54 protein-coding genes, 1 other RNA gene and 1 pseudogene (1 of these 56 cut by a window edge) are annotated in these 56587 nt (G+C 71.5%); 18 read left to right on the forward strand and 38 right to left on the reverse strand.

Annotation, left to right across the window (positions count from 1 at the left end):
- Nucleotides 1–132: 132 nt before the first annotated feature.
- The 5 genes from GEV10_11735 to GEV10_11755 are packed head-to-tail and all read right to left on the reverse strand — an operon-like array spanning nucleotide 133 to nucleotide 6942.
- Nucleotides 133–1344 (reverse strand): 2Fe-2S iron-sulfur cluster binding domain-containing protein, encoded by a 1212-nt coding sequence (locus tag GEV10_11735; protein ID MQA79126.1) that lies wholly within the window; start codon nucleotides 1342–1344, stop codon nucleotides 133–135.
- Nucleotides 1341–2186: a molybdopterin dehydrogenase gene (locus GEV10_11740; protein MQA79127.1), complete on the reverse strand. Its 846-nt coding sequence runs from the start codon at nucleotides 2184–2186 to the stop codon at nucleotides 1341–1343. The genes GEV10_11735 and GEV10_11740 overlap by 4 nt, the downstream gene beginning before the upstream one ends.
- A gap of 7 nt (nucleotides 2187–2193) precedes the next feature.
- The gene (locus tag GEV10_11745; protein ID MQA79128.1) at nucleotides 2194–2973 is read right to left on the reverse strand and encodes an enoyl-CoA hydratase/isomerase family protein; all 780 of its coding nucleotides are present in this window, start codon (nucleotides 2971–2973) and stop codon (nucleotides 2194–2196) included.
- Complete coding sequence (locus GEV10_11750) at nucleotides 2973–5408, reverse strand: molybdopterin-dependent oxidoreductase (protein ID MQA79129.1); 2436 nt, start codon at nucleotides 5406–5408, stop codon at nucleotides 2973–2975. The genes GEV10_11745 and GEV10_11750 overlap by 1 nt, the downstream gene beginning before the upstream one ends.
- Nucleotides 5401–6942, reverse strand: coding sequence for an AMP-binding protein (locus tag GEV10_11755; protein MQA79130.1), 1542 nt, complete (start codon nucleotides 6940–6942; stop codon nucleotides 5401–5403). The genes GEV10_11750 and GEV10_11755 overlap by 8 nt, the downstream gene beginning before the upstream one ends.
- A gap of 26 nt (nucleotides 6943–6968) precedes the next feature.
- Between GEV10_11755 and GEV10_11760 the strand changes: the two genes are divergently transcribed.
- From GEV10_11760 to GEV10_11770, 3 genes are all read left to right on the forward strand, one after another.
- A complete protein-coding gene (locus tag GEV10_11760) occupies nucleotides 6969–7559 on the forward strand; it encodes a PadR family transcriptional regulator (GenBank protein MQA79131.1) in 591 nt (196 codons plus the stop codon).
- Between the two features lie 10 nt (nucleotides 7560–7569).
- On the forward strand, nucleotides 7570–8391 hold the full coding sequence (locus GEV10_11765; GenBank protein MQA79132.1) for an MOSC domain-containing protein: 822 nt from the start codon (nucleotides 7570–7572) through the stop codon (nucleotides 8389–8391).
- A 73-nt stretch (nucleotides 8392–8464) separates the two neighbouring features.
- Nucleotides 8465–8770, forward strand: coding sequence for a DUF1905 domain-containing protein (locus tag GEV10_11770; protein MQA79133.1), 306 nt, complete (start codon nucleotides 8465–8467; stop codon nucleotides 8768–8770).
- Nucleotides 8771–8891: 121 nt separating this feature from the next.
- On the opposite strand, the gene GEV10_11775 is transcribed toward GEV10_11770, so the two are convergent.
- Nucleotides 8892–9584: a response regulator gene (locus GEV10_11775; GenBank protein ID MQA79134.1), complete on the reverse strand. Its 693-nt coding sequence runs from the start codon at nucleotides 9582–9584 to the stop codon at nucleotides 8892–8894.
- A 106-nt stretch (nucleotides 9585–9690) separates the two neighbouring features.
- The gene (locus tag GEV10_11780; protein ID MQA79135.1) at nucleotides 9691–10893 is read right to left on the reverse strand and encodes a two-component sensor histidine kinase; all 1203 of its coding nucleotides are present in this window, start codon (nucleotides 10891–10893) and stop codon (nucleotides 9691–9693) included.
- A gap of 175 nt (nucleotides 10894–11068) precedes the next feature.
- Here GEV10_11780 and GEV10_11785 point away from each other — a divergent pair, with 175 nt between their 5' ends.
- The gene (locus GEV10_11785) at nucleotides 11069–14461 is read left to right on the forward strand and encodes an MMPL family transporter (protein ID MQA79136.1); all 3393 of its coding nucleotides are present in this window, start codon (nucleotides 11069–11071) and stop codon (nucleotides 14459–14461) included.
- Here the strand turns inward: GEV10_11785 and GEV10_11790 are convergent.
- Together GEV10_11790 and GEV10_11795 are read right to left on the reverse strand one after the other, a co-directional pair.
- Nucleotides 14455–15342 carry a sugar-binding transcriptional regulator gene (locus GEV10_11790; protein MQA79137.1) on the reverse strand — a complete coding sequence of 296 codons (888 nt, stop codon included), beginning with the start codon at nucleotides 15340–15342 and terminating at the stop codon, nucleotides 14455–14457. The genes GEV10_11785 and GEV10_11790 overlap by 7 nt on opposite strands.
- Nucleotides 15343–15455: 113 nt before the next feature.
- Nucleotides 15456–16502, reverse strand: a complete 1047-nt coding sequence (locus tag GEV10_11795; GenBank protein ID MQA79138.1) for an alcohol dehydrogenase catalytic domain-containing protein — start codon at nucleotides 16500–16502, stop codon at nucleotides 15456–15458.
- Nucleotides 16503–16769: 267 nt separating this feature from the next.
- On the opposite strand from GEV10_11795, the gene GEV10_11800 reads away from it, so the two are divergent.
- The 5 genes from GEV10_11800 (at nucleotide 16770) to GEV10_11820 (ending at nucleotide 22891) form a co-directional block, all read left to right on the forward strand.
- Nucleotides 16770–17813, forward strand: a complete 1044-nt coding sequence (locus GEV10_11800) for a zinc-binding dehydrogenase (GenBank protein MQA79139.1) — start codon at nucleotides 16770–16772, stop codon at nucleotides 17811–17813.
- On the forward strand, nucleotides 17810–19348 hold the full coding sequence (locus GEV10_11805) for a xylulose kinase (GenBank protein ID MQA79140.1): 1539 nt from the start codon (nucleotides 17810–17812) through the stop codon (nucleotides 19346–19348). The genes GEV10_11800 and GEV10_11805 overlap by 4 nt, the downstream gene beginning before the upstream one ends.
- 44 nt (nucleotides 19349–19392) lie before the next feature.
- Complete coding sequence (locus GEV10_11810) at nucleotides 19393–20334, forward strand: substrate-binding domain-containing protein (protein ID MQA79141.1); 942 nt, start codon at nucleotides 19393–19395, stop codon at nucleotides 20332–20334.
- 5 nt (nucleotides 20335–20339) lie between these two features.
- Nucleotides 20340–21857 (forward strand): ATP-binding cassette domain-containing protein, encoded by a 1518-nt coding sequence (locus GEV10_11815; protein ID MQA79142.1) that lies wholly within the window; start codon nucleotides 20340–20342, stop codon nucleotides 21855–21857.
- A gap of 80 nt (nucleotides 21858–21937) precedes the next feature.
- The gene (locus GEV10_11820; GenBank protein MQA79143.1) at nucleotides 21938–22891 is read left to right on the forward strand and encodes a ribose ABC transporter permease; all 954 of its coding nucleotides are present in this window, start codon (nucleotides 21938–21940) and stop codon (nucleotides 22889–22891) included.
- A gap of 280 nt (nucleotides 22892–23171) precedes the next feature.
- Here GEV10_11820 and GEV10_11825 read toward each other — a convergent pair whose 3' ends face one another.
- The 4 genes from GEV10_11825 to GEV10_11840 all read right to left on the reverse strand — a co-directional run bounded on the left by GEV10_11825 (nucleotide 23172) and on the right by GEV10_11840 (nucleotide 26255).
- Complete coding sequence (locus GEV10_11825) at nucleotides 23172–23888, reverse strand: DUF4386 family protein (protein ID MQA79144.1); 717 nt, start codon at nucleotides 23886–23888, stop codon at nucleotides 23172–23174.
- A gap of 87 nt (nucleotides 23889–23975) precedes the next feature.
- Nucleotides 23976–24351: a transfer-messenger RNA gene (gene ssrA / locus GEV10_11830) on the reverse strand.
- A 321-nt stretch (nucleotides 24352–24672) separates the two neighbouring features.
- On the reverse strand, nucleotides 24673–25479 hold the full coding sequence (locus GEV10_11835; protein MQA79145.1) for an amidohydrolase family protein: 807 nt from the start codon (nucleotides 25477–25479) through the stop codon (nucleotides 24673–24675).
- 89 nt (nucleotides 25480–25568) lie between these two features.
- Nucleotides 25569–26255, reverse strand: a complete 687-nt coding sequence (locus GEV10_11840) for a TetR family transcriptional regulator (GenBank protein MQA79146.1) — start codon at nucleotides 26253–26255, stop codon at nucleotides 25569–25571.
- Nucleotides 26256–26272: 17 nt separating this feature from the next.
- Between GEV10_11840 and GEV10_11845 the strand changes: the two are divergent.
- A pseudogene (locus GEV10_11845) lies at nucleotides 26273–27235 on the forward strand (ABC transporter permease).
- A 75-nt stretch (nucleotides 27236–27310) separates the two neighbouring features.
- Here GEV10_11845 and GEV10_11850 read toward each other — a convergent pair.
- From GEV10_11850 to GEV10_11875, 6 genes are read right to left on the reverse strand one after another with little or no spacing between them, the layout of a single operon-like run.
- On the reverse strand, nucleotides 27311–28096 hold the full coding sequence (locus tag GEV10_11850; GenBank protein MQA79147.1) for an ABC transporter permease subunit: 786 nt from the start codon (nucleotides 28094–28096) through the stop codon (nucleotides 27311–27313).
- Nucleotides 28097–28109: 13 nt separating this feature from the next.
- Entirely contained in the window at nucleotides 28110–29009 is a 900-nt protein-coding gene (locus GEV10_11855; GenBank protein MQA79148.1) for an ABC transporter permease subunit, read from the reverse strand.
- Between the two features lie 9 nt (nucleotides 29010–29018).
- Nucleotides 29019–29687 (reverse strand): RraA family protein, encoded by a 669-nt coding sequence (locus tag GEV10_11860; protein ID MQA79149.1) that lies wholly within the window; start codon nucleotides 29685–29687, stop codon nucleotides 29019–29021.
- A 38-nt stretch (nucleotides 29688–29725) separates the two neighbouring features.
- Nucleotides 29726–30793, reverse strand: a complete 1068-nt coding sequence (locus tag GEV10_11865; protein ID MQA79150.1) for an ATP-binding cassette domain-containing protein — start codon at nucleotides 30791–30793, stop codon at nucleotides 29726–29728.
- 40 nt (nucleotides 30794–30833) lie between these two features.
- Nucleotides 30834–31913, reverse strand: a complete 1080-nt coding sequence (locus GEV10_11870; GenBank protein MQA79151.1) for an extracellular solute-binding protein — start codon at nucleotides 31911–31913, stop codon at nucleotides 30834–30836.
- A 26-nt stretch (nucleotides 31914–31939) separates the two neighbouring features.
- Entirely contained in the window at nucleotides 31940–32614 is a 675-nt protein-coding gene (locus GEV10_11875; GenBank protein ID MQA79152.1) for an FCD domain-containing protein, read from the reverse strand.
- A 102-nt stretch (nucleotides 32615–32716) separates the two neighbouring features.
- On the opposite strand from GEV10_11875, the gene GEV10_11880 reads away from it, so the two are divergent.
- On the forward strand, nucleotides 32717–33505 hold the full coding sequence (locus GEV10_11880) for a helix-turn-helix domain-containing protein (protein MQA79153.1): 789 nt from the start codon (nucleotides 32717–32719) through the stop codon (nucleotides 33503–33505).
- Nucleotides 33506–33522: 17 nt separating this feature from the next.
- On the forward strand, nucleotides 33523–33891 hold the full coding sequence (locus tag GEV10_11885; protein MQA79154.1) for a VOC family protein: 369 nt from the start codon (nucleotides 33523–33525) through the stop codon (nucleotides 33889–33891).
- Nucleotides 33892–33925: 34 nt separating this feature from the next.
- On the opposite strand, the gene GEV10_11890 is transcribed toward GEV10_11885, so the two are convergent.
- From GEV10_11890 to ftsE, 5 genes are all read right to left on the reverse strand, one after another.
- A complete protein-coding gene (locus GEV10_11890) occupies nucleotides 33926–34654 on the reverse strand; it encodes a peptidase E (protein ID MQA79155.1) in 729 nt (242 codons plus the stop codon).
- Nucleotides 34655–34781: 127 nt separating this feature from the next.
- The gene (locus tag GEV10_11895; GenBank protein ID MQA79156.1) at nucleotides 34782–36653 is read right to left on the reverse strand and encodes a penicillin-binding protein; all 1872 of its coding nucleotides are present in this window, start codon (nucleotides 36651–36653) and stop codon (nucleotides 34782–34784) included.
- Nucleotides 36646–37140 (reverse strand): SsrA-binding protein SmpB, encoded by a 495-nt coding sequence (gene smpB, locus GEV10_11900; GenBank protein ID MQA79157.1) that lies wholly within the window; start codon nucleotides 37138–37140, stop codon nucleotides 36646–36648. Before smpB ends, GEV10_11895 begins: the two co-directional genes overlap by 8 nt.
- A 2-nt stretch (nucleotides 37141–37142) precedes the next feature.
- Nucleotides 37143–38051, reverse strand: coding sequence for an FtsX-like permease family protein (locus GEV10_11905; protein ID MQA79158.1), 909 nt, complete (start codon nucleotides 38049–38051; stop codon nucleotides 37143–37145).
- Between the two features lie 76 nt (nucleotides 38052–38127).
- On the reverse strand, nucleotides 38128–38817 hold the full coding sequence (gene ftsE / locus GEV10_11910) for a cell division ATP-binding protein FtsE (GenBank protein MQA79159.1): 690 nt from the start codon (nucleotides 38815–38817) through the stop codon (nucleotides 38128–38130).
- A gap of 221 nt (nucleotides 38818–39038) precedes the next feature.
- Between ftsE and GEV10_11915 the strand changes: the two genes are divergently transcribed.
- Entirely contained in the window at nucleotides 39039–39224 is a 186-nt protein-coding gene (locus tag GEV10_11915) for a hypothetical protein (GenBank protein ID MQA79160.1), read from the forward strand.
- Between the two features lie 147 nt (nucleotides 39225–39371).
- Entirely contained in the window at nucleotides 39372–42836 is a 3465-nt protein-coding gene (locus tag GEV10_11920) for a S8 family serine peptidase (GenBank protein MQA79161.1), read from the forward strand.
- On the opposite strand, the gene prfB is transcribed toward GEV10_11920, so the two are convergent.
- Entirely contained in the window at nucleotides 42778–43902 is a 1125-nt protein-coding gene (gene prfB, locus GEV10_11925; protein MQA79162.1) for a peptide chain release factor 2, read from the reverse strand. The two genes, GEV10_11920 and prfB, sit on opposite strands and share 59 nt — an antisense overlap.
- 107 nt (nucleotides 43903–44009) lie before the next feature.
- Here prfB and GEV10_11930 point away from each other — a divergent pair, with 107 nt between their 5' ends.
- Nucleotides 44010–45530 carry a DHA2 family efflux MFS transporter permease subunit gene (locus tag GEV10_11930; GenBank protein MQA79163.1) on the forward strand — a complete coding sequence of 507 codons (1521 nt, stop codon included), beginning with the start codon at nucleotides 44010–44012 and terminating at the stop codon, nucleotides 45528–45530.
- Between the two features lie 10 nt (nucleotides 45531–45540).
- Here GEV10_11930 and GEV10_11935 read toward each other — a convergent pair whose 3' ends face one another.
- Nucleotides 45541–46050, reverse strand: coding sequence for a pyridoxamine 5'-phosphate oxidase family protein (locus tag GEV10_11935; protein ID MQA79164.1), 510 nt, complete (start codon nucleotides 46048–46050; stop codon nucleotides 45541–45543).
- Nucleotides 46051–46112: 62 nt separating this feature from the next.
- Here GEV10_11935 and GEV10_11940 point away from each other — a divergent pair, with 62 nt between their 5' ends.
- A complete protein-coding gene (locus GEV10_11940) occupies nucleotides 46113–46409 on the forward strand; it encodes a hypothetical protein (GenBank protein ID MQA79165.1) in 297 nt (98 codons plus the stop codon).
- A gap of 317 nt (nucleotides 46410–46726) precedes the next feature.
- On the opposite strand, the gene GEV10_11945 is transcribed toward GEV10_11940, so the two are convergent.
- On the reverse strand, nucleotides 46727–47632 hold the full coding sequence (locus tag GEV10_11945) for an MFS transporter (GenBank protein ID MQA79166.1): 906 nt from the start codon (nucleotides 47630–47632) through the stop codon (nucleotides 46727–46729).
- Nucleotides 47350–48168, reverse strand: coding sequence for an MFS transporter (locus GEV10_11950; GenBank protein ID MQA79167.1), 819 nt, complete (start codon nucleotides 48166–48168; stop codon nucleotides 47350–47352). The genes GEV10_11945 and GEV10_11950 overlap by 283 nt, the downstream gene beginning before the upstream one ends.
- 109 nt (nucleotides 48169–48277) lie before the next feature.
- Between GEV10_11950 and GEV10_11955 the strand changes: the two genes are divergently transcribed.
- Complete coding sequence (locus GEV10_11955) at nucleotides 48278–48736, forward strand: MarR family transcriptional regulator (protein ID MQA79168.1); 459 nt, start codon at nucleotides 48278–48280, stop codon at nucleotides 48734–48736.
- A 92-nt stretch (nucleotides 48737–48828) separates the two neighbouring features.
- Here GEV10_11955 and GEV10_11960 read toward each other — a convergent pair whose 3' ends face one another.
- The 7 genes from GEV10_11960 to GEV10_11990 form a co-directional block, all read right to left on the reverse strand.
- Entirely contained in the window at nucleotides 48829–49293 is a 465-nt protein-coding gene (locus GEV10_11960) for a hypothetical protein (GenBank protein MQA79169.1), read from the reverse strand.
- Nucleotides 49290–49712, reverse strand: coding sequence for a hypothetical protein (locus GEV10_11965; GenBank protein MQA79170.1), 423 nt, complete (start codon nucleotides 49710–49712; stop codon nucleotides 49290–49292). Before GEV10_11965 ends, GEV10_11960 begins: the two co-directional genes overlap by 4 nt.
- A 44-nt stretch (nucleotides 49713–49756) precedes the next feature.
- A complete protein-coding gene (locus tag GEV10_11970) occupies nucleotides 49757–50155 on the reverse strand; it encodes a pilus assembly protein (GenBank protein ID MQA79171.1) in 399 nt (132 codons plus the stop codon).
- Nucleotides 50152–50352: a hypothetical protein gene (locus GEV10_11975; protein MQA79172.1), complete on the reverse strand. Its 201-nt coding sequence runs from the start codon at nucleotides 50350–50352 to the stop codon at nucleotides 50152–50154. Before GEV10_11975 ends, GEV10_11970 begins: the two co-directional genes overlap by 4 nt.
- Before the next feature lie 20 nt (nucleotides 50353–50372).
- Nucleotides 50373–51308, reverse strand: a complete 936-nt coding sequence (locus GEV10_11980; protein ID MQA79173.1) for a pilus assembly protein TadB — start codon at nucleotides 51306–51308, stop codon at nucleotides 50373–50375.
- Between the two features lie 123 nt (nucleotides 51309–51431).
- Complete coding sequence (locus GEV10_11985) at nucleotides 51432–52283, reverse strand: type II secretion system protein F (protein ID MQA79174.1); 852 nt, start codon at nucleotides 52281–52283, stop codon at nucleotides 51432–51434.
- Nucleotides 52283–53536: a CpaF family protein gene (locus GEV10_11990; GenBank protein ID MQA79175.1), complete on the reverse strand. Its 1254-nt coding sequence runs from the start codon at nucleotides 53534–53536 to the stop codon at nucleotides 52283–52285. Before GEV10_11990 ends, GEV10_11985 begins: the two co-directional genes overlap by 1 nt.
- Before the next feature lie 447 nt (nucleotides 53537–53983).
- Between GEV10_11990 and GEV10_11995 the strand changes: the two genes are divergently transcribed.
- Entirely contained in the window at nucleotides 53984–54559 is a 576-nt protein-coding gene (locus GEV10_11995) for a hypothetical protein (protein ID MQA79176.1), read from the forward strand.
- Between the two features lie 86 nt (nucleotides 54560–54645).
- On the opposite strand, the gene GEV10_12000 is transcribed toward GEV10_11995, so the two are convergent.
- From GEV10_12000 to GEV10_12010, 3 genes are all read right to left on the reverse strand, one after another.
- Entirely contained in the window at nucleotides 54646–55164 is a 519-nt protein-coding gene (locus tag GEV10_12000; protein ID MQA79177.1) for a hypothetical protein, read from the reverse strand.
- On the reverse strand, nucleotides 55161–55787 hold the full coding sequence (locus GEV10_12005; protein ID MQA79178.1) for a sigma-70 family RNA polymerase sigma factor: 627 nt from the start codon (nucleotides 55785–55787) through the stop codon (nucleotides 55161–55163). The genes GEV10_12000 and GEV10_12005 overlap by 4 nt, the downstream gene beginning before the upstream one ends.
- 64 nt (nucleotides 55788–55851) lie before the next feature.
- Nucleotides 55852–56587 carry the 3' portion of an EamA family transporter gene (locus GEV10_12010; protein MQA79179.1) on the reverse strand. The gene runs 125 nt beyond the window's last position, so the window shows 736 of its 861 coding nt (coding positions 126–861); the start codon falls outside the window, past its right edge — the gene reads right to left on this strand; its stop codon occupies nucleotides 55852–55854.

Here is a 56587-nt window from a genome sequence, read left to right on the forward strand (position 1 = left end):
CACCCGCGAAGTGCCTTTCTCCAAGAGCAACAGGACCGTCGACAAGTCCCAGTTTCCCTTGCAGACAAGGCACTTTCGCATCACCACACCCCGTGTCGCCCCACCAGGTGTGAAAGACCGAGGTTAACGTGATCAACGGGGCGAGCGGGCAGCCGTGAGGGCGGCGCGGAGGCGGCGGCGGAGGCCGGCGAGGGCGGCGCTCACCGCAAGGCGCAGAGCGCCGGCGCGGCGCGGCGGCGGCGCCTCACCGGTGGCGGCGGAGGAGTCAACGGCCGCGCAGAAGTCCTCGAACAGTCGCCGGCTGACGTCGCCGGCGAGTGACCGGCCGAACTGCGCGACGCGACCTGACAGATAGACGTCGGCCTCGGCGCGTAGCCGGGTGCCCGTGCCCGCCGGCTCGGCGGCGAGGGTGATGACCGCCTGGGTGGCACTGCCGCCGGTGTCCTCGCCGCGGGCGAGCACGCGCAGCCGGCGTGCGCCGGCGTCGCGCTCGACGACCTGGGCGACACCGTGGAACGCCAGCCGCACCGGGCCGAGCGACACCTTGGCCCGGCCGCGGTACCTGTCGTCGCCGAGCACCTCGGTCAGCTCCGCACCTGGCAGGCACCCGGCCAGCCGCTCGATGTCGTCGAGCACCTGCCACACCGACTCGACCGGGGAGCCGAGGTCGCTGGTGACGTCGACGGTGGTGGTCGGCTCGCCGGCGGGCATGGCGAGTCCGGCGGACGCAGCATCGGGCGCGGACGCCTCCTCGGCACCGCTGTTCCCCGGTGCACCCGCGACGGCTCCGCGCCGGCCGACGAGCGTCCGCTGACCGCACGCGCGCGGACCCGGCACACCGTCCGGGTACGCCTGCGCGACGTCGGCGACCGCGGCGACGATGTTGCGGTAGCCGGTGCAGCGGCACAGCACCCCCGACAGCTCGACGGGGAGGTCTTCGGCGTCGATCGCGGTGCCCGCCTCGCCGTTCGCGAGCAGGTCGTACGAGCTGACCACGAAGCCCGGCGTGCAGAACCCGCACTGCAGCGCGTGGTGGTGGGCGAACGACCGCTGCAGCGGATGCTGGTCGTCCGGCGAGCCCATGCCCTCGATCGTGACGATCTCCGCGCCCTCGCACTGCACGGCGAACAGCAGGCACGACCGCGCCGCTTCGCCGTCGACGAGCACCGTGCACATCCCACAGACACCGTGCTCGCAGCCCAGGTGCGTGCCGGTGAGGCCGACGTGGTCGCGCAGCGCGTCGGCGAGCGTGACGCGAGCCGGCACCGCGACGGTGACGTCGCTCCCGTTGACGGTGAACGAGACGGGGATCGTCTCGTCACGCGCCATCCGCACGGCCGTCATGCCACCTCCTTCGCCGCCGCGTACGCCGCGGCGGTCTCGCGGGCCGCGAGCACGGCGAACAGCCGCCGCCGGTACCCGGTCGACCCGTGGCCGTCGCCCGCGGTGTCGACGACGTTGCGCGCGAGCTCCCGGAACGCCGCGGGGTCGTCGAGGATGTCGCGCACGTCGCGGGTGACCGGCCGGTCGGAGACGCCGAACGCGGTGACGACCGCCTCGACCACGTCGTCGCCGTCGGTACGGACCCGCGTAGCGACACCGGCGAGCGCGAAGTCGCCGTGCCGCCTGGCGATCTCCGCGAAGCCGAAACCCTCGCCCCTACGCGCGGTCGGGAACTCCGCCGCGACCAGCACCTCGTCGTCGGCGACCACTGTCGTCATCGCGCCGGCGAAGAAGTCGGCGGCGCCGACCGTACGGCTGCCGCGCGGACCGGCCAGCTCGAGCCGCGCGCCGAGGCAGCACGCGACCGCGGGCAGCTCGGCCGCCGGGTCGGCGTGGGCGAGGCTGCCGCAGACGGTGCCGCGACTGCGCAGCTCGCGGTGCCCGACGAACGGCAGCGCCTTCGTGAGCAGCGGGACGGTACGGGACCGCGGGTCGCGCTCGACCCTGCGCTGGCGCACGGTCGCGCCGACGCGGAGCACACCGTCGACCTCGTCCATGGCGTCGAGGCCGTCCACCTCGTTGATGTCGACGAGCACCCCAGGACGTCCCAGCCGCATCGCCAGGACCGGCACCAGCGACTGGCCGCCGGCGAGCACCTTGCCCTCGTCGCCGGCGTCGGCGAGCTCGGCGACCACGTCGTCGAGCGTGGCCGGCCGGACGTAGGCGAACGGTGCTGCCTTCACGCGCGCGTCACCGCCCCCGGAACGTCGGCTTGCGCTTCTCGGTGAACGCGGCGACGCCCTCGGCGAAGTCGTCGGTGGAACGCAGCATTGCGTACGCCTTGCGCTCCAGCTCGATGCCCGTGTAGAGCGGCCCGTCGACACCCCTGTCGAGCACCTCCTTCGCCGCGCGCAGCGCGAGCGGGGAGAACCCCAACAGCGTCGTCACGAGATCCTCGGTCGCGGCGTCGAGCGCCTCCCGGTCGTCGCACAACCGCGCGACGATGCCCCAGTCGGCGGCCTGCTCCGCCTTGATGCGCGACGCCGTGAGGACGTGGTACTTCGCGCGGCTGAGCCCGATCAGTCGCGCGAGCCGTTGCGTACCACCGCTACCGGGGATCATGCCGAGTCGCATCTCCGGGAGCGCGAACTGGCTCCTGGTCGTCGCGAGCCTGATGTCGCACGACAGCGCGAGCTCCGTACCGACGCCGAAGCAGTAACCGTCGACGGCCACGACGACGGGCTTCGGGCTGCGCGACGGCGCCGTGACGTTGTGACCGAGGTCGGTGAAGTCGACCGGGTCGACCTCCATGAAGCCGGCGATGTCGCCACCGGACGAGAAGTGCTCGCCCGCCGAACGGATGACGACCACCTTGACCCCGTCGTCGCGGTCGAGCTCGGCGAAGTGCCTGCCGACCTTCTCACGCATCTCCCAGGTGATGATGGTCATCGGCCCGTTCGACAGCGTGAGGTACGCGACCCGGCCGTCATGGCCGCGCTCGACGGTGACTTCGCCACCGGTCAGTGCCATCAGTGCGTACCTCTTTCCGTGGGTTCCGATGCTCGTTCCAACAGCTCGTGCAGCACGTTGCCGTGCAACGGCAGCGACGTGATCTCGACACCGGCGGGCGCGACCGCGTCGGCCACCGCGTTGGCCAGCGCGACGGGGAAGCTCATGCTGCTCCCCTCGCCGCATCCCTTCGCGCCGAGTGGTGTCAGCGGCGACGGGGAGACGACGTGGTCAGCGACGAGGTCGAACGACGTCTCCGCCGACGTCGGGCACAGGTAGTCGAGGAAGGTGGCCGATGTCGGCTGCCCGCTGTCGGCGTACGTGAGCTCCTCGTAGAGTGCGCCGCCGAGCCCGTGTACGAGCGCGCCGTGCACCTGGCCGTCGAGCAGGCGCTGGTTCAGCACGGTGCCGGCGTCGTGCACAGTCGACAGGCGGTCGACGGTGATCTCGTATGTCTCGGGATCGATGCGCACGGCCACGATCTCGGCGACGAAGCCGTAGCAGAGGCTGGAGTTGATGCGGTCGTCCGGCGTCGCGGCCGAGGCCTGCGGCGGGCTGAACGCCGCCTCCTCGTTCAGCCGCGCGGGCACGTCCGGCGGCAGCGACCCGGGGTCCCAGTGCACGAGCCCGGCCGCGTGCCGGAACGCGACCGCACGCTCGTGGTCGTCGCGGTGCCGCACCGTGCCGTCGGCGAGCTCGAGGGCGTCGGCGTCCGCGCCGAGCATGACGCCCGCCGCCGCGCGGATCGTCGCGCCGATCCTGTCGGTCGCCTTCACCACCGCGCTCGTCACCAGTGGTGCGAACCGCGACGAGTAGCTGCCGGAGGTCACCGTCCACGACGTGGTGGCGGTGTCCATGGCGACGACGACGCGGACGTTCGACTCGGGGACTCCGAGCTGCTGCGCCGCGACCTGCCTGGCGGTCGTCGCGTGGCCCTGGCCCTGCGGCACGCTGCCGAGCTGGACGGTCACGACGCCCTGGAGGTCGACGGAGACGCGGACGTGCTCGGTCGAGCCGGACTTGTCCCGGCCCGGCCTGCGGTCGGCGGCGGGCGTGGCGAGGCCGACGTACCCGATGTTGGTGCCCGAGGGGTCGACGATCGTCGCGATGCCGATGCCGAACATCTCACCGCGCGCGCGTGCCTCGCGCTGCCGCTCGCGCAGCCCCGCGAGGTCGGCGTTGTCGACCGCCAGTTGCAACGCCTTGTCGTAGTCGCCGGAGTCGTACGCGCCGCCGGTCGGCGTCACGTAGGGGAACGACGTGATGAGGTTGCGCCGCCTGATCTCCACGACGTCGACGCCGGTGCGCTCGGCGACGGCGTCCATCAGCCGCTCGAGGCCGAAGTAGAGCTGCTGACCGCCGAAGCCGCGGTTGAGACCGGTCGGCGCCTTGTCGGTCACGACCGCCCGCGCGCGGATCTCGACCGCCGGGATCCGGTACGCGCCGGTGATGTTGCCGAAGCAGCGGTACAGCGTGCTCGGCTCGGGCGGCCTGAGGTACGCGCCCACGTTGTCGACGAGGTCGACGCGCAACGCGGTGACGATCCCGTCGGCGTCGACGGCGGCGTCGAACCACATCACCCGGTCGGCACCGGCGGAGCTCGCCAGCAGGTGCTCGACGCGGTCCTCGGTCCACCGCACGGGCGTGCCCGCGTGCTTGCTGGCGAGCGCCATCAGCACGACGTACGGGTAGATGCCCGCCTTGATGCCGAAGCTGCCGCCGATGTCGGCGGGCACGTGCAGGCGCATCCGCGAGACGGGCACGCCGAGCGCGCCGGCCATCACCGGCACCATCGTGAACGGGCCGTGGAAGTTCGCCCACGCCTCGACCGATGGGCCGTCGGCCTCGTCGCGCCACTGCGCCACCACGCTGTAGCACTCCATCGGCACGGACGAGTAGCGCGGGAAGTCGTACTCGCCCGACACCCGGTACGCCGCGGCGTCGAACGCGGCGTCGACGCCGCCGAAGCTGAACGTGCGGTCGGTGGCGACGTTGGACCCGGCGTCGTCGTGCAGCCGCGGCGCGTCGCCGGCCAGCGCCGCGCGCGTGTCGACCACGGGCGGCAGCTGTTCGTACTCGACCTCGACGAGCTCGGCCGCGTCCTCGGCGGCGTAGCGGTCACCCGCGACGACCACGGCGACCGGCTCGCCGACGTACCGCACCTTGTCGACGCCGGTCGGGTAGTAGGGCATCGGCGTCGGCACCGACAGCGGGAACGGGCGCAGCGCAGCGCGTACCTCGTCGGGCCCGACCACCGCCGCGACGCCGGGATGGCGTCGCGCGCGCTCCAGATCGACGCGCACGATCCGCGCGTGTGGGTGCGGGCTGCGCACGACCGCGGCGACAAGGCTTCCGGGTAATGGGTCGAGGTCGTCCAGGAAGCCGCCGCGTCCGCAGACGAGCGGGCCGTCCTCCACGCGGCTCGCGACCCATTCGGGCACGGTGGCCTCAGCCACGAGGGCTCTCCGCGGACGTCTCGGCGAGCGCCTCGTACTCGCCGGCCACGAGCGTGCGACGCAACGTCTTGCCCACCGCGGACCGCGGCACTGCCGAGATCGCGACGACGCGCTTCGGCCGCTTCAGCGACGGCAGACCCGACCCGCCGCGGGCGTACGTCAGTGCGCGCTCGACGGCCTCGGCCGGGGTGAGCCCGTCGGCGGGGACGACGAACGCGGTGACCGCGCTCCCCCACCGCTCGTCGGGCAGGCCGACGACGCAGACGTCGGCGATCGCGGGACACGTGAGCAGCGCCGCCTCGATCTCGTCGGGGTAGAGGTTCTCGCCGCCGGAGTTGATCATGTCGTCGACGCGGCCGCTGACCCACAGGTCGCCGTCCTCGTCGTACGTGCCGAGGTCGCCGGTGAAGTACCAGCCGTCGCGGATCGCCTTGGCGTCGGCATCGGGCCTGCGCCAGTAGCCGGCGAACGCCTCGGGACTCTCCATCGACGCGCACACCTGCCCCTGCTCACCGCCCGCGACGAGGTCGTGCGGCGACGCGCCGGGCTCGGGCGAGACGAGGCGGACCCGGGAGTAGATGCCAGCGCGGCCAGCGCAGCCCGGCTTCGCCGCGGAGTCGGGGCCGATGGTGAAGGTGTAGATCTCGGTGCTGCCGAAGTGGTTGACGAACGCGTCGGGACGTACGGCGTCGGCGAGCTCGGCAGCGAGCGCCGGTGCCATGGCCGCGCCCGCGTACGCGAGCCGGCTCAGCGACGGCAGCGAGCCGAGCCGTCCGGTGCCCGCGAGCGACCAGAAGATCGTCGGCACGAGGTAGAGCGCGCCGATGCCCTCCCGGCGGATCAGCTCGACCGACTCGTCGGCGTCGAACCGCGCCTGCGGCACCCAGGTGCCGGCCGCGAGGATGCTGGCGAGCAGCGTGCGCAGGCCCATGGTGTGGAAGAGCGGCATGACGCCGAGTGTGACCTCGCCCGGGCGGTGCTGGGTCTGGATCAGGTGGGCGCTCGCGGCCGCGTGCTCGGCACGGTGCGAGCGCGGCACGCCCTTCGGTCGCCCGGTCGTGCCCGAGGTGTAGAGCATGACGCTGACGTCGGACTCCGACGGACGCTGGGGCAGGTCGTGGTCGACCTGGTCTGCGGCGAGCCGCGCGATCTCGTCCACGTCGCGCCTGACCACGCCGGTGGCCTCGCGCATCGCCTGGTCGGCGCGCTCGGCGCTGTCGTCGTCGGTGACATACAGGACGGGCTCCGCGTCGGACAGGCAGTACCCGAGCTCGGCCGCACCGAACCGCGTCGACAGCGGGACGGAGACCGCGCCGAGCTTCTGCGCCGCGAGGTGCAGGCTCGCGAGCGGCTCGCCGCCCACGAGCGAGAGCGCCACCCGGTCGCCACGGCGGACGCCGAGCGACGCCAGGGCACGGGCGAGCCGGTTCACGTGGGCGTCCCACGCCGCGAACGTCATCGGGGCGGGGCCGCCCACGGCCCGGCGCGCCGGATAGCGCTCGGCCGTCCACGAGAGGGCGGTGGCCAGGTCCACGGCGGCTCTCCCCTGCAGGCGTCCCAATGATCTGTAGCAGACGATACGCTCCGTACGTTACGCTGGCAAACGTGGTGACCGGGAGGCTGTCGACGACCTCGTACGTCGTGCTCGGCATGGTCGCGCTGCGTGGCCCGTCGACCTCGTACGACCTCAAGCGCGCCGTCGGCAGGTCGATCGGCTACTTCTGGCACTTCCCCCACGCCCAGCTGTACTCCGAGCCGCAGCGGCTGGAGCGGATGGGCCTGCTCGAGGCGTCGACCGAGGAGTCGGGCCGCCGCCGCCGCACGTACCGCATCACCGACGACGGACTCGCCGAGGTGCGGACCTGGCTCGGCACACCGACCAACGAGCACTTCCAGCTGCGCGACGAGGCCGAGCTCAAGCTGTTCTTCGGCGAGCTCGGCGACTCCGCACACGTGCCCGAGCTCGCGCGGCAGCAGGTGGAGCAGCACCGCCATCGCATCGCGGTGTACGAGGACATGCAGGCGCGGTACGGCGACGTGCCGGGCGTCGCGGGCCGCATGGTCACGCTCCGCCTCGGCCTCGAGATGGAACGTGCGGCCCTGCGCTTCTGGAGCGCGTTGGCCGAGCAGAGCGGCCAGCCCTCCCCGTAGGTTGGACGCCGTGCGCGTCACTTACCTCGGCATCCATCCGCTGAAGTCGACCCGGAGCATCGCGGTCGAGTCCGCCGTGGTCGAGCCGTGGGGACTGGCCGGCGACCGGCGGTGGGCGGTGGTCGACGCGGACGGCGGCAAGGTGACCGCGCGGGAGGAGTCCGCACTGCTGCGCGTCACGGCCGCCCCGGAGGCCGGCGGCGCACTCACGCTGACCGCACCCGACACCCCGCCGCTGACCGTCAAGCCGCCGGAGTCGGGCGAGCGGGTGCCCGTCGGGTTCAGGAACCTCGACCACGCGCTCGCCGCGGGCGACGACGCCGACGCGTGGCTCACCCGGCAGATCGGCCGCCCCGTACGGCTGGTCTGGCTCGACGACCCGTACCGCCGCGCGGTCGACGGCGCGCACGGCGGGTTGCCGGGCGAGGCGGTCACGCTGGCAGACGCCACACCTCTGCTGCTGACAGCGACGGCGTCGCTCGACCGGCTGAACGAGTGGGTCGCCGAGACCGCCGCCGGTCGCGGCGAGTCGGCTCCCGACCCCCTGGTGATGCGGCGCTTCCGGCCGAACGTCGTGGTCGACGGCGAGACCCCGTTCGCCGAGGACGACTGGACCGGCCTCCGCATCGGCGAGGTGGACTTCCGCGTCGCCTCGCTCTGCGACCGCTGCGTCATGACCACGATCGAGCCCGACACGCTGGCGCGGGGGAAGGAACCCCTGCGTACCCTCGCCAAGCGCCGTCGCTGGGACGGCAAGACGTGGTTCGGCGTCCGCCTCGTCCCTCGCACCACGGGCGAGATCCGTGTCGGCGACTCGGCCAGGTCCGGGTGACCGATGCGTTTCGCCGCGCCGACCGGTCTGTACGGCTGACGTTCGACACACTCGCGATGGCAAGGACACGACGATGACAGGAAGCGATCGCACCCCACACGGCAAGGGCGCGTTGGACACGGAGTTCACGGCACCACTGACGAAGAGTCCCAGCGAGGGCGGCTGGACCTACGTGGTGATGCCCGGGTCGGCCGACTACTTCGGCACCCGGGGCCTGGTCAAGGTCCGCGGAACCGTTGACGGGCACCCGTTCCGGAGCTCGTTCATGGCCCTGGGCGACGGCACCCACAAGCTGCCGGTGCGGGCCGACGTCCGCAAGGCGATCGGGAAGGACACCGGCGACGAGGTCACCGTGCACCTCGAGGAGCGGATCGACTGAGGCCGAGCAGGACCCGGCACGGCTCGGCCGCCCCGAACGCGGTGAGGGGCACCCTCACCGCGTCGTGGCACGGTGAGGGTGCCCCTCACGGGTTCAGACCCGGCCGCCCCGGACCCCGCTCCTACGCCCCAGGCGCTGCGGGGTCGGGTTGCCGGCCGGGACGGACCGTGCCGGTCTCGTAGGCGAGCACCACCAGCTGGGCCCGGTCGCGCGCCTCTGTCTTGGTGAGGATGCGGCTGATGTGCGTCTTCACCGTGAGCGGGCTGAGGACGAGGTCGTCGGCGATCTCGTCGTTCGAGCGGCCGAGCCCCACCTGCCTCAGCACCTCGCGCTCCCGGTCGGTGAGCATCGCGACCCGCTCGTGCGCTCTGTCGTTCGGGTCGGGCTGGTCGAGGAAGCGTGTGATGACGGCGCGGGTCGCCCCGGGCGACAGCAGCGCCTCGCCGCCGGCGACCGTGCGGATGGCGTCGAGGAGGACGTCGGGCTTGACGTTCTTCACCAGGAAGCCGCTCGCGCCCGCACGCAACGCGCGCACGACGTACTCGTCGATCTCGAACGTGGTGAGCACGAGCACGCGCACACCGGCGAGCGTCTCGTCGGCGGCGATGCGCTCGGTCGCCTCGAGGCCGTCCATCACCGGCATCCTGATGTCCATCAGCACCAGGTCGGCCCGCCGGGTGCGCGTCAGCTCGAGCGCCTCGAGGCCGTTGCTCGCCTCCCCCACCACCTCGAGATCGTCGGCGGAGTCGACGAGCACCCGGAACCCGGCGCGCACGAGCTCCTGGTCGTCGACGAGCAGCACTCTGATCGTCACGAGCCGCCCTCCGAAGTGAGCATCGCAGCGAGAACGAGAGCCGCACGCCGCGCACCGACCGCGCGTGAGCGAGGAGCGGAGCGGAGGAGGGCGGCGGGGAGTACAGTCATCGTCGCTTTCCCCCGGACAGGTGGACGGCGACGCGGTAGCCGGGATGGGCGGGCCCGTCGTCGACGGTGCCGCCGAGTGCGTGTACGCGTTCACGGATGCCGATCCGTCCATGTCCTTCGGGCGGCGGGTCGGTCGAGCCGACTCCGTCGTCGCGCACCTCGAGGTCGAGGCCGTCGTCGTCGACGTCGATCCGGACGTCGACGGTCTGCGCGTGCGCGTGCTTGAGCACGTTGGTCAACGCCTCCTGCAGCACGCGGTACACCACCAGGCCCACCTCGGCCGGCACCTCGGCCACCGTTCCCGACACGTTCGACGTCACCTCCAGGCCGGACGACCGCAGGCCGTCGAGCAACTCGGCGACGTCGCGCAGGCCCGGCGCGGGTCTCGTGGGCGCGGCCTGGTCGCCGTCCTGGCGCAGCACGTCGAGCGTGGCACGGAGCTCGGTGAGCGCGGCATCGCTCGCGTCGTTGATGTGAACGAGCGCCTGCTTCGCCTGCGCGAGGTCACGGTCGATGACGTGCGCGGCGACACCGGACTGCACATTGATGACGGCGATGCTGTGGGCGAGGATGTCGTGCAGCTCGCGGGCGATCCTGATGCGCTCCTCGGCGACCTGACGCCGCGCCTCCTCCTCCTTGGTCTCCTCCGCCCTGCGTGCGCGTTCCTCCGCTTCGGCGAGGTACGCCCTGCGGTTGCGCACCGCCTCCGCGAGCGCGGGCGGGAGCGCGATCCAGATCAGCACGCCGATCGTCTCCGGCCACCTGCCAGGCGACAGGACGAACATGGGCGTCACGAGCACGGCGGCCGTCGCGGCGGTGGACACGACCCACGTCCGGCGATCGGTGACGAGCGAGAGGTTGAACAGGGCCATCATGATCGGCACGGCGGTGACCCCGCTCTCACCGGTCGCGACGACCGCGACCACGCCGGTCGCGACCACGAACGCGAGCACCGCTCGCGGGTAGCGCCTCCTGCACGGCAGTGCCGCGATCGCCAGGAGCGGCAGCACGACCGTCCAGCCCGGCAGGTCGAACGGGCCGCCGTCGAACTTGTGCGGTGGCCGCGCCTCGAAGGCGCCCGCCGGCAGCAGCGCGGCCAGGACGTACGGCGCGACGCACGCCACGGCGACGACGGGGAGCAGGACGGCGTCCCGCGCCCGCCCGTCGAGCAGGCGTGACGGTCGCGACGGTGTGGCCACGACGCCAGGGTAGGCGCACCGTGCGTCACCGCCATCGTCCTGTGCGTGTAACACGAGGCGGCCGCGTACTCCGAGGGATGTACGTGCCGGCGTTCCTGATCATCCCGTGCGCAGACGCGCACCCACGTCCACCGTCTCTAGCGTCGTGGGCACCGTCGCCGTCGAGAGGGAACCCATGTTCAAGCTGGCTCGGCTGAGCCTCGCGAACCGCGCCATCGTCGCCCTGGCCTCGCTCGCGATCATCGCCTTCGGCGTGTTCGCGACCTTCGCGACCAAGCAGGAGCTCATCCCCTCGCTCGCCATGCCGAGCGCGACGGTCACCGCCGCCTACCCGGGCGCGTCGCCGCAGATCGTCGAACGCGAGGTGACCGAGAAGGTCGAGGCGGCGATCAGCGGCGTCGACGGACTCGAGTCGCGCACGTCCACGTCGAGCAACGGCGTGGCGATGGTGCAGGCGGAGTTCACGTACGGCACCGACATCGAGGACGCGACGAGGGACCTCACCGAAGCGGTCGACAGGATCCAGAACGACCTGCCCGAGGACGTCGACCCGCAGGTGCAGTCGGGCAACACCGACGACTTCCCCGTCGTGCTGCTCGCGGCGTCGTCGGACGCGGGCGAGCGCGCGCTCGCGCAGCGGCTGGACGACATCGCCGTCCCCGAGCTGCGCGGCATCGACGGCGTCCGGGACGTCCAGGTCACCGGCGCGAGGGACGAGCGGCTGCTCGTCACGCTCGACCAGGACGAGCTGCGGAAGAAGGGCCTGACCGCCGACGCGGTGAGCCAGGCGCTGCAGGCGAACGGGGTGAGCATCCCGGGCGGCGAGCTGACCGACGACGGCACGACGCGGTCGGTCGAGATCGGGCGGTCGTTCGACACGCTCGGGGAGCTGAGGGACCTCGAGATCATGCCGGCGTCGGCACCTCCGCGGGCCGAGCCCGGTCGGCAGCAGACGCGACCGACACCCGTACCGCTGTCGGACGTCGCGACGGTGGCGGAACAGCTCGAGCCGACGTCGACGATCACCCGCACCGACGGCGACCGGACGCTCGGGTTGATGGTGACCAAGACGAGCGATGCCAATACCGTCGACGTCGCGAACGCGGTCAAGGACGAGCTCGCCGACCTCGAGGACCGGCTGGGCGACGGAGCGAAGCTGACGGTCGTCTTCGACCAGGCACCCTTCATCGAGGACTCCATCGAAGGGCTCGCGACGGAGGGCGGCATCGGACTGCTCTTCGCCGTGCTGATCATCCTCCTCTTCCTGCTGTCGTTCCGCTCGACGATCGTCACCGCGCTGTCGATCCCGTTCTCGCTGCTCGTCGCGGTGGGCGGCCTGTACGCGGGCGGGTACTCGTTCAACATCCTCACCCTCGGCGCGCTCACCGTCGCCGTCGGTCGCGTGGTCGACGACTCGATCGTGGTGCTGGAGAACATCAAGCGGCACCTCGGCTACGGCGAGGAGAAGAGACGCGCGATCCTCGACGGGGTGCGCGAGGTCGCCGGTGCGGTGACCGCGTCGACGCTGACGACCGTCGGCGTGTTCCTGCCCATCGCGATCGTCGGCGGGCAGGTGGGCGAGCTGTTCCGCCCGTTCGGCGTGACGGTGACGATCGCGCTGCTCGCCTCGCTGCTGGTGTCGCTGACCATCGTCCCGGTGCTCGCCTACTGGTTCCTGCGGTCGAGCACCGCCGCTCCGGAGGAGCAGGCGCGGATCGAGGCGGCGGCGGTCGAGAAGGAACGCCGCAACCCGCTACAGCGCGCGTACGTGCCGGTCATCACGTGGGTGACGAAGCACCGCGTGACGACGATCGCCGCCGGCCTGGTGGTGTTCGCCGCGACCGTGGCCGCGGTGCCGTTGTTGCAGACGAACTTCCTCGGCTCGATGGGCCAGAACTTCTACCAGGTCACCCAGACCATGCCGGTCGGCACCTCCCTCGCCGAGACCGACGAGGCCGCGAAGAGGGTCGAGGGCGTGCTGTCCGACCTCGACGACGTCGAGTCGTACCAGGCGACCGTCGGCGGCGCGGGCGACTTCGGCGGCTTCGGCGGCGGTGGCGCCACCAACGAGGCCACGTTCAGCGTCACCACCGGCGAGGAGACCGACCAGGAGGCGTTCAAGGACGACCTTCGTGAGCGGCTCGACGACCTCGACGGTGTCGGCGACGTCCAGCTGTCCGACGCGGCCGGGCCCGAGGGCGGGTCGAGCGGCATCGAGGTGGTCGTGCACGCACCGGACGACGACGCGTTGCGCACCGCCACCGAGCGGGTGGAGAACGCGGTGCGCGACACCCCGGACACCACCGAGGTCACGAGCAACCTCGCCGCGGACCTCCCGACCGTCCAGGTCGACGTGGACCGCACGGAGGCGGCGGAGCGGGGCCTCTCGGAGGCGCAGATCGGTCAGGCGATCAGGGACGCATTCGAGGGCAAGGAGGCCGGCAGCGTCGTCATCGGCGGAGAGGCCCGCGACGTGCTGCTGCGCGACACCAAGGCGCCGGGATCGGTGTCGGCGATCCGCGACTTCGAGGTCACGAGCCCGGCCGGAGGGGACGTGCGCGTCGGCGACGTCGCGACCGTGCGCGAGATCGAACGTCCCGCCGAGATCACCCGTACCGACGGCGAGCGGACGGCGACCGTCACGGCGACGCCGGTCGCCGACGACACCGGCGCGGTGAGCACGGCCGTCCAGGAACGGCTGGACGACGTCGACCTTCCGGAGGGCGCGAGCTGGGACCTCGGCGGGGTCAGCCAGGACCAGGACGAGGCGTTCCAGCAGATGCTGCTGGCGCTCGCCGCCGCGATCCTCATCGTGTTCATGGTGATGGTGGCGACGTTCCGCAGCATCGTGCAGCCGTTCATCCTGCTGGTCTCGATCCCGTTCGCGGCGACCGGCGCGATCGGGCTCCTGCTGGCGACCGACACCGCGCTCGGCGTGCCCGGCCTGATCGGCCTGCTGATGCTGGTCGGCATCGTCGTGACGAACGCGATCGTGCTCATCGACCTGATCAACCAGTACCGGCATCAGGGGATGACAGTGCGCGACGCCGTCGTCGAGGGCGCACGCAGGCGACTGCGGCCCATCCTGATGACCGCGCTCGCGACGATCTTCGCACTGCTGCCGATGGCCTTCGGCCTCACCGGCGGCGGGGTTTTCATCTCCCAGCCGCTCGCGATCGTCGTGATCGGCGGGCTGGTCTCGTCGACACTGCTGACCCTGGTGCTCGTCCCGACGCTCTACACGATGGTGGAGGGCGCCAAGGAACGCCGGCAGCGACGTCGCGCCGAGCGCGGCCGACACGGCGACGGCCGAAAGGCGGCGACGCGCGGCGACGAGGCGGACCTGTCCATGGCCGATCTGACGGCACCGCGACCGGACGACGACCCCGTCCCTGCGCCGCAGGTCGTGGTCGCGAACGGCCGCGCGGAGACGGAGCCCGGGGAGACCAGGCACGAGGCGACCGTCCCGGTGCCGACGTCGCGTGACGACGACGGCGACGGCACCGTCAGCGTCGGCGTGCTGCAGGTCGAGGTGCTGGTCCGCACGACGAACAGCACCCGTCACTGACCGGCATCGAGGCGCAGGATGCCTTCCACCACGTCGCTGTCGGCCACCAGGATGGTGCACATGCCGCTGGTGAGGGCGGCGTGTGCGACCGCCGCCTTCTCGACTCCCGACGCGACCGCGATCGTCACCGGTGCCTGGCGGATCTCGTCGAGCGAGAGCGCCACCGTGCGCGCGCTGAGCTCGTCGGACACCTCCCTGCCGTCGGCGCCGATGAAGCGACCGAGCACGTCACCGACGGCGCCGACGGCGCGGAGTCGTGCCACGTCCTTGGCGGACAGGTAGCCGGACTCCACGAGGACGGAGTCGGCGGACAGGGCGCCGAGGGAGAAGAGCAGGACGTCGGCTCCCCGCGCCGCCTCGAGCACCTGCTTGACCGAGTCGTCGGCCTCGATCACCTGGCGGGTGGCGGCCGACCCGACGATCGCCGGCGCAGCGAGGAGCCGCACCGAGCCGGGGCCCTGCCGTGCCAGCTCCGCGGCGACCGCTCCGCCGGAGGGGTTCCGGCCACGCGTGACCGCCCCGTTGACCTGCACGACCTCGACACCCCTGGCCCAGCCGGGTGCGACGACCGCGGCCAGTTCGTCCATGGTGCGTCCCCAGGACACGCCGACCATCGAGGGAACGGGTCGCAGGTCGCTGAGGCAGTCCGCCGCGGCCTTGGCGACGTCCCGCCGCTGCGTCTCGCCGTCGCCGTGGGCGGGCACGACGATCGCCTGCCGCACCGCGTACCTCGACTGCACCTGCGCCTCGAGGTGCCGCAGACGCGCGCGCGGGTGGACGATCTCGATCTTGACGATGCCCTGGTCGCGCGCCTCCTTCAGCATCCGCCCCACCTTCCACCGGGTCAGGGTGAGGTGCTTCGCGATCTCCTCCTGCGTCATGGCGTGCTCGTAGTACAGCTCGGCCACCCGCAGCAACTCGAGGCCGTCTGAGGTAGCGCCCTGACCGTTCACACGCACGATGATGTCTCAGTCTCCTGCCGTGGACCACCAGGTCAGTCGTCGTCCGACCTGGGCAGGAAGAGCACCTTCGAGCTGAAGATCGATCGATCGCCCATGGCCGGGATGAGAGTGCCCACCTGGTCGAGGCCGGCCTCGTGGGTGATCATGAACTCCCACTTCAGGTCACCTCTGGCCAGGAAGCGGGTCGCGCTCGTCCACTCCTCCCCGGGGAAGGGAGCCGAGAACGAGTTCCAGGCGCCGTGCAGTGAGACCTCGAACCGCAGGAAGCGGTTGAACGTCGCCTCCTGGAGCGTCACCGGCGAGTTCGGGATGCCCACGAAGGTCACGTCGCCGTGGCGGGCGGCCAGGCTGACCGCCAGGTCGACGGCCGCAGACGCGCCGGCGGACTCCAGGACGACGTCGTACCCGTCGGGTGCGAACGCACGCGCCTCCTCGCCGTCGCTCACCGCGTGGTCGGCGCCGGCCTCGAGCGCCATCCTCGCCTTCTCCTCGTTCAGGTCCACCGCGACCACCGTGGCGGCTCCGCCGAGCCGCGCCCACTGCACGGCGAACAGACCGATCGGTCCGGCACCGACGACACACACGTGCTGGTCGATGCCGAGCTTGGTACGACGCAGCGCGTGCAGCGCGATCGCCGCCGGGTCGATCATGGCCGCCGCCCGAGGATCCAGGCCCTCCGGCATCACGAACAGGTTGCTCTTCGGTACGCAGACGTACTCCGCGTAGGCACCGTCGCGGCGGCTGCCGAAGTAGTCGTAGTCCTCGCACAGGCTGAACCGGCCGCGCTGGCACTGGTCGCACCGGAAGCACGGGATCATCGGCGGCACCGAGACCAGGTCGCCCACGCGCGCCTCGTGCACGTCCGCGCCGGTCTCGACGACGTGGCCGGAGAACTCGTGGCCGCAGATGAGCGGGAAGCGGTAGGTGCCCTTGTGCAACATCCGCGCCAGGTCGGAGCCGCATACCCCGCAGGCCGCCACCTTCACCAGTGCCTCGTCGGCGGTCGGCCTGGGCACAGGCACCTCGCTGAGGGTGATGTCACCAGGCCGGTTGAGCACTGCTGCCCGCATCGTGGTCATGGTGCCTCCGTGTCTCGCCGAGCGAAACGCTAGGAACCACGTCAACCGGCCGTCAACACCTGCGCAGAACCTTGCTCGGATGAGCAGTGGGTATTCGCTGGGGCGCGCCGACCAGCAGGCGGACGACGAGGAGCCACCTATCACTGCTCACATGAGCAAGATTCACGCGATCACGGCTCAGCTGTTGACGGGACCTGTGCTCATTCGTTGGACTCCCTTCTGCGACGCAACGCACGCGTCCGGGCCTGCGAGAGGAGGCGCGACCGCATGCTCGCCTACGCCTTCCAGCCCGGTGGCGCGATGGATCTCGCCCGTCACGAGGAGCCCCGCCTCCGCGCCGGCGACGTCCTCGTCGACGTGATCTCGGCGGGTGTCTGCGGCACCGACCTCAAGATCGCGCGGGGCGAGCACCGGCGCTTTCCTCCCGGGACGCATCGGATCCCGGGCCACGAGCTCGTCGGACGGGTGGCCACCGCCGGTGGGACGCCGACCGGTCCCGCCGTCGGCGACCTGGTGGCCGTGGCGCCGAACATGGCCTGCGACACGTGTGGTCCCTGCCGGCGTGGTCGCGGCAACCTGTGCGCGTCCTACGAGGCGTTGGGTCTCACTGTCAACGGCGCGTTCGCCCAGCGGGTGAGGATCCCGGCGAGAGCGGTCGCCCAGGGCAACGTCGTCCCGCTCGCCGCGGACGTCGATCCCGACCTGGCCGTGCTGATGGAGCCGGTAGCTGCCGTCCTCCGGGGTCTCGACGCCGTCGCGCTCGACAAGGGCGACACGTTGGTCGTCGCCGGGGCCGGTCCGACCGGGCTGATCGCGCTGCTGCTCGCCAAGCGGCGCGGCGTCGAGCGGGTGATCGTCAGCCAGCCCTCCGCCCACCGCAGGCACCTCGCCGGTGAGCTCGGCGCCGACCACACCCTCGACCCGACCGCGTGCGACGTGGTGGCGGAGGTCCGCCGCCTCAGCGGAGGCGAGGGCGCCGACGTCGTCATGGTGACCACCCCGGTCGGTCACGTCTTCGCGCAGAGCCTGGAGATGGCGGCCGTCGGTGGCCGGGTGAACTTCTTCGCGGGCCTGCCCCCTCGTGCCGGACGAGTCGAGCTGGACGCCAACCTGGTCCACTACCGCGAGCTGACCGTCACCGGCACCACGGCGAACACCACCGAGGACTGCCGTCGCGCACTCGACCTGCTGCTCGCCGATCCGGCGGTCTTCGCCCCGCTCGTGACCCACCGGTACCCGCTACGGGACGCAGAGCGCGCGTTCGCGGACGCCGCGGGCGGTGGTGCGCTGAAGGTGGTGTTGCACCCATGAGCGAGCCCGTCTTCGTCGCGTGCGACATGGGGACCACGCTCGTCAAGGCCGGCGTCGTGGACCTGTCGGGTACCGTCCTCGCCCAGGCCTCCGAGGAGTCCGACCTCACGCGTCCCCGGCCCGGCGTCGTGGAGCAGGACCTGCTGCAGATCGAGGCCGAGGCACATGCGGCGATCGGCCGCGCGGTCGCCGAGTCGGGGCGTGCCGCGGACATCGCCGGAGTCTCGTTCTCGAGCCAGATGTCGGGCATCGGCGCGGTCGGCGACGACTTCCGGCCCGTCGCCCCCTTCGACTCCTGGCTCGACTCCCGATGTGCCCAGGACATCTACGAGATGGCCGAGCACGCCCGGCGGGTCACCCAGCTGTCGGGCTGCCCACCGACGTACAGCCACGCCCCCAAGCAGCGCTGGCTGAAGCGGACCCACCCGGACGTCTACGCCAGGACACGGGCCTTCCAGGTGCCCGGCCCGTTCGTGGCCGCCCGGCTCGCGGGCCTCGACGTCGCGGACGCCTACATCGATCGCACGAACCTGTGCTTCGCGAACCTCTCCGACACCGAGCACGGCCGATGGGCCGACGAGCTCGTCGACCTGTTCGGCCTCGACCGCGAGAAGCTGCCGAGGATCGTCGCCCCGGAAGAGGTGATCGGCACCGTCACCCGCGCCTCGTCCACTGCGACCGGCATCCCCGAGGGCGTACCCGTCGTCGCCGGTGGAGGCGACCAGATCGTCGCCTGCCTGGGCGTCGGGGTCTCCAGTCCCGGTCGGGCGTCCGACTCCGCGGGGACCGCAAGCCTGTTCAGCGTCTGCCTGGACAGGTGGGCCCCGGACACCGACGCGATGAGCCTCATCACCTCGGTGTCGATCGTCCCTGGGCGCTACCTCGCGTTCGCGTTCGTCAACGGCGGAGGTCAGGGCCTCGAGTGGGTCCGTCAGGAGATCCTCGGCACCTCCGCCCCGGCGAAGGACGCGTTCGCCGACCTCGAGCGGATGGCGTCGGCGGTCCCTCCGGGGTCGGAAGGACTGCTGTGGCTGCCGCATTTCCAGGGCGGTGTCACGCCGCCCAAGCCGCACCTGCGCAGCGGTTGGATCGGCATCACCGGAGGACACTCGACCGGCCACCTCTACCGGTCCGTGCTCGAGGGGATCGCCTTCCAGTACGCGTCGTGGTCGGCACACGCGTCCGCGGCGATGGGGCGTCCACTGGAACAGGTGCGCACCATGGGTGGCGGCTCGAAGTCCGATCTCTGGGTGCGGATCAAGGCCGACGTCCTCGGCATCCCGTTCGTCCGGACGGCCGAGTCCGAGGCCGCGCTGCTCGGCAACGCCCTGCTGGCCGGGTCCGCCACCGGCCACATCGACGACCTGGTGTCGACCGCCGACGCCTGGAACGACTTCACCTCTCCGGTCGATCCCGACGAGAAGAGGCACGCGCTCTACGACCGGTACCGCCGGGTCTTCGACCACCTCAGTGCCGCGGTCGATCCCGTGCTCCACGAGCTGTCGGCGCTGTCCCGCGAGGCACCCCCGTCCTAGGCCTCCGGCCGTCACGCACCGCACCCCATCCGAGGAGTCCGATCATGAGCACCGCACGTCTCCGCCGTACCGTCGCGGCGATCACCCTCCCGCTCGTCCTCGTCGCGCTCGCGGCCTGCAACACGGCAGGTGGGGGCGGCGACGGCGGCAAGAAGATGGGAGTCACGGTCTCCAACAGCACCAACCCGTTCTTCGTGATGGAGTCGAAGACGGCCAAGAAGACCGGCGAGGACATGGGCCTCGACGTGCTCTCCCAGGAGGCCAAGGAGGACGTCAAGACGCAGTCGGACCAGATCGACCAGTTCGTCACCTCGCAGGTGGACTTCATCGTGATCGACCCGGTCGACTCCGACGGCGTCGGACCCGCCGTCAAGCGGGCGGTGGCGGCGGACATCCCGGTCGTCGGGATCGACTCGCAGACCGCGGGCGCCGACGTCTCGGTGACGACCGACAACACCCAGGCCGGCAAGGTCTCCTGCAAGTCGCTGGCCGAACAGCTCGACGGCAAGGGCAAGGTCGCCATCCTCGACGGCACCCCGATCTCCGCGGTCGAGGACCGCGTCATCGGCTGCAAGCAGGTCTTCGAGGACTACCCCGGCATCAAGGTCGTGTCGCACCAGCGCGGCGACAACAGCCGGGACAAGGCGCTCCCCGTGGCCACCGACATCCTCACCGCCAACCCGGACCTCGACGCGGTCTTCGCGATCAACGACCCCACGGCCACCGGCGTCGAGCTCGCCGCCAAGCAGAAGAACATGAAGATCATCATCACCTCGGTGGACGGCGCGAAGGCGGCGGTCGACTCGATCGAGAAGGGCGGCATGATCACCGCGACCGCCGCCCAGGACCCGGCCGCGCTGGCCAAGAGGGGCGTCGAGATCGGCGCGAAGCTGGCCGACGGCGAGAAGGCCGAGAAGCCTCTCATCGAGCTGCCGACCGAGCTCATCGACAAGAGCAACGCGGCCGACTACAAGCCCTGGGGCTGATCCGCATGGCTCCGTCGGACACCACCGTCGTCCGCATGTCGGGGATCGCGAAGGTGTTCTCCGGGGTGCGGGTGCTCGACGATGTCGACTTCGAGCTGCGGGCCGGCGAGGTCCACGCACTCGCGGGCGAGAACGGCGCCGGCAAGTCGACCCTGGTGAAGATCCTCGCCGGCATCCACGCACCGGACACCGGCCGGGTCGAGGTCGACGGCGAGACGCTCGTGCCCGACGTCCGGGCGGTACGCCGGGCGGGGATCGCGATCGTCCATCAGGAGCTGATGCTGGCGGACAACATGTCCGTCGCGGACAACCTCGCCATGGGACGCGAGCACCGGTCACGGATCGGCACCCTCGACCGCAGGCGCACCCGCGACGACGCGCGCAGGATGCTCGCGGAGGTCGGGGCATCGTTCGGCCCTTCGGTGGAGGTCGGCAGCCTGAGCACCGGCCAGCAGCAGCTGGTGGAGATCGCCCGAGCGCTGCTGGAGAGACCCAAGGTGCTGATCCTCGACGAGCCCACCGCGGCGCTCAGCGCCCCCGAGGTGGACAACCTCTTCCGGCTGGTCGGTGACCTCGGCCGCAGCGGTACGGCGATCGCCTACATCACCCACCGGATGGAGGAGATCACCCAGCTCGCCGACCGGGTCACGGTGCTGCGCGACGGCCGGCACGTCGTGACCGCGACCGTCTCCGAGACCACGCCGGAGAGCATCGTCGCCAGCATGGTCGGCCGTCCCGTCGACACCCTCTTCGGGGAGAGGCGGCACGACGTTCAGGAGACCGTCCTGTCCGTCCGCGGCCTCACCGACGGCCACATCGGCCCCGTCGACCTGGAGGTCCGGCGAGGAGAGGTGCTCGGCGTCGGCGGGCTCGTCGGCTCCGGCAGGTCCGAGCTGGCCCGCCTCATCTTCGGGGTCGACCGCGCCACCGCCGGCACCGTGGAGGTCTCCGGCCGGCGGGTGCGCCCCGGCTCTCCCGCCGCCGCCATGCGGGCGGGCCTGGCCTTCGTACCCGAGGACCGCAAGGCGCTCGGCCTCGTCCTCGACCACTCCGTCGAGTCCAACATGGTGCTCGCCAGCATGCCGTCGGTCTCCAGCTCCGGCGTGGTCCGGCGCACGCGCTCACACGCGGCGTGCCGGGAGGAGCGGGACCGGCTGCGCATCAAGATGGGTCCACTCGGCCAACCCGTGCGCCAGCTCTCGGGCGGCAACCAGCAGAAGGTGCTGCTTGCCAAATGGCTGCGCACCGAGCCCCAGGTGCTGATCCTCGACGAGCCCACCCGCGGCGTCGACATCGGCGCCAAGGCCGACATCTACCGGATCATCGACGACTGTGCCGCCCGCGGCATGGGCGTCGTCGTCATCTCCTCCGAGCTCCCCGAGCTCATCGGCCTGGCGGACCGTGTTCTCGTGATGCGGCGGAGCCAGGTCGTCGCCGAACTGCCGGGAGCGGGCCTGACCGAGGAGGCAGTCATGCAACCGGCCTTCGGCCTCACGGCCGGCAACGGAGAGGGAGCATCGTGATGAGCGACTTCGGATCGTCGGCGCCGCCGACCACGAAGCCGACGGCGACCAACGCGCCCGCGGAGAGCTCCACCTCGCTGATGGCGACCGTCGGGCGCAGCAACCAGATCGGTGTCGCTCTGGCGCTGGTCGCCCTGGTGGCCCTGATGGCGTTCATCGCGCCCTACTTCTGGACGACCGGCAACCTGCTCGAGGTGATGCGCCAGGTCTCCGCGATCGCGATCCTCGCCGCGGGAGGCACGTTCGTCATCCTCACCGCCGGCATCGACCTCTCCGTCGGCTCGGCGCTCGGGCTCTGCGCGATGGTCGCGATCGTCGCCGCGGACAACGGCCTCTCACCGTGGACCGCGATCCTGCTCTGCCTGGTCGCGGGGGTCGCGATCGGACTGGTCAACGGCGTCGTCACCGCGTTCCTGGCACTCCCCGCGTTCATCGTCACGCTGGCCGCGTTGACCTACCTCCGCGGCTTCGTCTACGTCGGCACCGGCGGCACCACGGTGACCCCCAGCGAGGTCGCGTTCTCGTGGATCGGCCAGTCCAGCCTGCTCGGCGTGCCCGTCGCCGCGTGGATCATGATCGTGGTCTACGCGGGCGGCTGGTTCCTGCTCAACCGCACGATCTTCGGCCGGCAGATCTACGCCATCGGCGGCAACGCCGAGGCCGCCAGGCTGAGCGGGATCAGCGTCCGGCGGGTCACGGCGATGGCCTACGTCATCTCCGGCCTGACCGCGGGCATCGCCGGGCTGATCATCGCCGCCCGCCTGCAGAGCGCCGTGCCCGACCTCGGCTCGGGCTACGAGCTCAACGCGATCGCCGCGATCGTGCTCGGCGGGACCTCGCTGATGGGCGGCCGCGGCTCCCTGGTGGGCACGCTGATCGGTGCCCTCTTCATCGGGGTGCTCTCCAACGGCATGACGCTGATGAACGTGGAGTCGTTCTACCAGCAGATCATCATGGGCTTCGTGATCCTGCTGGCCGTGCTGGTCGACCGCCTGCGCCGCAGAGGCGGTCGGCGCCTCGAGGGCTCCGGTTGACCGAAGGAACGTGATCAACGTGGAGGACCCTGGCGGGCATCCCTACGGGTGAAGGGTGACCACCTCGGCTGGGTCCCCAGCGTGGGGAACCGGTCACGTCCGTTGGAGGTGACGCACCGCTGCACATCGCGATTCGGGGTCCCACCGGCTGCAGCATGTCCGAACCCCGACTCACGATGTCAACACCACGGCACCCGCCCGCAACGCCCGTGCCAGGACCCGTGAGGGGCACCCTCACCGTGCCTGGGCACGGTGAGGGTGCCCCTCACGCCATCCTGGATCAACCGCTTCTCGGGGTGCCTCTCACACGCACTCCCTTCACCACCAGCCAGAGCGCCAGCGAGAGCTCGCCCACGAACGGGGGCAGCAGGATCCAGGGGAAGAGCACGTTCGACACCGAGGGCGCGAGGATCGACGCCAGACTGTTCACGAAGTAGCAGACACCCGCCGCGATCATCAACACGCCGATGAGGCGCGGCATGAGTCGCGAGCGCATGATCAGCACGCCAGTCAGCGTGCAGAAGCCCGCGAAGAAGAGGAGTGCGAAGCCGAAACCGGTCGCGAACTGTCCGATCTCGAGGTAGGCCAGCGCCTGCCGCTGCCCCTCGCCCAGCGCGCCGAGCGCGCCGCGCTCCTCGACCATCGCGAGCGGCACGTAGAGGTGGAGAAGGCTCACCGCCTCGATCGTCACGTCGACGAGCGTGAAGACGAGCGCCGCCCGGGCGAGCGTCGCCTGTACCGGCTTGAGCAGCCCGTAGAGGATGACGCCCACCAGCGCGGCGGCGATGAGGTAGAGAAGGTGGACCGCCAACCCCAGGCGCCACAGCTGCTCGCCCGCCGCGATCTCCCGTATCGTCGCCGCGGCGTCACCCGCCACGATCAGCGGTTCCCGCACGAACCCTTCGACGAACAAGCCGCCGGCGATCACGACGAGGTAGCAGAGGCCTGCGATCCGCGCCTGCCGCACCAGCGGTGTATGACGAGCCGGTTCACTCATGCGCCGTCACTCCCTCGACTCACTGTTCGGCCTCACGTGGCGACGACGCTGGGTCCGATACGAGAGTCTCCGCAAGCAGCGACGGCTCGGTGGAGGTGGCGGGAATCGAACCCGCGTCCTTCGGTGACAAGGCAGGGCTTCTCCGGGCGCAGCCGGTATGTCGTGTTACTCGGTCCCGGCAGTCCTACTGGCAAGCTGCCGACGAACCCAGCCGCTGTGCGCTGTCCCGTGCATGTCCCGCGGCCGGGCTAGCACGGTGAGCCTTCTCGCTGATGCCAGGATCCGGGCCGAAGGCACTCCCGGGCTGACACCTTCGCTAGCTCGCTTTAGGCAGCGAGAGCGAAGGAGTTGCGCTGTGAATTGGCGCTTATCTTTAGTGCAGCGCGTGGTTTGCGAGCTCAGCGCTACCATCCTCGGCCCGCTTCCCCTGCTTCGACATCCGAAGTCGAAACCGTTCACCCCCTATGCAGTTGTCCCCCCACCCTACCCAGCCGAGCGCCCCAGGCGCACCGGGTATCCGGATGGTGATGAGGGAAGCCGGGGGTCTGGGGCTGGGCCCCAGAAGAGAGACCCCCGTGGCGACGAAGCACCCCGAACTGCTCCGCGCCACGGGGGTGTGGGCGCCCGCCGGTGCCTGTAGCAGGCACCCACCGACGTCCTCCCGGGAGGACGTCATTCACAGGCAGTTCATTGCCCCCAATGCCGCCTGCACACACATCAACGCGCCGGCGGGCCAATTGGTTGTCGCGTCGGAGGAAGATTTTTCGCTCTGGTGTTACCACGACTACGCACCGAGGCGGAGGACGCGCCGCGGATTGTCCCAGCACACGGACCGCAGCCAGCGGTCACCGAGGCCGAGCCGGGCCAGCGCCGCCAGCTGGTGGGCGTACGGGTACGGGATGTTCGGGAAGTCCGAGCCGAGCACGATCCGGTCGCCGTGGTCGGCCAACCGGGAGACGAGGCCGGCGGGGAACGGGGCGCCGAGCTCGGCGAAGAAGTCGGTGCAGGCCATGGTGGTGTCGAGGTGGAGGCGCTCGAACCGGTCGGCGAGGTCCAGGAACGCCGCGTACTCCGGGGCACCGAGGTGCGCGATGACCGCGGTGAGCCGGGGATGGGCGGCGAGCACCTCGGCGAAGATCTCGGGACCTGTGTACCTGCCGGGCCGCGGGCCGCTTCCGCAGTGCACGACCACGGGGACGCCGGCGTCGGCGAGCGCACCCCAGACGCCGGTGAGCAGCGGGTCCCTGGGGTCGTAGCCGCCGACCTGGACGTGCGCCTTGACCACCTGCGCGCCGGACGCCACCGCCTCCCCCACGTAGCCCTCGGCCCCGGGCTCCGCGAAGAACGTGGCACTGCGGAGTGCCCCCGGGTTACGGGCGGCGAACTCCGCCGCCCACGCGTTGAGCGAGACCGCCATGCCCGGCTTGTGCGGATAGCTCAGGGCCCCGAAGCGGACGACGCCGAGCTCGCCGAGGTGGGCGACCCGGGCGTCCTCGTCGAGGTGGCGGTAGTGGATGGGCCACGGGTGGTCGATCAGGGGTCCGGCGTTGTCGAAGTACTCCCAGACCCGCTGGTGCAGTCTCGGCGGCATGAAGTGCACGTGCAGGTCGACCAGGCCGGGGAGCCCGAGCACGCGGAGGAAACCGGGCACCTCGGCGTCGGTCCGTGGGGAGGTGGTGGTCACCCGGCGGATGCTACTGGCGCGGTACGCAGGATGCCCCGCACGCCTGCGCGGAAGTCGTCCTCGTCGACGTCGAGGATGGTGAGCTGCAGCATGAAGCCTTGGACGATCGCGGCGAGAGCCCTGGCGAGCTTCTCCGGCGCGACGTCGTCGCTCAGGACGCCCACCGCCTGGTACATGCGGGCGACCCGCGTCAGCCGCTCGAACACGATGCCCACGTTGGTGCGCAGGGCGTCGGCGACGGCGGGGGTGCGGATCGCCTCGCTCCACACCTGACCGATGAGGCGCGCGAGCCCCTCGAGCTCGTTCGCCTCGCGGATGGCGGAGAAGAGCATGCCGAACACCTCGTCGAGCGGCGGCAGGTCGTCGGGGTCGAGCTCCTCGAGTCGGTCGGTCACGGCCGAGATCTTCGTCTGCGCGATCGCCCCGATGATCTCGTCCTTGCTCGTGAAGTAGCGGTAGACGGCGCCGGCGGACAGCCCGGCCTCGGCGAAGATGTGCTGCATCGACGTGGTGTGGAAGCCGTTGCGGATGAAGCAGCGCCGCGCGGCGTCGAGGATCTGGCGGCGGCGCGCGTCGAGGTGCTCCTGGCTGACTCGTGGCATGGGCACAAAATAGAACGAACATTCGCTCTTGACAAGAGCGGCGGCCGGGCGCACCGTGGTCACCGTAAAAGGAACATTCATTCTCTTGGGAGGCGGTCATGTCGGACCACGCAACCTCGGACCGCCGGCGCGGGCTACTGGGCTGGGCCGCGCTCGTCGTCCTCGTCCCCCTCGTCGTCGCCCTGGCGGTCACGGCGTTCACCTGGCCGAACGCCAGGATCGAACCGCGCGACCTGCCGATCGGGGTCGTCGGCCCGCCGTCCGCGACGGCACAGGTCACCGAGCGGCTCGCGGGCGAGCCTGGGGCGTTCGAGGCGCACCTCTACCGGTCCGAGGCGGCCGCGCGCGAGGCGATCGAGGACCGGACGGTGTACGGCGCGATCATGGTCGAGCAGGGCAGCGCGCCCACCGTGCTCACCGCGACCGCCGCCAGCCCGATGGTCGCGAGCCTGCTGACCCAGTCGGTGACGGCCGGCCTGCCGCCGCAGCAGCGCGCGCAGGTACGCGTCGTCGACGTCGTCCCGACCGCCGCGGGCGACCCGCGCGGGTCGCTGCTCGGCGCCTCGGTGTTTCCGCTGATGCTGGCCGGCCTGATCACCGGCGCACTGGCGTTCTACCTCACCAGGACGTTGCGCGGCCGGCTGCTCGGCCTGCTCGCCTCGTCGGCCGTCACCGGTGCCGTGGTTGGCCTGCTGCTGCAGACCTGGTTGGACGGGCTCGCCGGGGACTGGCTCGCGAACGCGGGCGTGTTCGCGCTCGTCACGTTCGCCATCGGCGCGACCGTCGCCGGGCTCACGGCGGCCGTCGGGCGCGTCGGGATCGGCCTCGCGAGCCTGCTCTTCATGCTGCTGGGCAACCCCGCCTCCGGCATGACGTCGGCGCCGGAGCTGCTGCCGCAGTGGTTCGCGGCCCTCGGCCAGCTGCTGCCGCTAGGCGCCGGCGGTGGGCTGCTCAGGAACGTCGCCTACTTCGACGGCAACGCGATCGGTGGGCACCTGGCGGTCCTGATCACCTGGGCCGTGGTCGGCTGCGTGCTCCTGACCGTGCCGACGCTCGTCCGCCTCGCGAAGCGGGCACGGGCCTCGACGCAAGCAGACGCGGGCACCAGGCTCAGCGCGGCCTGACCGCCGGCCCGGTCAGCGCAGGGCTCGACGCAGTCCGACCGCGCGCTCGATCAGCACCACGAACAGGATCGAGATCGCGATGAGGACGACGGACAGGGCGGCGACCTGCGGATCGGTGCGGAACTGCACGTAGCGGAAGATCTCCACCGGCAGCGTCGTGGTGCCCGACCCGACGACGAACAGCGAGATGACCGCCTCGTCGAACGAGATGAGGAACGCGATGACCGCGCCGGCGAGCACGCCCGACCTGATGAGCGGCAGCGTGACCCGGCGGAACGTCGTGAACGGGCTCGCGCCGAGCACCCGCGCGGCCTCCTCGCACGAGGTGTCGGCGGTCATCAGGCTCATCATCGTGGTGCGCACGACGTACGGGACCGTCACGCCCAGGTGGGCCACCACGAGTCCCGGGTACGTGCCCGTCAGGCCGACCGGCGTCAGCACGAGCAGCAGCGCGAGTCCGAGGGTGATGGTCGGCACCATCAGCGGCGCGACGAAGAGCCCGGTGACGACCCCGCTCCCCCGGAACCTGTGCCGCTGCAATGCGATCGCCGCGGGCACGCCGACGAGAGTGGCGAGCGCCGCCACGATCACGCCCACGATCGCCGACACCTTGAACCCGGCGAGGAAGCCGGCGTTGCGCGTCAGCTCCGCGTACCACTGCAGCGAGAAACCCTGGGGCGGGAAGCGCAGGTACGGCTGGTCGTCGAAGGAGATCACCAGCACCACGAGGATGGGTGCGAGCAGGAACAGGTACAGCAGCGCGATGAGCGCGCGCCAGGCGATCGCCGTCGGTCTCATGGCGCCTCCTCCCCTATCCCTCGAGTGCGCGCACCGCGCGCTGGTAGCAGGCGATCACGACGCCGAACAGCACGAGCAGCATGACCGACAGCGCGGCGGCGAGCGGCCAGTTCAGCGTCATGGTCGCCTGGTTGAAGATCTCGGTCGCCAGCACGAACAGGCGTCCGCCGCCGACCAGTCGCGGGGTCACGAACGACGAGATGCTCAGCACGAACACCAGCAGCGCGGCCGTGATCACGCCGGGCATGCTGAGCGGCAGCGTGACCCGCCAGAACACCTTGGCCCGGTTGGCGCCGAGCGACGAGGCGGCGTGCTCGAGCTCGGCGTCGATGCGACCGAAGCCCGCGAGCATCGCCAGGATCGCGTACGGCATCAGGATCTCGACCAGCGCGATGACCGCGCCGGTGAAGTTGTTCATCAGCCGCAGTGGGGTGTCGATCAGGCCGAGGCCGGTGAGCGCACCGTTGACGACGCCCTGGTCGGCGAGGATCGCCATCCACCCGTACGTCCGCACGACCGCGGACGTCAGCAGCGGTGCGATCGCCAGCGCCACGAGCACGCCGCGCCACCGCGACGTCGTGCGGCTGAGGAACAGCGCGATCGGGTACGACACCAGGACCGTGAGGACGGTGACGAGCAGGCCGAGCTGCACCGTCCGCCAGATGACACCCCAGTAGAACGAGTCACCGATCGCGGTGGCGTAGGAGTCGAGCGTGAGCGTGTTGACGATCAGGCCGGACGACTCACCGCGGTTGAGCGACATCCTGATCAACCACGCCAGCGGGGCCGCGAACGTCAGGAGCAGCGCGGCGAGGCCGGGCAGGAGCAGCGCCGCGGCCGTGCGCCTGGCCGAGCGCCGCGCGACCCCGCGGTCCGGCGGCGCCGGTACCCGGGTGGCGTGCGCGGTGGCCATCGCGACGCCTCAGCCGCCGACGCCGAGGCCGGCGATGATCCTGCCGGCGGCGGAGATGTCGGGGAGCTTGGTGCCCGCGTGCAGCCGCTCGACGGTGGCGGGCTCGGCCGCGTCCGACGCCCGGGCGGCGTCGAGCACCGCGGCGACGTCGTCGGCACTCGCCAGCAGCACACCGTTGTCGTCGCCGGCCACCAGGAACCCCGGCTCGACGGGTGTGCCACCGCATGTGACGGGCACGTTGATCCCGCCGGTGTCGATGCCGTGCAGCTTCGTCGTGAGGGCGGACGTCCCCCGCGCGTAGACGCTCAGGCCGAGCTCGCGCAGCGTGGCGATGTCGGTGCACGCCCCGTCGATCACGACCCCGACCGCGCCGGCGGCGGCGAGCGCGTGCCCGACCACTCCACCCACGGGCGCGTGCCTGGTGTCGCCGCCGGTGTCCACGACGAGGACGTCACCCGGCGAGAGCATCGACGTGATCTGGTGCACGAGCGTCGAGTCGGGGGCGGTGATCCTGACGGTGAGGGCCCGACCGGTCATCCGGCCCGTGCCGGCGAGGCGCCGGATCTGTGGGTCAGGGAAACCGGACTCGAGGAAGTGTCCGAACGTCGGGACGTCGACGCCGGCGACGTCGGCGACGAGGCCGGCCGGCAGTTCCGCCACGGAGGCGTTGATGACCATGGGCACGAAGGGCGCTCCTTACTGGGCTTCGCGGACGTTCATTCGGCGTCGAGCACGAGGGCGTCGGCGGGACTCCACCCGACCGACACGGACTCCCCGACCGGGAGCGACGCACCCTCGCCGGTGAGGGCCTCGGCGACGATGCGGTGGCCGGCGACGTCGACGGTCGCCGAGACCATGTCACCTGTGTAGCTACGGGCGACGACGCTGCCGCGCAGGGCGGTGTCGCCGTCCGCGGGACCGAGCGTGACCCGGTGCGGACGGACCAGGACGGTGACGTCGCCGGTCATCGGCCGCGAGCACACCGCGTCGACGTCGCCGACCCCGTCGATGCGTACCGTGGCGCGCCCGTCGGTGCTGTCGAGCACGGCGCCGGGCAGCAGGTTGGCCCGGCCGATGAAGTCCGCGACGAACCGGGTCGCGGGCCGCTCGTAGATCTCCTCCGGGGTGCCGACCTGTTCGACCCGGCCGTCGGAGACGACCGCGACGACGTCCGCGATCGACAGCGCCTCGTCCTGGTCGTGTGTGACGAAGACCGTCGTGATGCCGGTGCGTTGCTGGATCTCGCGGATCTCCGCTCGCATCTGCTCGCGCAGCTTCGCGTCGAGGTTGCTCAGCGGCTCGTCCAGCAGCAGGACCGTCGGCTCGACGACGAGCGCCCTGGCCAGCGCCACCCGCTGCGCCTGGCCGCCGGACAGCTCGCCGATCCTGCGTCCGGCGAGGTGTCCCAGCCGCACCTGCTCGAGGGCGGACGCCACACGCCGTTCGCGTTCGGCGCGACCCACCTTGCGCATCTCCAGGCCGAACGCGACGTTGCGCGCGACGTCGAGGTGCGGGAAGAGCGCGTACGACTGGAACACCATGCCCATGCCACGCCGGTGGACGGGCGTGCGCGTCAGGTCGGTGCCGTCGACCTCGACGGTGCCCGAGGTCGGGTCGACGAAGCCGGCCACCATCCGCAGCGTGGTCGTCTTGCCGCAGCCGGACGGGCCGAGCAGCGCCAGCAGCTGACCGCCGTCGACGGTCAGGCTCACCTCGTCGACGGCGCGCTCCTGCTGACCCGGGTAGACCTTGACGAGGTCGTGCAGGTCGAGCCGCGCACCCACGCGGGTGTGGTCCGCCGTGCCCTGCGTCGCGGTCGTCACCTCAGCCACCGATGACCTTGCGCCGCCACTCCTCGGTCCACGCGTCGCGGCGTTCGGCGATCCAGTTCCAGTCGACCGAGATCATCTCCTTCTGCCGCTCCGGGCTCGTCGCCGTGCGGTCGGCGGCAGCGGCGGGGACCTTTGCCTTGCTATTGGTCGGGGCGTAGAACATCGTCTCGGTGAACGACTCCTGCGCCTTCGGGCTCAGCGCGTAGTCCATGAAGGCCTGGGCCGCCTTCGGGTGCTTGCTGTTCTTCGTCAGGTTGATCGTGTTGACCTGGAAGACGCTGCCCTCCGACGGCAACGCGACGCCGAGCTTGCCCTTGGACGTGTCGGCGTAGAGCTGGCCCCTGGCGTTCCAGCCGACCGCCACCGTGGCCGAGCCCGACGTGACGAGGGAGTACGGATCCGGCTGCGGGTCCCAGGTCTGCACCGCACCGGACAGCTGCGACAGGCGCTCGACGGCGGGGTCGATGGTCTTCTGGTAGTCGGCCCCCTCCATCTTGCAGACGATCATCGTGAGGGCGAGGCCCTGGATGTCGGGCGCGGCGGGAATGCCGATCTTGCCCTTGTGCTTCGGGTCCCACAGCGCGTCCCAGCTCGTCGGCGCGGGCTTCACCTTCGTGGTGTCGTACAGCAGCACGAGGTTGTCGTACGTCACGGCGGGACCGAAGTTCTTCGGGGTCTTCCCCTGCTCGGTGACGTCTGCCACGTTGGGGACGGCCTTGGGGTCGAGCGGGGCGAAAATGCCCTCCTTGTTGCCCGTCGCCGACACCGAGGTGTCCATGATCGCGACGTCGTTGCTCGGGTTCGATTTCTCCGACCGCAGGGTCGCCAGCATCTCCGCAGAGTTCTGCGCCGGCCGGAAAGTCACCTTGATCTTCGGGTTCGCCTTCTGGAACGGCTCGATGACCGCCTTCTCGTAGTTGTCCTGGAACACGCCGGCGTAGCCGAGGATCGTCACCGTGCCCTCGGTCGCGGAGTCGGGACCGGCGCTCGACGTGCCGCAGCCGGCGAGCGGCACGGTGAGGACGGCGGCCACGGCGAGCGCGGGCACGAGGCGGGTACGGCGGAGACGCATGGGCACTCCTTCGGTCGAACGAAGGGTCAGCGGGCGGGTGTGAGCGACGTGGCGGGCAGGGACTGCAGCCGCAGTTGCCGTTCGTGCGAGATGAGGATGTGGTTGCGAGTCTCCGCCGCGGCACGCTCCGGGTCACGGGTGCGCAGCGCGTCGACGATGGCGCGGTGGTGCGCCGGGACCTCCTCGAGACCGATCCGCTCGTGCGCGACGTACCACAGGCGCAGCGAGCCGCAGTTGAGGTTGCGTACGGCATCGACGAGGAAGCGGTTCTCCGACCCCTTCGCGATCGCCAGGTGCAGGGCGTGGTCGACCTCCACGGCCTCGTAGACCTTGCCCTCGCCGGCCGCCGACTCGAGCTCGTCGCAGAACCGGTCGAGCTCGGCGAGCCCCGCGTCGGTGATGCGCTCGGCGGCGAGCCGGGAGACGGGCTCCTCGAGGAGCAGCCGGGACTCGTAGAGCTTGTGCAGCTCGTACGCGCTCGTCTCCCTGACGTACGCCGTGCGGCGTGGCGGCCAGACCACGAACTGCTCGAGGGCGAGCCGCTTGAGCGCCTCCCTGATGGGGGTGCGCCCGGTGTCGAAGCGCGCCATCAGGTCGGCCTCGTCGAGCGGCGCGTTGGCCTCGATCTCGCCCACGATGATGCCGCGACGCAACGCCTGGTAGGCGTGGTCCGACTTCGTCACGGGATCCCTCACTGCCATACCCCCGATATATTTTGAATGTAGGCAGCATGCACCCGGCGAACCGGCGGGTCAAGACCGGCGGGGGTCGGAACGTCTGGGGATATGCATCAAACCAGTTTGATGTATCCTGCGCGAGTGGCTGGCGACTCGGCACTCGTGGACGTGTCACCGCCGGTGTTCCTGCGCCTGGTGGGGAACCCGGTGCGGTGGCGGTTGCTCACCGAGCTGGCGGGCAGCGACCTGCGGGTCGGGGAGCTGACCGCCAGGGTCGGCCAACCGCAGAACGCGGTCTCGTACCACCTCGGACGCCTGCGCTCCGGTGGGCTCGTATCGATGCGGCGCAGCTCTGCCGATCACCGGGACAGCTACTACCACGTCGACCTGGCCCGCTGCGGCGAACTCCTCGCAGCGACCGGGACCGCGCTGCACCCCGGTCTGGCCACCGGCCCGGCCACCGCTGGTCGCCGCCGTCGTACCACCCCGACACGGGTGCTCTTTCTCTGCACCGGGAACAGCGCCCGTTCCCAGATCGCCGAAGCCCTCCTCGCTCGCGCCGGCGGTGACCGTGTCGAGACCGCCAGTGCCGGCAGCCACCCCAAGGACGTGCACCCGCATGCGATCCGGGTGCTGCGGGAGTACGGCATCGACATCACGGGCCGGCGCGGCAGTCACCTCGCCGAGTTCACCGGACACCGCTTCGACTACGTGGTCACCCTCTGCGACAAGGTCCGCGAGGTCTGCCCCGAGTTCACCGGCGGTCCCGCGTCGATCCACTGGAGCATTCCCGATCCCGCCGCCGACGGCACCGGCTACTCGGCGTTCCGCCAGGTCGCCGCCGAACTCCACACCCGCATCGAGCTCTTCACCCGCCGCATCGACACACCACCGACGAGAGGTGACCGGTCATGACCGAGATCGACGACAGCATGGTCAGCGTCCGCTACATCGTTGACGACGTGCAGGCCGCGGTCGACTTCTACACCACCCACCTCGGCTTCACCCTGCGCTCCGCGCACCTACCCGCCTTCGCCGACGTCACCCGCGGCCCGTTGCGGTTGCTCCTGTCCGGATCGGCCAGCTCCGGTGCCCGCGCCACACCGACGGACGCCGCAACCGCCGGGCGCAACCGCATCCACCTCACCGTCGACGACCTCGACGCCGAGATCGAGCGACTACGCCGGGCCGGGCTGCCCTTCCGCAGCGACGTCGTCGCAGGTCCAGGCGGACGCCAGATCCTGCTCGCCGACCCTTCTGGCAACCTCGTCGAGCTGTTCACTCCCGCGACGACCGACTGACCCGACCGTCGCCCCCGGCCGAACCTGACCTCCGCTACCTGAGCAGGCGAGGCTCGATCCTGGTCTCCTTGGCCGTGCCGCCGGCGTCGGGCTCGACGTGGTAGGCGTTGGCGCCCCGCACCTCGGCGACGACGTCGACGAGCTCGGTGCCGAGGTAGTGCAGGCCCACGCCGTTGTCGGTCGCGTAGCCGGCCGCGAGCGTGCCGCTGCCGACGAGTCGGTGGTAGAGCGGGCGGCGCTGCCGCTCGCTGTCGTAGTGCGGGCAGTTGGAGTACGGCAGGAAACCGAGGCAGTCGGTGATCGGCTGGAGGTCGAGGCCGAAGGAGTCGGTGGTGCCGCCGCTGTGCCAGCACAGCGAGCCGGCGCTCACCCCGGTGAGCACGACGCCGGCCTCCCAGCACTCACGGAGGATCTCGTCGATCCGGTGGACCCGCCACAACGCCAGCAGGTTGGCCGTCGACCCGCCGCACACCCAGATGACGTCCTGGGCGAGCAGGTGACTGCGGTAGTCGCGGTGGTTGGGCATGTCGAAGACGGTCACGTGGCTGGTGTGGACGTCGGCCTTGACGCCCACGGCGTCGTGCCAGCGCGCGATCGTGGCGGCGTCGTCGCCCAGCGCGGTAAAGAGGCCGCACACCTTCGGGACGGGGACCTCCGCGAGCCGGATCGCCTCGTCGAGGAGCTCGCCGCGGTCGAGGAACCGCACACCCGGACGCATCTTCAGGCCCCCGCTGGTGGCGAGGATCTGAGGGGGGCGAGGCATCGAGGCTCCCTCCGGACGAACGTGACCTACCCCGACGGGGCGACATCCGAGTCACTCTAGGTGCAGATCGTGCCATCGGGACCGGCACTTCACAGCACGCGACGGTCATGCCACGTTCAGTTGCGGGTCAGGCGCGCCGGAGGAAGGCCTTCGCCACCGGGACGGCGTCCTCGCCGCCGACGCCGCCGTCCTCGATGAGCACCGCGAACGCGAGATCGCCGCGGTAGCCGATGAACCAGGCATGCGTGCGCGGCGGGTCGGCGGACCCGAACTCCGCCGTGCCGGTCTTGCCGGCGACCGCACGGCCGCCGCCGATCGACCGCGCCGTCCCCGATGTCACGACCGAGCGCATCAGGGACCGCAGGGTCGCGGCGTCCCCGGTGTCGAGCCTGACCGGCTTCGCGGTGCCCGCTGGTCGGGGCTGCGTGACGAGGGACGGCGGACGCCAGGTGCCCTCGCGGACCGCCGCGGCCACGAGGGCCATGGTGAGCGGGCTGGCGAGCACGCGGCCCTGACCGATCGACGCGGCCGCCTGCTCGGTGGCGTCGCGCGACGTCGGCACCTGGCCGGAGTACGCCGAGACGCCGAGCGCGTACTCGCTGCCGAAGCCGAACCTGGCCGCCTCGTCACCGAGACCGGTGTGGGGCAGCGACCGGGACAGGCGGATGAAAGCCGTGTTGCAGGAGATCGCGAAGTCCTTGCGGAAGTCGGGGCGACCTGCCGCCTCGCCCTCGAAGTTGCGGAACGACTTGCCACCGGCGACGATCCGCGGCGGGCACGGCACGGTGGTCGTCGGGCGTAGGTCCGTACGGTCCAGCAGCGCGGCCGTGGTCACGACCTTGAACGTCGAGCCCGGCGGGTAGCGGCCTGCCAGCGCACGGTTGAAGCCGTCGTCGACGGGCCGGTTCGCCACAGCGAGCACCTCACCCGTCGACGGCCTGACCGCGACCAGGGCCGCGGGCTTACGCACCTTGTCGAGCGCCGCCTCCGCGGCGTCCTGGACCCGCGTGTCGAGGGTGGTGCGGACCGCCGTGCCGTCGCGGCCGGCGAAGGTCGCGAGGTTCTTCCGCGTGATCCCGCGCTCGTCGACCACGACGACGCGTCCCTCGGGCACACCGGCCAGCCGACGCTCGAACGCGCCCTGCAGACCGGAGGCGCCGACGTTGTCGACCGGGGTGTAGGGAGCGCCGAGCTCCTCGAGCCGGTCACCGGAGACGGCACCGACGGTGCCGAGCAGCTGGCGGGCGTATCCGCGCGACTTCGCCAGCGGAAGCTTGTCCGACCGGAAGTGCACGCCGGGCAGGTCGTAGATCTCCTCCTTGACCGCGAGGTAGTCGGACTGGCGCAACGTGATCAGCGGCAGGAACTGCTTCGGTGCGGCCTTCTCGATCCGGCGGAGCGCCTGCTTGGAGTCGATGCCCGTCGTGGAGGCGAGCGTGCGCAGGCTCTCCTCGCGGTCGGTCATCGCCTCGGGCACCACGCCGACGACCACGACGGACTCGTTGAGGACGAGGCGTCCGCCCTCGCGGTCGAGGATCGGCGCGCGGGACGGGAACTGCCTCGTGACGTGGAAGCGCCTGCCGTCGCCGAGCGCCGGGTGGACGACGGTGGGCGCCCAGACGACCCGCCACCTGTCGTCGGACTCCCGCAGCATGAACCGGCCCTGGTAGGTCCAGCCGACGCCGAGCGCGCCCAGCCGGAAGGTGGCGGTGAAGGTCGCCGAGGCGTGGTGCGCGCCCGTCTTGGTCACCCGGCCGAGGCGCAGCCGCGGCTCGCGGGCGTCGAGCGCGCGCGTCGCCGTGGTGAGCGTACGCGCCACGGTGGCGGGGTTCGTGGTGGTCAGCCGGCCGGCGTCGTACCCCTCACCGCGCTGCCATGCGGCGAGGAACGAGGTGGCCGTGTCCTTCTCGTCGGGGCCCCCGCAGGCGCTGAGCACTCCCACGGACAGCGCCGTGGCGACGACGAATGTCGCGAGGTGTCGGCGCCAGGTCCTACGCACCGCGTGCGCGTACCCGCCGCGCCCGATCCATCTCGCGTTTTGCGTCGCGCTCCGCCATCGACTTGCGCTTGTCGTACGCCCGCTTGCCGCGGGCGACGGCGACCTCGACCTTCGCCTTGCCGTCCTTGAAGTACAGGGCGAGCGGGACGATGGTCACGCCGGAGTCGTTGGCCTTGCCCACGATCTCGTCGAGCTCGTGCCGGTGCAGCAACAGCTTGCGCGCCCGCCGCGGCTCGTGGTTGGTCCACGTGCCCTCGGTGTACTCGGGGATGTGGACCCCGAGCAGCCACAGCTCGTCGCCGCGGACCGCGGCGTAGCCGTCGACCAGCGAGGCGCGTCCCTGGCGCAGCGACTTGACCTCGGTGCCTGTCAGCACCATGCCCGCCTCGTACGTCTCCACCAAGTGGTAGTTGTACCGCGCCTTGCGGTTCTGGGCGACGATCTTGCGACCCGGGTCCTTGTCCTTCTTCTCCTTCTGCCTGGCCACGGCTAGACCCGCAGATATCGGCGAATCGTGAGGAACGACGACAGCATCGAGAGCAGGACACCGACCACGAGCAGCAGGAGCACGATCAGGTGCACGCTGTCCCAGCCGAGGAACGCGAACCGGAGGAAGCCCGGCTTGATCTTCCAGTCGACGAGTGCCTTGAGGCCGTAGACCGCACCGGACGCGACCACCCCCCCGAGGAACCCGGTCACGGCACCCTCGAGGAGGAAGGGCATCTGGATGGAGAAGTTCGACGCTCCGACCAACCGCATGATGCCCGTCTCGCGTCTGCGGGAGAACGCGGCGAGCCGGATCGTGTTGCCGATCAGCAGCAGCGCCGCGAGCAGGCCGAAGGCAGCGAGCATCAGCGCGCCGTTGCGCAACGTGTTGAGGATGTCGAAGAACTTGCCCAGCACGTTGTTGAAGTCGTAGACCGAGCTCACCCCCGGCCTGCCCTGCACTGCGCTGCTCACGATCGGGTACTTCTCGGGGTCCTTGAGCTTGATCCGGTACGACGCGGGGATGTCACCGACCCGGGTGTTCTCGACGAGGACGGGCGTGTCCTTGAACTGCTGGGAGAACCGCTTGTGGGCCGTCGCCTCGTCCTCGTAGTAGACGTCCGCCACCTCGGGCATGTTGTCGAGCAGCGACCTGAGCTGCTCCCTCTGCTGGCCGGTGATGGGTCCGCTGGCCTGGCACGCGGGGACCTGGCTCTCCTTGCCGCACAGGTAGACCGTGACCTCGACCTTGTCGTACCAGTAGTCCTTCATCGTGTTGACCTGGGCCCAGATGAAGAGCCCGACACCGAGCAGGGTCAGGGCGACGGCGGTGGTCACCATGACGCCGAGCGTCATCGTGACGTTGCGCCGTAGGCCGATCCACATCTCGGAGAGAATGAAACGCAGTCGCATGGTGTCCTCGTGGTCGGGGCGCGTCGTGGCGCCGTCGTCCGCCTCGGTGGGGCCTTTCTCGTCAGTGGTTGCGCGGCTAGCTCGAGTAGCCGTAGACGCCGCGGGACTGGTCACGGACGATCTTGCCGAACTCCAGCTCGACCACCCGCTTGCGCATCGAGTCGACGATCGCGGCGTCGTGTGTCGCCATGACCACCGTGGTGCCCGTGCGGTTGATCCGGTCCAGGATCTTCATGATGCCGATGCTCGTCGCCGGGTCGAGGTTTCCCGTCGGCTCGTCGGCGAGCAGGATCATCGGCCGGTTGACGAACGCACGGGCGATCGCGACCCGCTGCTGCTCGCCGCCGGACAGCTCGTCGGGCAGCCGGTCGGCCTTCCCGTCGAGGCCGACGAGCTCCAGGGTGTCCGGCACCCAACGGTTGATCAGCTTCTGGTTCTTGCCGAGGACCTCGAGCGCGAACGCGACGTTCTCGCGAACGTTCTTGTTCGGCAGCAGCCGGAAGTCCTGGAACACACAGCCGATCTGCCGGCGCAGCTGCGGGACCTTCCAGCTGGACAACTTGTTCAGCTCCTTGCCGGCCACGTGGATGTCACCGGACGTGGGCCGATCCTCCCGCAGCACGAGGCGCAGGAAGGTCGACTTGCCCGAGCCCGACGCACCGACGAGGAAGATGAACTCGCTCTTGTCCACCTCGACGGACACGTTCTGCAGCGCCGGGCGCTGCTGGCTCGGGTAGAGCTTGGTCACGTCTTCGAAATTGATCACAACGGCATCACGAGTCGCAGTTTAGGGGTCTGGTCATGGATCCCGTCGGCTACGGGATGTGCGTGCCGCAACGGGTCCGTCGACTGTCACGGTACCCACCCGGGGCAGGTAGGTGGCACCATGGGAGTGTAAGCGGCGCGACGGCGACAGTGCCGGAGGGGGACCTCGCGCGAGTCGCCCTGTCGCCGTTCGCGGGCCGGAGTTCGACGAAGGGCAGCATCGTGAGCCATGATCAACTGATCTGTGCGAGCTGCTCAGGCCGTGTGCTCGAAGGTCGTTGCCCGGTGTGCCGCGAGGCGAGGGCCGACCTGCGCGACAGCACCCGCACCACCTCGCTCGTCTATCTCGTCCTCGCCGCCCTCACCCTCTTCGGCCTCGTCTTCGGCCTCGTCCGCTCCTTTGCTTGATCCGTACCGCCTGATCAGCGCCGCCTGATCGACACGACCGACCCCCGGCCGGCTCGCGCATGGCGGCCCTGTCCGAAACCGGACACGGCTCCCATGGGCCACGCCAAACCGTGGCCCCACCGCGCTGCAATCGGTTACAACGCCGTCATGCCTCCTTTCGCCCTCGCAGTCCGCCGCCTCGTCGCCGCCGTGGCCGCCGCCGCCATGCTCCTCGCGGCGCAGGCCGCTCCGGCCGCCGCTGCACCGCCGGCCACGCCCGACCCGGCCGCAACCGCCGCCGCGACCCCGGTACGGATCACGCTGGTGACCGGTGACATCGTCACGCTCAGGCCGGGCACGCACGGCCGTCCCGACGTGCTGTTCGAACCGCGTCACGGCACGGACGGCCGTGGCGGGTTCCGGGTCCGGCGCGAGGGCGACAGCACGTACGTCGTGCCGTCCGACGTCTCCGCGCTGGTCCCCGCGGTGCTCGACCGCGCCCTGTTCGACGTCACCGGCCTCGCCGCCATGGGATACGACGACGCACGGCGCACCGACATGCCGCTGATCGTCGAACGCACGGCCGGCACGCGAACCCTCGCGGCGGCACCGGAGGAGCTCCGTACGCGACGGACGCTGGACAGCATCGACGCCACGGCCGCCGTCGTCGACAAGGCCGGGGCGGCCGGCTTCGGCGACGACCTCGCCCGCCTGTCGCGCCGCGGTGCCCCGGACCGGGCCGGGGCCGCACGCGCACTCGGCGGGGTCGACCGGATCTGGCTCGACGCGAGGGTCGAGGCCGCGGAGCTCGACGGATACCTCGGCCTGGTGGACGCGCCGGCGGCCTGGGACTCCGGCCTCGACGGCGCCGGGGTGACGGTGGCCGTGCTCGACACCGGGATCGACGGCGGCCACCCGGACCTCGCGAATCAGGTGCGGGAGTCGAGCGACTTCACCGGTACCGGGCCCGGCGCCGACGACCGGCACGGGCACGGGACCCACGTGGCGTCCCTCCTGGCCGGCACCGGTGCCCGCTCGGACGGCGCGCGCCGTGGGATCGCGTTCGGCGCCGAGCTGCTGGCCGGCAAGGTCCTGGACGACACCGGCACCGGCCAGGCGTCCTGGGTGATCGCCGGCATGCAGTGGGCCGTGCGGCAGGGCGCGGACGTCGTCAACCTGAGCCTCGGCGGCACCGCGGGTGACACCGACGACCCGACGTCGCAGGCCGTCGACGCGCTCACCGCGTCATCGGACACCCTCTTCGTCGTGGCCGCGGGGAACCAGGGCGGCCTCGGCGTCGACCACTTCACCGTCGACACCCCGGGCACCGCGGCGTCGGCGCTGACCGTCGGGGCCGTACGCACCGACGACTTCCTCGCCGTCTTCAGCGGCGAGGGCCCGGTGCGCGGCAGCTACCGGCTCAAGCCGGACATCACCGCGCCGGGCGTGGACCTGCTCGGCGCCAGGGCCGGTGCGCGCGACGGCGATTTCTACCGGTCGATGTCCGGCACCTCACAGGCCACGCCCGTGGTCGCCGGGGCCGCGGCGCTGCTGCGGCAGCAGCACCCGGACTGGACCTGGCAGCAGGTGAAGTCCACCCTCGTCACCTCCGCCCACGATCACGCGAACGCGACCGCATGGAGCGAGGGCGGCGGTCGGCTCGACCTCCGGCGTGCCGTCACCCAGACGCTGCACAGCGATCTCTCCGCGATCGACTTCGGACAGCTGAAGCATCCGGACGACGACGTGCGCACCCGCACGCTGACGCTGACGAACGACGCCGCGGAGCCGGTGGACGTCACGCTCACCGACACGCTGGACGACGGCTACGGCACGTCCGCAGCCGAGGCCGCTCTGACCGTCTCCCCCGCGACGCTGACGGTGCCGGCCGGCGGCAGCGCGAGCACGACGATCACCTTCGAGCCCACGCTCGCGGACGACGGCCTGCTGCAGGGCATGATCGACGTCGCGACCACGAACGGCGACGGCCTGCACCTGCCGGTCAACGCGCACGACGAGCCGGAGCGCTACGACCTCACCGTCAAGGTCCTGGACCGGGCGGGCAAGCCGTACGCGAACGGCGTCGTGAACCTCGTCAACGCCACCGACCTGCGCGGCACCTTCTTCGACGTGCGACTCGACGAGCGGGGCGAGGCGACCGTGCACACGGCGCCGGCGCGCTTCAGCGCCTTCTCCCGCGTCACCACACCGGCCGGCGGCGGCGCCCCGGAGACCTTCACCATCGCGGGCTCGGCCGAGTTCACCGTCGACCGGGACACGACCTTCGTGGTCGACGCCAGGGACGCGCAGCGGGTGCGCCCACCCACCGTCCACGACCAGGCCACCAGGGTCGCGCAGGCGAGCGTCGCCTACTCCCGGTACGACGACGGCCGCCGAGGGGCCATCGAGTACGACTTCTTCGACCCCGCGGACATCGCGGCCGGGACGGTGTTCATCTCCCCCACCCGACCGGTGCGGCAGGGGATCTTCCAGTCGGCGTTCCAGTGGCGCCTCGAACCGACCGGGCACCGGAGCCCGACCACGCCGGACGCGTACGAGCTGGTCGTCATCACCCCGACGTTCGGCCCGTCCCCGCACCTGGACCGCCACGACGTCGCACGGCTGGCGCGGGTCGACAACCGGTACGCCGGGATCGACGGCAGGCGAACCCTGACCGCGGGACGCGTCTTCGTCACCGACCTGTCGGGTGTCGGCCTGGTCCACCGGCGGCCGGTCGACGTCCCCACCCGGTCCGTCGAGCTCGTGACCCCGGCGCCGAACCTGCGCTGGACGCAGTGCCTGGCGGTGCCAGCGGTCCCGGTCGCCGAGCTGTGCGACCCGGACTGGGTCGTCCACGAGCGCGGCGAGCGGCGCACGGTCGACTGGGGTCGCGGACTCCACGTCGACGCGGCGTTCGCGACCCACAGCACCGGCATCTTCTCCGCGGGCGCCGGGCTCGCCGACGGGACGCACCACGGCCGGTTCCCCGGCACGACCGAGACCCAGCAGGTGCGGCTGTACCGCAACGGGACGCTGGTCGGGAGCCGTGACCAGAACGACGCGTCGGCGTCCGTCCCGCCGGAGCCGGCGGAGTTCCGGATGGAGCACCGGTACACGATGCCCGCGGACACGCTGCCGGTCGCGACCAGCGGGTCGACCGCGTGGACGTTCCGGTCGTCGCCGCCGGCCCCCCAGCAGGGCGGGCAGACCGTGCCGCCGCTGCTGCGCCTGCGCTACGACCCGCTCGTCGACGACCTCGGCCGCGCCCGCGCACACCGGCCGCTGCCGATCACCGTCACCGTGGGGCATCTGGCGCGCGCGACCGGCGAGGTGCCGCGGCCGACGGCCGCACGCCTGGCGTACTCCACCGACGGCGGCGAGACATGGCACGCGCTGCGGACCACCCGGATCGGTATGTCCAGGTGGGTAGCGGTCGTCCCCGGGGTCGGCCGTACGTTCCGGTCGCGCGTTGTCGCTGCGGGCCACGGCGACCGACAGCGCGGACGGCACGATCGAGCAGACGGTGATCGGGGCGATCCCGGTGCGGTGACCCGCGCCGCGGCGGCAACGCGCCCTAGGACTGCGCCTCGGCCGTCTCCTGCTGGCGGCGCCAGCGGATCTCCGCCTCGATGAACGAGTCGAGGTCGCCGTCGAGCACGCCGTCGGTGTTGGAGGTCTCGACCTCGGTGCGCAGGTCCTTCACCATCTGGTACGGGTGCAGCACGTAGTTGCGGATCTGCGTGCCCCAGCTCGTGGTCGACTCCCCGCGCAGGCCGGCGAGGGTGGCCGCCTCCTCCTGCCGGCGGCGCTCGAGCAGCTTGGCCAGCAGGACGTCCATCGCCCTGGCGCGGTTCTGCAGCTGCGAGCGCTCGTTCTGGCAGCTCACCACGATGCCGGTGGGCAGGTGGGTGATCCGCACCGCGGAGTCGGTGGTGTTGACGCTCTGCCCACCGGGGCCCGACGAGCGGAAGACGTCGACCCTGATCTCGTCGTCGGACACCGTGATCTCATCGGTGGTCTCCACGACCGGCGCGATGTCGATCCCGGCGAACGAGGTCTGCCGGCGGTTCTGGCTGTCGAACGGGGAGATGCGCACCAGCCGGTGCGTGCCGTGCTCGCCACGCAGCGTGCCGTACGCGAACGGCGCGCGCACGGTGAACGTCGCGGACTTCAGGCCCGCGCCCTCAGCGTACGACGTGTCGTAGACGTCGACGCCGTAACCGTGCCGCTCCGCCCAGCGCGTGTACATGCGCATGAGCATCTCCGCCCAGTCGGCCGCGTCGACGCCGCCGGCCTGGGCGTTGATCGTCACCAGGGCCTCGCGCTCGTCGTACGGGCCGGAGAGCAGCGTGCGCACCTCGAGCTCGCCGACCTGGGAACCGAGCGAGCGGAGCTCCTCGTGCGCCTCCGCCAGGGTCGCGGCGTCGTCCTCGGCCGCGGCCAGTTCGAACAGCACCTTGAGGTCGTCGATCCGACTCCGCAGCGCCGTGACCTTGTTGATCACGCCCTGCAGGTACGACAGCTTGCTGGTGACCTTCTGCGCGTACGCGGAGTCGTCCCAGAGCCCGGGTGCGGCCGCCTGCTCCTCCAGGTCACCGGCCGTCTTCCGCATCTGCTCGATGTCGAGGACCGCCTCGACACTGCGCAACGTGCTGTCGAGGGTGTCGAGCGGTGCCTGAGCGTCGGAGTCGATGGCCACATCGTGCAGCGTAACAACACCCTGAGGTCCGGCCGCCGGGGAAGCGAAAGGGCGCCCTACGTGGTTCAGTTCCGGTATCGGCACCCGCCGAGGAGAGGATGTGTCCCATGACAGCCAGCGCGCTGCCGGCAGGAGTGCGTCTCGGTCAGCCGGCCGGGCGCTGGGTGGTGCTCGCCACCGTCCTCGGCTCGGGTGTCGCGATGCTCGACGCGACCGTGGTCAACGTGGCACTACCGGCCCTGGGCGAGGAGCTCGACGCGTCGATCGCGGGACTTCAATGGACGGTCAACGCGTACACGCTCACGCTCGCATGCTTCATCCTGCTCGGCGGCGCGCTCGGTGACCGCTTCGGCCGCCGCCGGGTCTTCGTCGTGGGCGTGGTGTGGTTCGCGGTCGCGTCGGCCCTGTGCGGACTCGCCCAGGACGTCGCGATGCTCGTCGCCGCACGTGCCCTGCAGGGCATCGGTGGTGCACTCCTCACCCCCGGGTCGCTCGCGATCATCCAGGCGTCGTTCCATCCCGACGACAGGGCGCGGGCGGTCGGCGCGTGGTCGGGTCTCGGCGGGGTGGCCGCCGCGATCGGCCCGTTCCTCGGCGGCTGGCTGGTCGCGACCGCCGGCTGGCGTTGGGTCTTCCTCATCAACATCCCGCTCGCCGCTGTCGTGGTGGTCGTCGCCCTGCGCCACGTACCGGAGACGATCGACGACGAGGCGCACGGCAGGTTCGACGTGCTCGGCGCGGCGCTCGCCGCCCTCGCCCTCGCCGGCATCACCTACGCCCTCACGGAGATGCCGGGCGGGCGCATCGACGCGCCCGTGATCGCCGCCGGCGCCGTCGGCGTCGTGGCAGCGGTGGTCTTCGGCTACGTCGAGCGCGTCCGTTCCGGCGGACGCGGGCCGCGCCCGATGCTGCCGCTCGAGACGTTCAGGTCGCGGCAGTTCACCGCGGTCAACGCCATCACGCTGGTCGTGTACGGCGGGATGAGCGTGATGTTCTTCCTCCTCGTCCTGCACCTCCAGGTGGTGGCGGAGTTCTCGCCGCTCGCCGCCGGCACCGCACTGCTGCCGGTCACCGCGATCATGCTCGTGTTCTCGGCCCGCGCCGGCGCACTCGCCCAGCGGATCGGGCCACGGATACCGATGACGGTCGGCCTCGTCGTCGCCGCCGGCGGCATGCTGCTCGTGACGCGGATCGGCCCCGGAGCCTCGTACGTGCTCGATGTGCTGCCCGCGGTCGCGGTCTTCGGCCTCGGCCTCTCCGCCACCGTCGCGCCGCTCACCGCAACCGTGCTGGCGACCGCGGATCCGCGCCACGCCGGCGTCGCCAGCGGCATCAACAACGCCGTCGCCAGGGCCGCCGGCCTCCTCGCCGTCGCGGCCGTGCCACCCGCCGTCGGCCTGACCGGCGACGCCCTCTCGCGGGCCGGCGTGTTCGCGACCGGGTTCCGTACGGCCATGGTCGTGAGTGCCATTCTCCTGCTCGCCGGCGCGGTGGCCAGCCTGCTGACCATCCACGACGACGTGCTGCGGGTCTGCCCGCGCGAGTCGTGGCCACAGGCCAGGTCGCAGTGCGGCGTCGGCGCCCCCACCCTCGAACCGGACCGCCACCCGGCGGGCGTCGCGTCCTAGGAGAACCGCGTCAACCAGGGAACTCGGCGGCGTTGAACGCGTAGCCGATCATCCAGTGCGTGCGCATGCGGAAGTACGCGATGTCGTCGGCCCAGGTGGTGGGCGACGAGCCGTAGTGCTCCGTCAGGTGCTCGTCGATCCACCCATGGTCGGCGTGCTCGGGAGTGATGTCGTCCGCGGTGCCATGGGCGAACACCCCGATCCGCTCACCGTCGACGTGGGCGACGCTCACGGCGGGACGCGCGCGGAGGTGGTGCGCCTTGTGCGCCGTGCCGCTCGTGCTGAAGACCCAGTGGCCGCGCAGGAAGTGTCCGTCGACCGCGGACGTCCGCGGCTCTCCCCTCGCGGTGGTGGTCGCGACCACGAGCACCTTCATGCCGGGCAGCGCGGCCACCAGCTGGCGTGCGGTCAGGGTGCGCTCCCCCGGCGTCACGATGCTGCGCAGGTGGTCGCCGGAACGGCCGATCGAGTCGTCCAGGAGGCGCTGTAGTTCGTCGATGTCGTCTGCTGTCTCGCGCATGCCAGGAGTGTGCCACCACCCGCCGACACACGGGCGGCGAGAAAGTCCTCCGCGATCGCGTCATGATCGCGGCGTCACGCCGTCCCACCCACAAGACCGACCAACAGTGGACCCGGCCGTACCGGCCGGCGATCAGGGGAGTCGCCGTGGACGCAGCGGACAAGGACACAGAGGACGAGGCCGAGCGGACACCGCAGGACGGGCAACCCGCTCCGAAAAGGCGCAGGAAGTCCAGGGTGAAGGGCACCGAGGCGCCGCGCGACGTCGACGGCAAGTGCTCTCGATGCGGACGGCCGTGGCCCTGCCTGCACTGCCTCACCAGCACGCCACCGTTCGTCCGCGTGCACAACAACTTCTGAACGTCGGGGCCGCGCACGTGCGTCCGCTGGCAGTGCGCGGTCCCGCCACCACGTCCGTCCACGGTCTCGGCCACCGACGGTTCGGTCCCCAGGGGGGAACGGCTGACCGTCGGTGGCCGGGGCGGGCGCGGCGGGCCGGGCGACGCAAGGTCCCGCCCGGCCCGCCGCACCCGTCGACGTGGGACCTTTGCCGTTCCTATGCCGGCGCCTCCTACGATCGCGAGCATGCCCGAACCCGAACCGCGTGATCGCGGCCCGATCTCCCCACCGGTCCCGCCGGGTGGGGTGGTGTCCGGCGCCTAGAGGACGGCCCCTTATCAGGCTGATGGTTCGATCTCGGGTTTGGGCAGGGCGAAGCACAGCAGGGCAGTTGCCACGAGGGCGGTGGTGATCGCGAGGGTGCTCGCTCCCAGTCCGTTGTTGTGGCCGCTGTGGCCGGAAGCTGTGAAGAACACGACGCTCAGGCCGGCGGTCCCGATGGCGCCACCGAACTGTTGGCTGGTGGTCCACACACCTGAGGCGGAACCGGCGTAACGGGGTGGGACGGCGGACAGGAAGATGGTGGTCAGGGTGGGCATGACGAGGTTCATCCCGATGCCGACGATGAACAGGCCGGGAACGACCACCCATGGGCTGATGCTGGTGGTCACCGACGAGGACGGCACGGTGATCGCGAGGGTGCCGACTGCGGCGGTGAGGGCGCCGGCACCCACGACGAGACGACCGAACCGGACGGTGAGGCGGCCAACGAAGGCGGTCATGGCGAGGCCGCCGGCGCAGAACGCGATGGTGACGAGACCGGCATCGAGAGGTGAGTAGCCCTGGCCGTCTTGGAGCCAGAGCATGAACACGAGCAGGAAGCCGCTGAACCCTCCGAAGGCGACGAGTTGGATCACGAGGGCGACGGCGGAGGTGCGTTCGCGCACCAGCCCGAATGGGATCAGCGCCATCGCCCGACTGTCGGGGGTACGGTCTTCAGCCAGGACCACGGCGACCACGGCGGCGACCCCGGCAGCCAGGCACAGCCACACCCACGGCGCCCAGTCATAGGTGCCGCCCTCGAGCAGAGCTGACACGATCGCCACCAGTCCCGCCGACAGTCCCAGCAACGGGACAGGTCGGGGCGCCTGGCCGCCGGAGTGCGGCTCTCGGGGACCAGCCAGGCCCCGAGGACGACCAGGACGATCGCAACGGGCAGGCTGATGAGGAAGATCGATCGCCAGCCGAGCCCGCCGATGTCGGCGGCGATCAGCACCCCGCCGAGCAGCAGGCCGCCCGCCTGGGCGGTGCCGGAGAAGACACCGAACAGACCGAACACGGTCGCCCGCTCTCGGCCGTCGAAGAGCCCATAGAGGCTGGCGAGAACCTGAGGCGCGAGCAGACCGGCGGCCACCCCCTGGACGGCGCGAGCGGCGATCAGCTCGCCCGGCCCCGATACCAGTCCCGCCCACGTCCCGGCCGCGGCGAAGAGGACCAGCCCGGTCAGGAAGACACGCTTACGGCCGACCAGGTCACCCATCCTGGCCCCGGTGATGAGCGAGGCAGCGAAGGCCAACAGATAGGCGGTCACGATCCACCCCGCCTCGGAAGGTGTGGCGCCCAGGTCAGCCTGAACGGTGGGCAGACCCACGTTGAGGATCGTGACGTTGAACAGATCGAGCATGAAGCCGCCGATCAGCACCGCCATAGCCGCCCACCGCCGCCTGGAACGCACCATGGCCTCAGTGGCCTCAGTGACGTCGGGGCCGGGCTCGGTCATCTGCGCTCCCCCTCAGATATCATCGTCGAGACGAGTTACTCGCACGACCGTTTCTCTCGTTCTGTCGTTTATCTCGTTCATACGAGAGACTATGGGAGGAGGTCACCCGATGGCAAGCGCACCCGGCACGGACGGCGATCCGCTGACCGTCGCGGCGGAGGCGCTGCGGACGTACGCCGCTGCCGCCGCACGACTCGAGCAGTCCGCAGGCAACGAGGCCGGCTTGGTCTGGAGTGCCTGCGAGGCCAGCTTCCTGACCCTGCTCCAACTCCACGGATCCCTCAGCCCCGGCGAATTGAGCGAAATGGCTCAAGTCAGTTCCTCAGGGACGACCACCGGTGCGATCGATCGGCTGGAAAAGGCCGGGTACGTGCGACGAGACCGAAGCACCCACGACCGCCGCAAGGTCATCGTGACCCTGACACCAGAAGCTGCCGCGGGCCACCGCCGCGCCCGCCAGCAGCGGCTCACCGAACTGTTCGCCGACTACAAGCCGTCACAGCAACGACTCATCGCCGAGTTCCTCACCCGCCTCGCCGAAACCGAGACGCACGCCGCGACCACCTGACCAAAGCCGACGCAACCCCGGTCGCCAGCGCGGATCGATTGGGGAACCCCCGTTCGTGAAGACACACCGATGCGCCAGACCCCGGCTCAGCACTAGGGCCGAACGGTCTGGCGGGCGGTGGCCCGGCCGACCAGGGGCACACCGTCGGCGTACGACGCCGAGACGACGTTGGCGAACGGGATGCTCACTCGGCAGGAGACGGCGACGGTCACGGCGCCGTCGTCGACCGTCACCTCGTCGAGGGCGAACCGCTCGCACGAGCGCGTCGCGCCGGACGCCTCGAGGTGTGCCGTGGCGGCGCGGTCGGCGCCGTCCTCGGTCAACGGCAGCAGCCGGCCGGCGCCGTCGTCGTAGTACGCACCCTCGCGCACGGCCTGGACCGCGGCGATCGCCGCCTCGTCGGCGGCCGCGTCGAGCGCCCGCTGGGCGAGGAACACGCGGGACAGGTTGACCACGACGGTGATCAGGAGGAGGGCGATCACCGCGTAGCCCAGGGTCAGCACGAGGGTCTGCCCGCTCTCACGCGGTCCGGCCCGCCGGCGCGGTGGCCGCCTCACGGGTCGCCGTCCTCGCGAGGCGCGTCGCGGTAGGCGTCGACGACCTCGACGTGGGTGGCGCGCACGGCGACGGACGCGGGCTCGCGACCGAACAGGATCTTCGGCAGGTACGGCAGCGGGACGCGGACGGCGATGCGTACCTCCACCGTCGCACCCGGGGTGAGGCACGGCTCCTGCTCGCAGGTCACCCGTACCTGGTCGCGGGTGAGGGTGACACCCTGGTCGCCCGCGGCGATCTGCGCGGCGGCGAGGGCGCGCTGGTCGGGATCGGCGCCGTCCTCGCTCGTGACGAACGCCCGGCCCGCCTCCCTGGTCGCGGCCTCGACCGCGTAGGCGGCCCTCTGCACCTCGAAGACCGTCAGCATGAGGTAGACGAGAGGGACCATCAGCAGCAGGGCGAGCCAGCTGAACTCGACCATCGCGTTGCCGTCGTCACCGCGCCGCGTGCGCGGTCGCCGCGGGTTCACGGACCGACTCCCTCGCGCAACGCGTGACCGCGGACGGTGATGCCGCCGACCGGACCGATCAGGCCGACCACGGGAAGCGGCGCGTCGACCTCGACCACGACGACCTCGGCGCCGTCACGCACCTCGACGCCCCCGGTCACGTCGACCGCGTAGCGATCCGCGAGCGACCGCGCGACGAGCCGCTCGGTGTAGGCCGCACCGTCGGCGGGAGTGCGGTTGGCGTTGGCGCCGTAGCGCGCGCCGGCGGACGCGCAGGCGACGAGGGTGTTGCGGACGTAGAGCGCCAGCCCCACCTGCAGCACACCGAGGACGAGGACGGTCAGCAGGATCGACACCAGCGCGAACTCGACGACCGCGGCACCGCGGTCGCCTCGGGCGTCGGCCCGTGCGTTCACCCACCCGGACCGGAGACGGCGTCGAGCGCGTTGACGAACAGGTCGACGAGCCGGTCACCCGCGACGGCCCACAGCACCGTGACGAGCCCCGCGGTCATCAGCGTGACGAGCACCCAGCCGGGGACGTCGCCTCGCTCCGGGTCACCCGCACGCAGCCGCCCGGCCAGGCGGGCCTGCAGGCCGTAGAGACGTCTCATGTGTCCCCCTCTCCGAACGATCATGGCACGAACAGGTCGAGGCCGATGAAACCCGGGAACAGCGCGAACAGCACGGTGATGGGCAGCACGAGGAACACGACGGGAACCATCATCGCGATCTCGCGCTTGCCCGCCGTCTCGATGAGAGCGCGCTGCCGCGCGGCGCGGACGTCGACCGCCTGGTCGCGGAGCACGTCGACGAGCGGCGTGCCCCGCTCGATCGCGATGACGACGCCGTCGACGAATCGGCTGACCGCCGGCACGCCGGCGCGGGCGGCGAGGTCTTGCAGGGCGGCGGTGACCGGCGCTCCGGCGCGCACCGCCGCGACGGTGCGGCCGAGCTCGGCGGGCAGCACGCCGTCACCGGTGCGGCTGAGGCGCTCCAGCGCGGCGATCGGCGACTCGCCGGCGGCCACGGCGAGGGCGAACAGCTCCGCGATGGCCGGGAACTCCTCGATGACGCGCTCCTCGCGGTGCCGCACCTGCTGGGTCAGCACCTGGTCGCGCAGCAGCACCCCGGACACCGCGGCGATGAGCGTGAGGACGAGCAGCGGGACGACCTGGTCGGCCACCCCCGTGACGAGCAGCAGCAGGCTCGCCGCCGCACCGACCAGCAGGCCGAGACCTCCCCAGACCACCTGCTCGATCCGGAACTGCTCGACCGTGCGGTCGGATCCGGTGCGGTGCAGCCGGCGGCGTACGGAGGCGCTGCCGCCGAGCAGCCGCTCCACCCGGGCGGCGAGGTCGGTGACGAGCGGCCCGGCCAGCCGCTGCACCACGGGGAAGGGCGACCGGCTCGCGTGGTCGCCGAGCAGCCGAGAGGGCGGGACGGCGTCGCGCAGGTAGGGCTCGAGCCGCTGGTCGAAGGTCGGCTGCCGTCGCAGCGGCACGCTGCGCACGACCAGCAGCAGGCCGAGGCCGGCGAGGACACCGAGCAGCGCGCCGGCGGCCGTCATGAGCCGACCTCCAAAGCGAGCATCGCAGCGGTTCGGAGCACACACCAGGCTCGCAGCACCACCGAGCGAGGAGCGGAGCGGCGGAGGGCGGCGGGGTACACGGCCATCACGCGCGTGTGCCCGTCATCGGAGCACCCGGCGTTCTTCCGGCAGGCGGGCGATGCGCAGCATCAGCCGGTACGCCACGATCGACACCCCGGCACCCGTGCCGAGGACGACGGCGCCCGCAGCACTGTCGTACGCCGCCACCGCCTCGGGTCGCAGGGCGAGCAGGCCGAGCAGCATCCACGGCGCGGCGACCGCCAGCCGGGCCGCGTTGACCGTCCACGACTGGCGGCTCTCGAGCTCGCCGCGGGTCCTGGCGTTCTCGCGCAGGAAGCCGGAGAGTGTGCGCAGCAGCGTGCCGAGCTCGCCGCCGCCCACGGCACGCGCGACCCGCAGCGACTCGGCGACACTGTCGCCGACCGGGTCGGCGAGTCGCTCCTTGAGCCGGTCGAGGCAGTCGTCGAACCGTCCCGTCGCGCGGTAGTCCTCCGCGAACCGGAGGAACGGCGGACGCAGGGTCTCGGGACCGCGGGTGGCGAGGCCCGCGACCGCCTCGGGCAGCGACATGCCGGCGCGGACGGCGGAGGCGAGGTTGTCGACGACCTCGGGCCACAGCTCGCGCAGCTCGGTGCTGCGCCGACGGCGCCGCATCGAGACGAGTGCCCGCGGCGCGAGCGCGGCGATGCCGGCGAACGCCAACGCCACCACCCACGCCCGGGACAGGGCGAGCATGCCGAGCCCGCCGACCACCCCGAGCACCACCGACGCCGCGACGAACTGCCGCGGCGTGACGCCCTCGATCCCCGCCTGCGCCAGCAGCTCGGCGGTGCGGGAGTGCCGCCGCACGCGCGGCGCCGGAGGCGGGGTGGTGAGGCCGAGGAACACCAGGACCGCACCCAGCCCGAAGGTCAGTCCGACGAGGGCCCCCATCACCGCACCCCCGTCGGCGGCGCCGGACGCCGCGGCGCGAGCAGCGCACGCAGGTCGTGACCGGCCCGCTCGAAACGGTCGGGATGCGGCGGGTAGCCGTCGGCCCGGACGAGGCGACCCTCGCGGGTGACGAAGACGTCGGCGGTCTCGATGACATCGCCCTCGACGCGGCTGGTGACCGCGACGACCTCGCGCACCCACCGCTGCCCGCCCGAGCCGAGCGCCATCGACACGACGAGGTCGACCGACCCCGCGACGGTCGGGGTCACGAACGCATGCGTGACGTTCTCGCCGGCAAGAAGTGGCAACGTACAGAGCTTGGTGATGGCCTCGCGGGCGCTGTTGGCGTGCACCGAGCACATCCCCGGGATGCCGGAGTTGAGCGCGATCAGCAGGTCGAGGCACTCCTCCTGACGCACCTCGCCGACGATGATCCTGGAGGGCCGCATGCGCAGCGCCTCCTTCACCAGGCGCCGCAGCAGGATCTCGCCGCGCCCGTCGAGGTTGGCCTGCCGCGTCTGCATCGGCACCCAGTCGGCCAGGTGGCGCAGCTTGAGCTCGAAGACCTCCTCGCACGTGATCACCCGCTCGCTGGCGGGGATCGCGGCGGCCAGGCAGTTGAGCAGCGTCGTCTTGCCCGCCTGCGTGCCCCCGGACACGATCACGTTGAGGCCGGACGCCACGGCGGCCTCGAGGAACTGCGCGCACTGCGGAGTGAGCGTGCCGAACCCGACGAGCTCGTCGAGCGACGAGGCGGCGACGACGAACTTGCGGATGTTGACGGCCCAGGACTCCCGCGTGACGTCGGGGATGACGACGTGGAGGCGGCTGCCGTCGGGCAGCGCGCTGTCGACGAACGGGCTCGACAGGTCGAGCCGGCGGCCGGAGTTCTTCAGCATGCGTTCGACGAGGTCGCGGACCTGCGCCTCGGTCAACACGGTCGTGGTCAGCTCGCTGCGGCCGTGCCGCGCGACGAACACCCGGCCCGGCTCGTTGATCCAGACCTCCTCGACCGTCGGGTCGTCGAGGTAGCGCTGCAGCGGGCCGAACCCGGCCACCGCGTCGAAGACGCTGCGCGAGACGCCGGCGGCGTCGCCCAGCCGGGGCAGGCCGCCGGCGAGACTGCGCTCCCCGTAGTCGGCGACCACCTGGTCGACGAGCGAGCGGACGAGACCCGGCTCCGCCACGGGATCGAGGCCACGGCGACGGACCAGCTCGCGGACCTCGTCCTCGACCACCGTGACGGCGTCCATCGCCCCCTCCCGTCCAGCCCGCTGCGAGGCTAGGGTCTGTCCCGTGGACCGCTCCGTCGCGAGCGGCGTCCAGGGCGGTCAATGGCGGCGGCGGACGACGAGCTCGTACTGGACGTACTTGCGAGCGAGGACAACGCCGCCAGTGGCCGCCCTGGGCGCCGCGTAGCAGGAGGGGTTCCGCGGGACAGACCCTAGTCACCGAACAGTGACCGCAGCAATACCCACCGCGAAGTTGTGGATGAGCAGCATGCCGCCTGGTGCGCCACCGCGGTCGGCGGGGTCGCCGCACCGGCGGTGTTGCGCCGGGACCCGCCGGCACCGTACCGTCGTCGAGCTGCCATTCAGGCGGTACGCAACGGGGGGACATCGGGGCGTGTGCGGTCCGCGGTCCTCCCTGCGGGCCGCCGGTGGTACGGACGGACCTGGCCCCGAGAGGTGACGACGACGATGCGCACGCTACGACTTCCGCTGCTCGCGGTGGCGGCCGCAACCCTGCTGGCGGTCGGGCTGACGAGCCCGGCGCTCGCCGCTCCCGTGTTGGGCTCCCCCGCCTCCTCCTGCGTCGTCCGCGCCCAGCCGCTGGACGGCGCACCCGACCCCGTCGACGTCACGTGCTTCCGCAGCCTCGCGGCGGCGGTCGCCTACGCCACGAGCGGCGCGGTCCACATCGCGCCGAACACCAACGAGCTCACCCAGGAGCAGCTCGACGGCGGCACGCGTGCGGTGAGCGCCAGGGGTGCGAAGGCGAACCGGATCATCGGCATCGAGTACGAGGACCCGCGGTTCGAGGGAAGCACCAAGGTCTACAACGTCGCGGCCACCCCGTGCAACGACGGCGGCCGGTACACCGACACCGACCTGCGCGGCGACCCGATGGACGACGAGATCTCCTCGGCACGCACCTACGAGGGTTGCGTCAGCCGGCACTACCAGTACGCGGGGTTCTCCGGCATGAGTCACGACTGCGGCTGCGCCGTGATGGGCGACATGAACGACCGCACCACGTCGATCCGCTGGACCTGACCCGACGCCGCAACGGGGTGCTGGATGGTGGTCGCGCGGCGGAGGCCCACCCCGGCGGCCTCCGACGCGCGACCGTGACCCGCGCCTCAGCGTTTGAGGCGCGGGAGTCCGAGGGCGCGGCAGGTGTCGGGGTCGCCGCTCGGGTACACCGCGGCGGTGCCGTTCTCCAGCACGCACGCCTGGAGCGCGGGCACCCGGTGGGTGCGGCCGTCGGGGCCCTGCGCGGTACGGGAACCGCGGCGGATCACGCCCTGCCGCCAGATGTCCGTGCACGCCTGGATCGGGTCGGCGTCCGCGGTGCGGCCCGCCTGACCCTCACCCCGCGTGGTCACGGTCGTGCCGGGGAAGTCGTCGCCCTGCTCGTCGACGACCTTGCTGTAGCAACGCACGTCGGTCGTGTGCTCGGCGGGACGGAACGCGACGTAGGCGGTCGCGACACCGCCCGTGGTGAGCAACGCCGCCGCGACCGCGATGACGCCCGTGCGCGTCAGCCACCGCCGCCGCGGGCGTAGCGAGAGGCGTGCGGCGTCCTCCAGCAGGCGCCGGGTGTCGTCCCGTCGCTCGGCGGGGAACCGCCGCGCCGGCGGCAGCTCGGTCATCGTCATAGGAGCGTTCCTCCCCTGACCCCGTTGGGTGGTGTCGGGCGCGCGTCGCCGACCGCACCCTGGTCGCCGGTCAGTCTCTTGAGTTGTTGGCGCGCCCGCGCGAGCCGCGACCGCACCGTGCCCACCGGCACACCGAGCGCCACGGCCGCGTCGGCGTAGCTGAGCTCGGCCCACACGCACAGGGCGAGCGCATCCTGCTCGTCCGGCGTCAGCTTGCGGAACACGCGCAGGATCCGTTGCATCGCCCGCTCGTCGTCGACCCGCTCGGCGGTCTCGTCGGCCGGGTCGGGCTGGACGACCGCCGCCGGCAGCTTCGCGATGAGCCGGCGCCTGCGCCACAGGGCGCGCTGCTGGTTGCGGACGTCGTTGTTGGCGACGGCGAGCAGCCACGGCAGCAGGCTCTCGGTGGTCAAGCTGACCTCCCGGCGACGACGCCAGGCGTCGAGGAACACCGCCGACGTGAGGTCCTCAGCGGTGCTCCACGAGCCGGTACGCCGGAAACAGTGGTTGTAGACGGCGTCGGCATGGCGCTCGAACAGCTCGCCGAACGCGGACGGGTCGTCCCTGGCGACCTGCGTCCACAGCTCGGCGTCGCTACGCCGGTCAGGCTCCGTTGCGCCCACACCTGTTCCATGTCCGGCAGTACGAGGGGAGTTCGGTCACGATTCGGTAAACCCCTCCGGTGGCTCAGCCCAGGTACTTGTTCGCCTCGACCTCCGGGCGGTCGACCCTCCTGGCGCGGCGGCCGGCCTGCGCGGTCACGCCCACGCTGGCCACCATGACGAGCACCACGGCGACCACCTGCCACAGGCCGAGGCGCTGGGACAGCACGGTGACCCCGGCGAGCGCCGCGAGGGCGGGGTCGAGGCTCATCAGGATGCCGAAGACCCGCGGGGTGATCCGGCGCAGGGCGAACAGCTCGAGCGTGTACGGCACGACCGAGCTCATCAACGCCACGAGCGCACCGACGCCCAGGATCGCCGGGTGCAGCATCGCCGTGCCCGCCGTCACGATGCCGAGCGGCAGGATCGCGATCGCCCCCACGGCCATCGCCAGCGCGAGACCGTCGGTCTTCGGGAACCGGCGCCCGGTCTCCGCGCTGAGCAGGATGTACGCCGCCCAGCACGCCGCGGCGCCGAGCGCGAAGGCGACGCCCACCCAGTCCAGCCCGCCGGTGGCGCCGCCGCCGAGCAGGACGACGCCGGCCGCCGCGCAGCCGACCCAGAGCAGGTCCCACAGCCGCCGGGAGGTGACCAGCGCCAGGCCGAGCGGACCGAGGAACTCCAGCGTCACCGCGACGCCGATCGGCAGTCGGGCGATCGCCTCGTAGATGCAGGCGTTCATCGTCGCCAGCACCAGTCCGAACGCGATCATGACGCCGAGGTCGGCCCGGGTGCGCCCGCGCAGTCGCGGTCGGACGGCG

The organism is Streptosporangiales bacterium, assembly GCA_009379955.1.
Taxonomy (GTDB): domain Bacteria; phylum Actinomycetota; class Actinomycetes; order Streptosporangiales; family WHST01; genus WHST01.

Coding starts and splice junctions, on each gene's coding strand:
- GEV10_11805 (MQA79140.1), top strand. CDS start 17,810: ATGAGCGAGCCCGTCTTCGTCGCGTGCGACATGGGGACCACGCTCGTC.
- GEV10_11835 (MQA79145.1), bottom strand. CDS start 25,479: ATGCCGCCGAGACTGCACCAGCGGGTCTGGGAGTACTTCGACAACGCC.
- GEV10_11825 (MQA79144.1), bottom strand. CDS start 23,888: ATGAGTGAACCGGCTCGTCATACACCGCTGGTGCGGCAGGCGCGGATC.
- GEV10_11955 (MQA79168.1), top strand. CDS start 48,278: ATGGCAAGCGCACCCGGCACGGACGGCGATCCGCTGACCGTCGCGGCG.
- GEV10_11985 (MQA79174.1), bottom strand. CDS start 52,283: ATGGGGGCCCTCGTCGGACTGACCTTCGGGCTGGGTGCGGTCCTGGTG.
- GEV10_11965 (MQA79170.1), bottom strand. CDS start 49,712: ATGGTCGAGTTCAGCTGGCTCGCCCTGCTGCTGATGGTCCCTCTCGTC.
- GEV10_11820 (MQA79143.1), top strand. CDS start 21,938: ATGGCGACCGTCGGGCGCAGCAACCAGATCGGTGTCGCTCTGGCGCTG.
- GEV10_11980 (MQA79173.1), bottom strand. CDS start 51,308: ATGACGGCCGCCGGCGCGCTGCTCGGTGTCCTCGCCGGCCTCGGCCTG.
- GEV10_11935 (MQA79164.1), bottom strand. CDS start 46,050: ATGCGCGAGACAGCAGACGACATCGACGAACTACAGCGCCTCCTGGAC.
- GEV10_11920 (MQA79161.1), top strand. CDS start 39,372: ATGCCTCCTTTCGCCCTCGCAGTCCGCCGCCTCGTCGCCGCCGTGGCC.
- GEV10_11790 (MQA79137.1), bottom strand. CDS start 15,342: ATGACGCAGGAGGAGATCGCGAAGCACCTCACCCTGACCCGGTGGAAG.
- GEV10_11855 (MQA79148.1), bottom strand. CDS start 29,009: ATGGCCACCGCGCACGCCACCCGGGTACCGGCGCCGCCGGACCGCGGG.
- GEV10_11800 (MQA79139.1), top strand. CDS start 16,770: ATGCTCGCCTACGCCTTCCAGCCCGGTGGCGCGATGGATCTCGCCCGT.
- GEV10_11950 (MQA79167.1), bottom strand. CDS start 48,168: ATGACCGAGCCCGGCCCCGACGTCACTGAGGCCACTGAGGCCATGGTG.
- GEV10_11905 (MQA79158.1), bottom strand. CDS start 38,051: ATGCGACTGCGTTTCATTCTCTCCGAGATGTGGATCGGCCTACGGCGC.
- GEV10_11975 (MQA79172.1), bottom strand. CDS start 50,352: ATGAGACGTCTCTACGGCCTGCAGGCCCGCCTGGCCGGGCGGCTGCGT.
- GEV10_11860 (MQA79149.1), bottom strand. CDS start 29,687: ATGGTCATCAACGCCTCCGTGGCGGAACTGCCGGCCGGCCTCGTCGCC.
- GEV10_11815 (MQA79142.1), top strand. CDS start 20,340: ATGGCTCCGTCGGACACCACCGTCGTCCGCATGTCGGGGATCGCGAAG.
- GEV10_11840 (MQA79146.1), bottom strand. CDS start 26,255: ATGAATGTTCCTTTTACGGTGACCACGGTGCGCCCGGCCGCCGCTCTT.
- GEV10_11850 (MQA79147.1), bottom strand. CDS start 28,096: ATGAGACCGACGGCGATCGCCTGGCGCGCGCTCATCGCGCTGCTGTAC.
- GEV10_11810 (MQA79141.1), top strand. CDS start 19,393: ATGAGCACCGCACGTCTCCGCCGTACCGTCGCGGCGATCACCCTCCCG.
- GEV10_11875 (MQA79152.1), bottom strand. CDS start 32,614: ATGGCAGTGAGGGATCCCGTGACGAAGTCGGACCACGCCTACCAGGCG.
- GEV10_11785 (MQA79136.1), top strand. CDS start 11,069: ATGTTCAAGCTGGCTCGGCTGAGCCTCGCGAACCGCGCCATCGTCGCC.
- GEV10_11735 (MQA79126.1), bottom strand. CDS start 1,344: ATGACGGCCGTGCGGATGGCGCGTGACGAGACGATCCCCGTCTCGTTC.
- GEV10_11940 (MQA79165.1), top strand. CDS start 46,113: ATGATCGCGGCGTCACGCCGTCCCACCCACAAGACCGACCAACAGTGG.
- GEV10_11760 (MQA79131.1), top strand. CDS start 6,969: ATGATCTGTAGCAGACGATACGCTCCGTACGTTACGCTGGCAAACGTG.
- GEV10_11930 (MQA79163.1), top strand. CDS start 44,010: ATGACAGCCAGCGCGCTGCCGGCAGGAGTGCGTCTCGGTCAGCCGGCC.
- GEV10_11880 (MQA79153.1), top strand. CDS start 32,717: ATGTATCCTGCGCGAGTGGCTGGCGACTCGGCACTCGTGGACGTGTCA.
- GEV10_11770 (MQA79133.1), top strand. CDS start 8,465: ATGACAGGAAGCGATCGCACCCCACACGGCAAGGGCGCGTTGGACACG.
- GEV10_11995 (MQA79176.1), top strand. CDS start 53,984: ATGCGCACGCTACGACTTCCGCTGCTCGCGGTGGCGGCCGCAACCCTG.
- GEV10_11890 (MQA79155.1), bottom strand. CDS start 34,654: ATGCCTCGCCCCCCTCAGATCCTCGCCACCAGCGGGGGCCTGAAGATG.
- GEV10_11795 (MQA79138.1), bottom strand. CDS start 16,502: ATGACCACGATGCGGGCAGCAGTGCTCAACCGGCCTGGTGACATCACC.
- GEV10_11870 (MQA79151.1), bottom strand. CDS start 31,913: ATGCGTCTCCGCCGTACCCGCCTCGTGCCCGCGCTCGCCGTGGCCGCC.
- GEV10_11885 (MQA79154.1), top strand. CDS start 33,523: ATGGTCAGCGTCCGCTACATCGTTGACGACGTGCAGGCCGCGGTCGAC.
- GEV10_11745 (MQA79128.1), bottom strand. CDS start 2,973: ATGGCACTGACCGGTGGCGAAGTCACCGTCGAGCGCGGCCATGACGGC.
- GEV10_11990 (MQA79175.1), bottom strand. CDS start 53,536: ATGGACGCCGTCACGGTGGTCGAGGACGAGGTCCGCGAGCTGGTCCGT.
- GEV10_12000 (MQA79177.1), bottom strand. CDS start 55,164: ATGACGATGACCGAGCTGCCGCCGGCGCGGCGGTTCCCCGCCGAGCGA.